This is a genomic window from Planosporangium thailandense (assembly GCF_011947195.1).
Lineage (GTDB): Bacteria > Actinomycetota > Actinomycetes > Mycobacteriales > Micromonosporaceae > Planosporangium > Planosporangium thailandense.
In genome coordinates this window covers 1-43,830 of the sequence record NZ_JAATVY010000040.1, presented here as the reverse complement: position 1 = coordinate 43,830, position 43,830 = coordinate 1, and the positions used below count along the sequence as shown (strand labels likewise).

The 43,830-nt window shown below is 71.6% G+C and carries 40 protein-coding genes and 1 pseudogene; 27 read left to right on the top strand and 14 right to left on the bottom strand.

From position 1 onward, the window contains the following. Positions 1-292: 292 nt before the first annotated feature. Both HC031_RS30210 and HC031_RS30205 read left to right on the top strand, forming a co-directional pair. Positions 293-1,066, top strand: coding sequence for a TIGR03089 family protein (locus HC031_RS30210; RefSeq protein ID WP_240943215.1), 774 nt, complete (start codon positions 293-295; stop codon positions 1,064-1,066). Positions 1,067-1,146: 80 nt separating this feature from the next. Further along, positions 1,147-1,800, top strand: a complete 654-nt coding sequence (locus HC031_RS30205) for an HAD-IA family hydrolase (protein ID WP_167928850.1) — start codon at positions 1,147-1,149, stop codon at positions 1,798-1,800. Between the two features lie 164 nt (positions 1,801-1,964). Here HC031_RS30205 and HC031_RS34950 read toward each other — a convergent pair. Beyond that, a pseudogene (locus HC031_RS34950) lies at positions 1,965-2,018 on the bottom strand (hypothetical protein); the annotation flags it as partial. Then, positions 2,015-2,989 (bottom strand): diguanylate cyclase, encoded by a 975-nt coding sequence (locus HC031_RS30195; protein ID WP_167928849.1) that lies wholly within the window; start codon positions 2,987-2,989, stop codon positions 2,015-2,017. The gene HC031_RS30195 and the pseudogene HC031_RS34950, both read right to left, overlap by 4 nt. A gap of 774 nt (positions 2,990-3,763) precedes the next feature. Here HC031_RS30195 and HC031_RS30190 point away from each other — a divergent pair. Next, positions 3,764-4,942, top strand: coding sequence for a hypothetical protein (locus tag HC031_RS30190; RefSeq protein ID WP_338090907.1), 1,179 nt, complete (start codon positions 3,764-3,766; stop codon positions 4,940-4,942). On the opposite strand, the gene HC031_RS30185 is transcribed toward HC031_RS30190, so the two are convergent. Continuing rightward, positions 4,935-5,090, bottom strand: coding sequence for a hypothetical protein (locus HC031_RS30185; RefSeq protein WP_167928848.1), 156 nt, complete (start codon positions 5,088-5,090; stop codon positions 4,935-4,937). The two genes, HC031_RS30190 and HC031_RS30185, sit on opposite strands and share 8 nt — an antisense overlap. On the opposite strand from HC031_RS30185, the gene HC031_RS30180 reads away from it, so the two are divergent. Together HC031_RS30180 and HC031_RS30175 are read left to right on the top strand one after the other, a co-directional pair. Then, on the top strand, positions 5,089-5,853 hold the full coding sequence (locus tag HC031_RS30180) for a YcnI family copper-binding membrane protein (protein ID WP_167928847.1): 765 nt from the start codon (positions 5,089-5,091) through the stop codon (positions 5,851-5,853). The genes HC031_RS30185 and HC031_RS30180 overlap by 2 nt on opposite strands. Positions 5,854-6,154: 301 nt before the next feature. Further along, positions 6,155-7,321: a sodium:calcium antiporter gene (locus HC031_RS30175; RefSeq protein ID WP_338090906.1), complete on the top strand. Its 1,167-nt coding sequence runs from the start codon at positions 6,155-6,157 to the stop codon at positions 7,319-7,321. 71 nt (positions 7,322-7,392) lie between these two features. Here the strand turns inward: HC031_RS30175 and HC031_RS34635 are convergent, their stop codons facing one another. After that, positions 7,393-9,081, bottom strand: a complete 1,689-nt coding sequence (locus tag HC031_RS34635; RefSeq protein WP_167928845.1) for a diguanylate cyclase — start codon at positions 9,079-9,081, stop codon at positions 7,393-7,395. Between the two features lie 133 nt (positions 9,082-9,214). Between HC031_RS34635 and HC031_RS30165 the strand changes: the two genes are divergently transcribed. Further along, positions 9,215-9,946 (top strand): DUF11 domain-containing protein, encoded by a 732-nt coding sequence (locus tag HC031_RS30165; protein WP_167928844.1) that lies wholly within the window; start codon positions 9,215-9,217, stop codon positions 9,944-9,946. A 97-nt stretch (positions 9,947-10,043) separates the two neighbouring features. Next, the gene (locus HC031_RS34160) at positions 10,044-11,282 is read left to right on the top strand and encodes a M23 family metallopeptidase (RefSeq protein ID WP_277349850.1); all 1,239 of its coding nucleotides are present in this window, start codon (positions 10,044-10,046) and stop codon (positions 11,280-11,282) included. A gap of 173 nt (positions 11,283-11,455) precedes the next feature. On the opposite strand, the gene HC031_RS30155 is transcribed toward HC031_RS34160, so the two are convergent. Continuing rightward, positions 11,456-12,157: a helix-turn-helix transcriptional regulator gene (locus HC031_RS30155; RefSeq protein ID WP_338090905.1), complete on the bottom strand. Its 702-nt coding sequence runs from the start codon at positions 12,155-12,157 to the stop codon at positions 11,456-11,458. A 92-nt stretch (positions 12,158-12,249) separates the two neighbouring features. Between HC031_RS30155 and folE the strand changes: the two genes are divergently transcribed. After that, a complete protein-coding gene (gene folE, locus HC031_RS30150) occupies positions 12,250-12,846 on the top strand; it encodes a GTP cyclohydrolase I FolE (RefSeq protein ID WP_167928843.1) in 597 nt (198 codons plus the stop codon). A gap of 84 nt (positions 12,847-12,930) precedes the next feature. Further along, a complete protein-coding gene (locus tag HC031_RS30145) occupies positions 12,931-14,163 on the top strand; it encodes an NAD(P)/FAD-dependent oxidoreductase (protein WP_167928842.1) in 1,233 nt (410 codons plus the stop codon). A gap of 80 nt (positions 14,164-14,243) precedes the next feature. Here the strand turns inward: HC031_RS30145 and HC031_RS30140 are convergent, their stop codons facing one another. Next, on the bottom strand, positions 14,244-15,470 hold the full coding sequence (locus HC031_RS30140) for a S8 family peptidase (RefSeq protein ID WP_240943214.1): 1,227 nt from the start codon (positions 15,468-15,470) through the stop codon (positions 14,244-14,246). A 402-nt stretch (positions 15,471-15,872) separates the two neighbouring features. On the opposite strand from HC031_RS30140, the gene HC031_RS30135 reads away from it, so the two are divergent. The 7 genes from HC031_RS30135 (at position 15,873) to HC031_RS34630 (ending at position 22,725) form a co-directional block, all read left to right on the top strand. After that, a complete protein-coding gene (locus tag HC031_RS30135; protein ID WP_167928840.1) occupies positions 15,873-16,472 on the top strand; it encodes a helix-turn-helix domain-containing protein in 600 nt (199 codons plus the stop codon). A gap of 199 nt (positions 16,473-16,671) precedes the next feature. Beyond that, complete coding sequence (locus tag HC031_RS30130) at positions 16,672-17,811, top strand: ABC transporter substrate-binding protein (protein ID WP_205863437.1); 1,140 nt, start codon at positions 16,672-16,674, stop codon at positions 17,809-17,811. A gap of 9 nt (positions 17,812-17,820) precedes the next feature. Next, positions 17,821-18,777 (top strand): ABC transporter permease, encoded by a 957-nt coding sequence (locus HC031_RS30125; RefSeq protein ID WP_167928839.1) that lies wholly within the window; start codon positions 17,821-17,823, stop codon positions 18,775-18,777. Then, positions 18,774-19,574 carry an ABC transporter permease gene (locus HC031_RS30120; protein ID WP_167928838.1) on the top strand — a complete coding sequence of 267 codons (801 nt, stop codon included), beginning with the start codon at positions 18,774-18,776 and terminating at the stop codon, positions 19,572-19,574. Before HC031_RS30125 ends, HC031_RS30120 begins: the two co-directional genes overlap by 4 nt. After that, complete coding sequence (locus HC031_RS30115; protein WP_338090904.1) at positions 19,564-20,760, top strand: ABC transporter ATP-binding protein; 1,197 nt, start codon at positions 19,564-19,566, stop codon at positions 20,758-20,760. The genes HC031_RS30120 and HC031_RS30115 overlap by 11 nt, the downstream gene beginning before the upstream one ends. 71 nt (positions 20,761-20,831) lie before the next feature. Then, positions 20,832-22,253 (top strand): NAD(P)/FAD-dependent oxidoreductase, encoded by a 1,422-nt coding sequence (locus HC031_RS30110; RefSeq protein WP_167928837.1) that lies wholly within the window; start codon positions 20,832-20,834, stop codon positions 22,251-22,253. 52 nt (positions 22,254-22,305) lie between these two features. Further along, entirely contained in the window at positions 22,306-22,725 is a 420-nt protein-coding gene (locus HC031_RS34630) for a cupin domain-containing protein (protein ID WP_205863436.1), read from the top strand. 36 nt (positions 22,726-22,761) lie between these two features. Here the strand turns inward: HC031_RS34630 and HC031_RS30100 are convergent, their stop codons facing one another. After that, positions 22,762-23,475, bottom strand: coding sequence for an FCD domain-containing protein (locus HC031_RS30100; protein ID WP_205863435.1), 714 nt, complete (start codon positions 23,473-23,475; stop codon positions 22,762-22,764). 99 nt (positions 23,476-23,574) lie between these two features. Between HC031_RS30100 and HC031_RS30095 the strand changes: the two genes are divergently transcribed. Continuing rightward, positions 23,575-26,466, top strand: coding sequence for an FAD-binding and (Fe-S)-binding domain-containing protein (locus HC031_RS30095; protein WP_167928836.1), 2,892 nt, complete (start codon positions 23,575-23,577; stop codon positions 26,464-26,466). An 18-nt stretch (positions 26,467-26,484) separates the two neighbouring features. Further along, the gene (locus tag HC031_RS30090; RefSeq protein WP_167928835.1) at positions 26,485-27,222 is read left to right on the top strand and encodes a tyrosine-protein phosphatase; all 738 of its coding nucleotides are present in this window, start codon (positions 26,485-26,487) and stop codon (positions 27,220-27,222) included. Between the two features lie 34 nt (positions 27,223-27,256). Here the strand turns inward: HC031_RS30090 and HC031_RS30085 are convergent, their stop codons facing one another. Further along, positions 27,257-28,552 carry a sigma-70 family RNA polymerase sigma factor gene (locus HC031_RS30085; protein ID WP_167928855.1) on the bottom strand — a complete coding sequence of 432 codons (1,296 nt, stop codon included), beginning with the start codon at positions 28,550-28,552 and terminating at the stop codon, positions 27,257-27,259. Between the two features lie 90 nt (positions 28,553-28,642). Beyond that, on the bottom strand, positions 28,643-29,296 hold the full coding sequence (locus HC031_RS30080; RefSeq protein WP_167928834.1) for a hypothetical protein: 654 nt from the start codon (positions 29,294-29,296) through the stop codon (positions 28,643-28,645). 180 nt (positions 29,297-29,476) lie between these two features. Between HC031_RS30080 and HC031_RS30075 the strand changes: the two genes are divergently transcribed. From HC031_RS30075 to HC031_RS30065, 3 genes are all read left to right on the top strand, one after another. Continuing rightward, positions 29,477-30,583: a sensor histidine kinase gene (locus HC031_RS30075; protein ID WP_167928833.1), complete on the top strand. Its 1,107-nt coding sequence runs from the start codon at positions 29,477-29,479 to the stop codon at positions 30,581-30,583. Then, on the top strand, positions 30,580-31,251 hold the full coding sequence (locus HC031_RS30070) for a response regulator (RefSeq protein WP_205863434.1): 672 nt from the start codon (positions 30,580-30,582) through the stop codon (positions 31,249-31,251). The genes HC031_RS30075 and HC031_RS30070 overlap by 4 nt, the downstream gene beginning before the upstream one ends. 147 nt (positions 31,252-31,398) lie before the next feature. After that, positions 31,399-32,352: an FAD-binding protein gene (locus tag HC031_RS30065; RefSeq protein ID WP_205863433.1), complete on the top strand. Its 954-nt coding sequence runs from the start codon at positions 31,399-31,401 to the stop codon at positions 32,350-32,352. Between the two features lie 204 nt (positions 32,353-32,556). On the opposite strand, the gene HC031_RS30060 is transcribed toward HC031_RS30065, so the two are convergent. Next, a complete protein-coding gene (locus HC031_RS30060) occupies positions 32,557-33,783 on the bottom strand; it encodes a M20 metallopeptidase family protein (protein ID WP_338090903.1) in 1,227 nt (408 codons plus the stop codon). A 246-nt stretch (positions 33,784-34,029) separates the two neighbouring features. Beyond that, on the bottom strand, positions 34,030-35,394 hold the full coding sequence (locus HC031_RS30055; protein WP_167928831.1) for a class I SAM-dependent methyltransferase: 1,365 nt from the start codon (positions 35,392-35,394) through the stop codon (positions 34,030-34,032). Between the two features lie 477 nt (positions 35,395-35,871). Here HC031_RS30055 and HC031_RS30050 point away from each other — a divergent pair, with 477 nt between their 5' ends. Continuing rightward, a complete protein-coding gene (locus tag HC031_RS30050; protein ID WP_167928830.1) occupies positions 35,872-36,174 on the top strand; it encodes a hypothetical protein in 303 nt (100 codons plus the stop codon). A gap of 43 nt (positions 36,175-36,217) precedes the next feature. Here the strand turns inward: HC031_RS30050 and HC031_RS30045 are convergent, their stop codons facing one another. Continuing rightward, positions 36,218-36,589, bottom strand: a complete 372-nt coding sequence (locus HC031_RS30045; protein ID WP_167928829.1) for an ArsC/Spx/MgsR family protein — start codon at positions 36,587-36,589, stop codon at positions 36,218-36,220. Positions 36,590-36,712: 123 nt separating this feature from the next. Between HC031_RS30045 and HC031_RS30040 the strand changes: the two genes are divergently transcribed. The 3 genes from HC031_RS30040 to HC031_RS30030 all read left to right on the top strand — a co-directional run bounded on the left by HC031_RS30040 (position 36,713) and on the right by HC031_RS30030 (position 40,286). Continuing rightward, the gene (locus tag HC031_RS30040; protein WP_167928828.1) at positions 36,713-37,777 is read left to right on the top strand and encodes a sigma-70 family RNA polymerase sigma factor; all 1,065 of its coding nucleotides are present in this window, start codon (positions 36,713-36,715) and stop codon (positions 37,775-37,777) included. Beyond that, positions 37,774-38,391 carry a TIGR03086 family metal-binding protein gene (locus HC031_RS30035; protein WP_167928827.1) on the top strand — a complete coding sequence of 206 codons (618 nt, stop codon included), beginning with the start codon at positions 37,774-37,776 and terminating at the stop codon, positions 38,389-38,391. Before HC031_RS30040 ends, HC031_RS30035 begins: the two co-directional genes overlap by 4 nt. A 152-nt stretch (positions 38,392-38,543) precedes the next feature. Further along, a complete protein-coding gene (locus tag HC031_RS30030) occupies positions 38,544-40,286 on the top strand; it encodes a pyruvate dehydrogenase (protein ID WP_167928826.1) in 1,743 nt (580 codons plus the stop codon). A gap of 36 nt (positions 40,287-40,322) precedes the next feature. Here HC031_RS30030 and HC031_RS30025 read toward each other — a convergent pair whose 3' ends face one another. After that, complete coding sequence (locus tag HC031_RS30025) at positions 40,323-40,682, bottom strand: STAS domain-containing protein (RefSeq protein WP_167928825.1); 360 nt, start codon at positions 40,680-40,682, stop codon at positions 40,323-40,325. Positions 40,683-41,059: 377 nt separating this feature from the next. Next, positions 41,060-42,775 carry a diguanylate cyclase gene (locus tag HC031_RS30020; RefSeq protein WP_338090902.1) on the bottom strand — a complete coding sequence of 572 codons (1,716 nt, stop codon included), beginning with the start codon at positions 42,773-42,775 and terminating at the stop codon, positions 41,060-41,062. A 318-nt stretch (positions 42,776-43,093) separates the two neighbouring features. Between HC031_RS30020 and HC031_RS30015 the strand changes: the two genes are divergently transcribed. Both HC031_RS30015 and HC031_RS32720 read left to right on the top strand, forming a co-directional pair. Further along, positions 43,094-43,582: a hypothetical protein gene (locus HC031_RS30015; protein ID WP_167928824.1), complete on the top strand. Its 489-nt coding sequence runs from the start codon at positions 43,094-43,096 to the stop codon at positions 43,580-43,582. Positions 43,583-43,610: 28 nt separating this feature from the next. Next, positions 43,611-43,830 (top strand): hypothetical protein (locus HC031_RS32720; RefSeq protein WP_205863431.1); only part of this gene is annotated, 220 nt, incomplete at its 3' end.

Below are 43,830 nucleotides of genomic sequence, written 5' to 3'. Positions count from 1 at the left end.
AACCTCGCGGACCAGCCGAAGCTGGAACGCGGTCAGCTGCTGGATAAGCGTGTGCATGTAGTCCAACGAGTCGACCAGCTCGGCGTCGGACCACGCCCACACCGACGCCGACCGGCACCGCACCACAGCCCGGTCGAGCACCGCCAACGCCTCATCCACGAACCAGACACTACCGATGCGGTACGACGTTTCTCGTACGCATGTTCGATGGTGTTTTCGTTGATACGGGCCTCTGTGCCGCCGCCCTTGATAGGGTCGCTCGGACCGTGCGTGCCGCTTCCGGGAGTGCCCGATGGACGTACCTGCCGCCGTTGACGTACCTACTCTGCTCGGCGCGGGCGTGCCAGCCGAAGCCGATCAGGCGCTGCTGACCTTCTGCGATGATGCGACCGGCGAGCGCACCGAGCTCTCCGCGTCGGCCCTCGGCGGCTGGGCGGCGCGGACCGCCGGTCTGCTACGTGAGGGCTGCGGGTTAGGTGTCGGCAGTCGGGCTGCCGTGCTGCTGCCGCCGCACTGGCAGACTGCTGCCGTACTGCTCGGCGCCTGGTCGGTCGGGGTCGCGGTTTCCTTCCGATTGGCTGCGACCGCCGGCCTGCCGGTGCTCGAGCCAGGCGCGGACGAGCCGCTGGACGTCACCTTCGTCGCGCGCGATCGGCTGGACAACTGGCTGGAGGACGTGCCCGAGGCGCACCACCGGTTCGCTCTCGGCCTCGCCCCGGCTGCGGCCCCATTGAGCGGGGTTCCTGTCGGGTACCGGGACTACATCGCCGAGGTCCGCCGGTACCCGGCTAACCTCCCGACGTATGCGCTGGTCCGGCGGACAGACCCGGCGAGCGTCGACGGCACCAGCTACCGGGAATGGGGCTCCCTCGCAAGAGAGGTTGCCGAATCGCTTGACCTGCGCGCCGGCGACCGGTTGCTGATCAACGCGGCCGAAACTGAGCATCCGGTGAAGTGGTTGCTGGCTCCGCTGGCCGTCGGCGCCTCGGTGGTGCTGTGTGCCAACCTCGCCCCCGAAGCGGTCGCCGCTCGGGCGTCCGCCGAACGCGTCACCCGCGTTCTCTAGTGCCACCCCTCTGAAGCTGCTACCCCTCTAAACGCATGTACGAACTCACCCGTGCCGACGGCGCGGGATAGGGTCGTGGCGTGCCGCTGGTGATCTTCGACCTGGACAACACTCTTCTCGACCGTGAAGTGCCGTTCCGGCGTTGGGCCACACAGTTCGTAGCCGAGCACGGGCTTGCGCCGGGAGAGGTTCAGTGGCTGGTCAACGCCGACGGTGACGGCTTCGTTCCGCGCCCGCGGTTTCTCACCGCGGTTCGCGAGCGGTACGGCCTGGACGAGCCGTTGGATGTGCTCGTGACCAGCTTTCGCGAGCAGATCGTCGCGCTGGTCGAGTTGGATCCGCAGGTGCCTCTCGCCCTGGACCGGCTGCGTCGGGAGGGCTGGCGGGTGGCCATTGCGACGAACGGTAATACCGCGCAGCAATCGGCCAAGATTCGACGTACGGGTCTGGAGTCGCACATCGACGCCCTCGCCATCTCGGAGGAGGTCGGCGTCGCCAAGCCGGATCCTCGGATGTTCCAGGTCGCGGCGCAGCGCTGTGAAGCTCGGCTCGAAGACGGTGGCTGGATGGTCGGCGACTGCCCGGTGCGTGACGTGGCGGGCGGTCGGGACGTCGGGCTACGCACGATCTGGATGCGCCGTGGTCGCACCTGGGATTCGATCATCCACGCACCGGACGCGATCGTCGACGATGTCACCGCCGCAGTTGCTGCGCTGACAATCCAGGGGTGCTGACAATCCAGGGGTGCTGACAATCCAGGGGTGCTGACAATCCAGGGGTGCTGACAATCCAGAGGCGCCGACAGTCCGGCCGTGCAGCGTCGGTCGCGAACCACCACTCGGTTGCGGCCGTTCTGCTTTGCGGTGTACAGGCACTCGTCGGCGCGGACGAGCAGCGTGTCCAGACCGGTGTCCGACGGCGACAGGTACGCCAGCCCGACGCTGGTCGTCACCTCGACCGGCCCACCCCGGGTCTCGATCGGCGCGCTCGCCACGGCCGCGCAGCCGCTCCGCGGTGTCCGCGGCGTGCGGTCCGCCGTCGGGCAGCGAACTCCTCGCCGCCGTAGCGCGCCAGCACGTCGGTGTCGCGGGTCTGCCGCCGCAGACGGTCGACCACGCCGCGGATCACCTCGTCGCCCACCCGGTGGCCGAACGTGTCGTTGATCCCCTTGAAGTGGTCGATGTCGAGCATGACGACCGCGAGCGATGCCTGCCGGCGTCGCGCCACGTCGACCACGCGCGAGACCACGTCGAAGAAGTGCCGCCGGTTGGCGACACCGGTGAGTCCGTCCACCGTGGCGAGGTGGTGGACCTGGGCGAACAGCCGCGCGTTCTCGTAGGCGACCATGCCCTGGCTGACCAGCGCCGCGACGATGCCGGTGTCGGCGTCGCCGTACGCGTCCGGCCGGGCGGACGCCAGTACCAGCACCCCGAGGCGCTCGTCGCGCGCCACCAGCGGCACGGCCAGCCAGCAGGCCGGCCGATCGGCGCCCTCGCCGAGGGGCCGCGGCCAGCCCTCCTCCCCGCCGTACGCCCGGGGCCGGTCGACCTCCAGCAGCCTGGCGAGGTCCGGATCGGTGACAACCAAGGCGTCGGACGCGTCTCCGGCAGGCACGTCCACGGCCGTCGCTACCACGGCCGCCGCGGCCGCCGCTTCCACGGCCGTCGCTACCACGGCCGTCGCGTCCACGGACGTCGCGTCCACGCCACCGAGCAACAGCCAGGCGCGCTCGCCGCCCCGGACCCGGGTCACCGTCGCCAGCAGGCGCCGTAGCACCGCGTCCGGGTCGAGCGTGCCGCTGAGCCAGGTCATCGCCTCGCGCAGCGTCTCGGCCAGGTCCCGCTGCCGGTTTGCGGCCTCGACCGCGACCTCCAACTGCGCGGCGCGGGCGGTCTCCAGGGCGACCGCGACGTGATGTGTCACCGCGGACAGGATGTCGACGTCGTCCGGCGTGAACACGCCCTTGGCGACCCGGCTGCTCCCCGGCCTATTTCGGCAAGCACGTCGAGCCCGGCGGGACCGCCGCGCTTCGGTGCGCGACCGGGGTCGACCCGTGCCGGTGGCGCGGAAGGCATGCCCTCTCGACCGCGGACCGGCGCGGCTGAGCCGAACCGGCGACGAATCCGCAGCCGTTCACCGGCGACTAGAAACAACCGGACCAACCCCTTTCCCGACGTGCCGTAAATTGCAATACTGGCGACTGACGCGCCGCTCGCTGGAATTGAATCAAATTGCGTGACGAGGACCTGTCATTTCCTGGCAGACATAAACGCCCTCGAATCACGTACTCCGCGTACGTGCGCCCTGACCTCGCCGTCTTCCCGGCGACGTGGCCCGCCACGCGGCGCGACCGGCGAAATCGAAGAGCCGGTTCGGTTCAACGAAAAAGCATAAGTCTCGATTAAATGTTGCTTTGGAACTTTAATTCTCACGGCGTCACTTGACGCCTTATCCGGACCGCTTTTAGTGTCCATTCCCGGAAGCTACGGCGTGGACTCGTCGCAGATGAGAGTGGGCACATCCCGTAACCCGGAGAACATGCCGGTGCCCCACAGACCCTCGGACGACGCCTGCCCACCGCGCCGCCTACGGACGCGAAGGAGAAGGTAGCCGCAGATGGACCGGTCGGCTCAACGGCGCGGACGCTTACGCGCCAGCAGAAACAAACGGATCGCCGCGGTAGCTACCGTCCTCGTGGTGTTCGGCGCCCTCCTGACCGTGCAACGGGTGTCGTCCGCGAAGACGCTGCGCCCTGTGGCCTCGGCCAAGTGCGGCCCGGTGGCTCCCGGCGCGGCCGCACCCAACGGCCAGCAAGACACCGTCACCGTGCAGAACGGCCGGCAGGTCCGCAGCCACTGGGGTGACGGCCAGCAGCCCAACGCCGGCTGCCCGCAGGCCACCCAGGCCGCGGCCCAGACGAAGACGGTGAACTGCCCGAGCGTCGCCGACAAGTTGCCGAATGTGCCGCCGGCGGCCAAGTCCGCAGTGGACCAGGATCTGGCCCAGTTGGACTCCCAGATCGCCAACGCCAACAACAAGCTGGCGGCCAACCAGCGGGCCAACCAGACGTTCATCAACAACCAGATCCTGGCTCCGCTGAAGAACGCACGCGCCACCACGCTGAACCGGATCACCACGGCGCTCAACCGCACCGGAGCCCAGGCCAACAACCTGGGCGGGCTGGCCGCCTGCACGGTGAACGTCGCCAACAACAACGGCGGCGGTCAGAACAACGGCGGTCAGAACAACGGCGGCAACAATGGTGGTCAGAACAACGGTGGCCAGAACAACAACGGCGGCAAGAACCCCAACGTCAACGACCCGAACAACCTCGGCATCCTCGCCCAGCAGTGCCAGGGCAGCAGCAAGCTGCAGCCGCACGACGGTTTCCAGAACGGCAACCGGTGCGTGGCGACCAACATGGGCGAGGTCGGCGACGCCGCGAAGAACCCGTCGCTGCTGATCACCCAGGCGCCCCAGCAGGTACAGGCCGGTCAGCCGTTCCAGATCCGGGTCAGCACCCGCAACCTCATCCGCGACCGGTTCCTCGCCGCCGCAAAGGGCGGGTACTACGTGGAGATGTCGCTGCTGGACGCCCAGGGCCTGACGCGCGGTCACTTCCACACCGCCTGCCGGATGCTCGACAACACCCAGGCCGCGCCGGACCCGTCGCCGCCGCCCGCGTTCTTCGTCGCCACCGAGGACAACGGTGGTAGCGCCCAGCCCGACCAGATCGTCATCAACGTGCCCGGCCTTCCACAGCGGGGCGTCGCGCAGTGCGCCTCGTGGGCCGGCGACGGTAGCCACCGGATCCCGATGATGCAGCGCGCCAACGAGATCCCCGCCTTCGACGCGGTACGCATCACCGTCAACTGATGACAGCCAGGTGGTGGGGGCACGGGCCGGCCGGTCCGTGCCCCCACCACACCGTCATGAGGAGCGCCGTCATGAGGAGCGCCGTCATGAGCAGCGCCGTCATGAGCAGAGCCGTCGGCAGCAGCGTCCGCAGGAGGAGCAGGTCCATGATTCGCAACTGGCGCACCTGGCTGGTCACGCTCGGCGCCGCCCTGGTGGCGGTGTTGGGGTTCGCCGGACCCGCGGCCGCCGACGTCACCGTCAGCCCGTCCGAAGCGCCTCGGGGTGGCCCGGCCGAGCTGACCTTCCACATCTCCGACGACCGCCCCGGCGCGTACACGACGAGAGTCGAGCTCATACCGCCGGAGGCCACGCCGATCGCCGAGATCTACCCGATGTCGGTCAACGACTGGGCCCCGAACACCACCATGCGCAAGCTGGACCACCCGGCTCAGCTCATCCACGGCACGACCACGACCGAGGTGCCGTCGGAGGTCACCTGGATCCGGATCGGCACCCCGCCGTCGAGCCCGACCAGCCCGATCGACCTCTCCGTCTCCCTCGGACCGATGCCGGACACCAGCCGGACCACGTTCACGGTCGTGCAGACCTACTCCGACGGCCTCGTCGTACGGTGGGCCGACCAGTCGGCCAACCCCGCACCGACGGTGACGCTGGTCAACCAGGGAGCGGCCGGCAACGGCGACCCGAACGGCAGCCACGTGCACGGCGACGGCGGTCAATCCGGGGGCCAGTCCGACAACGGTGCGGCGGCCGCGCCGAACGGCGGGTCCGGCGACGGCGGCGGCACGTACGGCATCCTCGGCGCCGGCCTACTCGTCGGCCTGGTCGCCGGGCTCGGCCTCGACGCCTGGATCATCCTGCGAGCGGTTCGCCGCGCCTCCCCGGCCGGTCCCGCGCCCTCCAAGTAGGCGCGCCCGTCAAGTAGTCCCGTCAAGTAGTGCAGCGCCCGACGGGCGAGGCATCGAGTGTGACCTGAAACTCCTTCGGAACCACGCGATTACCGGCTAGAATCGGAGCCCTTGAAGGGGAGTAGTCCTTTCGCCGGTCGTCGACATGCTGGAGCCCTACCGGCTCCCGGTGGCCGGGCCACCCGACAGTGGTGGACGAGACCTTCGGCCGATTGGTGACGTATGCGTCGCCGCGTGGTCGAGGTCTGCGCATAAGAGCTCGAACCCGCGCGCGACGCGGGAAGGAATACCGGGCTCCGCAGTGATTCACTTCGTACTGCTGATCGCGTGCGCCGCGGTGATCTACCTGGCGTGTGAATGGTTCATCAACGCCGTGGAGTGGCTGGGTCAACGGCTAAAGGTCGGCCCGCTCGCCGTCGGCACCATCCTCGCGGCGTTCGGCACCGCCCTGCCCGAGAGCGTCGTCACGTTCGTGGCCGTCGTGTTCGGCACCGGCAGCACCCAGAAGGACATCGGGGTCGGCGCCGCCATGGGCGGCCCGCTGGCGCTCGCCACGGTCGCGTACGGCGTGACCGGCTGGATGTTGCTGGCCCGCCGCCGCCGTGCCCGAGCCACCGGGTCCACCACGAAGGCGCCCGTACCGGCCGGCGACCGACCCGCCAGCGGCGGCGTCGACCCCGGCGACAGCGACACCAGGGACGTCAATGCCAGGGCCGTCAACACCGGGGACGTCAACGCCGGGGACGTCAACGCCGGGGACGTCAACACCGGGGACGTCAACACCGGGGACATCGACGCCGGGGACCTGCCCAAGCTGGCCCGTGACCAGCGCTGGTTCCTCGCCATCTTCGTCGTGAAGGTGGCCCTCGGCCTGGTGGCGTTCGCGATCAAACCGTGGCTGGGGCTGCTGTTCTTCGCCGCCTACGCGGTGTACTTCTGGCGCGAGATCCGCGGCGGCGGCGAGCACGGCGAGGGCGAGGAACTGGAGCCGCTGCTGCTTCAGCGCCGGCGGGCTACTCCGGCGACGTGGGCGATCGCGGTACAGACCCTGGCCACACTGGCCGTCATCTTCGGCGCGTCGCAGCTTTTCGTCCATCAGCTCGACGCCATCGGGCCGATGCTCGGGCTGCCGGCCGCCGTGACCGCGCTGTTGCTGTCTCCGATCGCGACCGAGCTGCCCGAGATCATGAACGCGATCATCTGGGTCCGCCAGGGCAAGACCAGGCTGGCCCTGGCCAACATCTCGGGCGCCATGATGATCCAGGCCACCGTTCCGAGCGGACTGGGCCTGCTGTTCACCCCGTGGCACTTCACCCCGGCACTGGTGATCTCCGGAATCGTGACCATGGCCGCGATCGGGTACCTGCTGACCCTGCTGCGCGTACGGAGGTTCACCGCCAAGGCCCTGTCGTTCGCGGCCGTGTTCTACCTCGTCTTCGCCGCCTGCCTGGTCCCCGTCCTCGCCTGACCGGCGGTGGCGCCGGACCTGTTCAGTGAACGACTCAGCGAATGACCCGACGAACGATCCCAGTGAACGACTCAGTTGACGACGCGGTCGCGGCCGGCGCGCTTGGCCGCGTACAGGTTCTGGTCGGCCTGCTGGAGCAGGCTCCGCTGGGTACTGTCCGGCCCGGCCGTGGCGACCCCGATGCTCACCGTCACCGCGAGGTCCCCGGTGATCGGCGACCACGGGTACGAGCTGACCGCGAGCCGTACGTCCTCGAGGCGGCGCACCGCGTCCTCGGCGCCGGTGTCGGTGAACACGAGGACGAACTCCTCGCCGCCCAGCCGGGCCGCGAATCCGCCCGCGCCGGCCTCGGCGGCGCCACCCGCCGACCGCTCCGGGCGCTCCTCGACGTGCCCTTCGACGTGCCCTTCGACGTGCCCGTCGAGGAGCCCCTCGACGGCGGACGCGAGCAGGCCGGCCACGGTGACCAGCACCTGGTCGCCGACGTCGTGCGAGAGGGTGTCGTTGATCCGCTTGAAGTGGTCGAGGTCGACGAGCGCCGCGGTGAGCGGAGCCCCGCTGTCGCGCGCCCGCGCGAGCAGCGCCGGCAGGTTCTCGTCGACGAAACGTCGATTGCGCAGCCCGGTCAGGGGATCCCGCCGGGCCTGGTCGCGGAACCGCGCCGCCTCCTGACGGGCCTCCTCGGTCTCGAACATCGCCTGCCGGATCCGGGCCTGCGCCTCCCGCTCCTGCGAGCGCAGCTCCTCGTGGGCGGCGTGGAAGCTCTTGTGGGTCTCGAATGCCCGCTGGAACTCCCCAGCCGCGGCGTACAGCTCAGCCTGCTCGGCGAGGACCCGTACCCGCAGGCCGGCCAGCCCCCGCTCATCGCACAGCTGACGGCAACGGTCCAGGGTGGTCTGCGCCTGCCGAAGGTCGCCCTGTAGGCGCTGCACCTCGGCCAGGGTGAGCCCGATCTCGGCCGAGACGTCCGGCGCCAGGTCCTCCACGCCCGTGGGCACCAGCCAGCTCTCCAAGGTCCGGGCGGCGTCGCCGTACCGGCCCAACCCCATCTGGGCGCGCGCCACGGTGTCCAGGTAGTTGGCGTCCAGCGGCAGCTCGTTGGCGTCGGCCAGCGCGACCATCCGCTCGGCGGCCCACCACGCCCGGTCCCACTCCCCCGCGTCGTACTCGGTCGCCGCCAGGTTGTTGAGCACCACGAGCTGGCGCTCGACGTCTCCGATACCGGCCAGAATCTCCTCCGCGGCCCGGTAGCGCCGGCGGGCCTCGTCGAGGCTTCCGGTCAGGCCGAGCGCGTCGCCGAGAACGATGAGGCAGTTGGCCCGCTCGTGCGGCCTGGTGGTGTCGTCGAGCATTTCCACGCACTGAACGGCGTGGTCCAGGCAGGAGGCCAGGTCACCGAGCTGGAGGTACACGGTCGACAGCCGCCGGTGGCTCAGCGAGAGCAGGGGTCGGTGTCCGTGCTCGGCCGCCCAGCGGTTGACCTCCCATGCGAGCCGACCGCAGGAGCCGGCGTCACCGCTGCGATCCATCGCGTACGCGCGCAGCAACCGGGCCCGCATCCGTAGCGCGTCGTCAGCGAGTCGCTCGGCGGCGCGCTCGACCTCGGTCGCGAGCGCGAAGGCGGCGCCGGGGTCGAACCCCAGCTGCGACGCGACCGCGTCATCGAGCGCGGCCGTGAGCCGGGCACGCTCGGCGGCCTCGTCCAGCGCGGCGTCGGCCCCCGTGACGGGTACCCGTTGCGCGGGCCGTGGCGTGTTCACCCTCTCAGGATCGGCTATCCGGCTCGCCGGTTTAGCGATGTCGGGCGATCGGGTACCTCAGCGACGGTCGATCTCAGTACCGACGATCTCAGTACCGACGATCTTGTGGCAGAAAGCTGGTTAAGGTACCCGCATGTGGCTCGTTCGTGCAGCTCACGTCGCGGCCGTCGCGGCGGCCGTGGCCGGATCGGCGCTCGTGGCGCCGGCGCTGGCCCGGTCGACTCCGGCAGCGGCGGCGGGGACCGGCGTGGATGTCACGCCGACGCTCAGCTCGACGCCGTTCGGCGCCCCACCCGGCCAACGGGTCACCCACACGATCACGCTGTCGGCGACTGGCACCGGCAGCCTGCCGGCCGTGCGGGTGACGTTCACGACGACGGTGGCCCTGGACGGTGTCGCGGCGAACGCGAGCGCCGGGAGCTGCCCGATCGTCACGCCCCTCACGGTCGTGTGCGATCTGGGCAACCTGGACTTCGCGGGTACAAACAGCACTGGCCCGGCCGGCCCGTCGAGCCCACAGGTGACGATCACGGGGACCGTCCATTCCGGCACCGCCGGCGGCGCACTGGTGCAGAACCTCGTCAACATCACCGCCGGCGCGGCCGACGCCGACCCGACCAACAACGTCACGAGCAACGCGTACCTCGTCCCCGGAGGCAGCACGGCGCCCCTCGCGCCGTCGAGCGGGCGGCCGCTGGCCGAGCCGGCGGCGAGCAGGGCACCGGCGCACGGGATGAGCCCGGTCGTGGTCGTCGCGCTGAGCGTGCTCGCCGTACTGGTGGTGGCCGCGCTCGTCATCGTCCTTCGGCGCCGGCGGCGCCCCTCGCCGGCGGATGGCGACGACGGTGGCGCGCGTGGCGTGTGACACTTCGGTGACCTGGGCAGATAGATAAAGGGAAGACCGTAACGACGGGACCGGCGAGGCGGCGGCTATGAGGGCGGCGGCGATGAGGGCGGCGGCTATGAGGAACGTGAGATGGTACGTGGGTGGCGCGCTGTCGGCGGCTGTCACCGCGACGCTCGTCGTGTCATCGAGCGTGCCCGCGCACGCCGGCGTGCCGCCGGTCCCGCTACCGGTACCGCTGCCGCTGCCCACCGCCCCGCTGCCACTGCCCCTGCCGACGCCGAGCACCGCCCCGCTGCCACCGCTGCCGTCACTGCTGCCGCCACCGCGTGTCAAGACCCCGGCGCCGACGCCCGTCCAGCCCGTACCCGCCGCACCGGGCAGCCCGGCTGCGCCGGCCGGCGGTTCGCCGGGGACGCGGCCGGCCGCTGGGCAGCCGGCGCCGCAGCCGGGTGTACCAGCCCCCACGGCGTCCACGCCCGGCGCCATCGTGCCGCCCGGTGACGCTGCCGGCATCATCGCCGCCGATCCGGGCGCCGACCTGTACCCGCAGCCGCCGGTCGACCCGGCCACCACGCCGCAGGCCCGCCTCGTCGCCCAGCTGAGCGACGTGCAGCACCGCGAGCAGTATCTCCAGAACGTCCTCATCCGGACCCGTGCAGATCTCGCGGCGGCGCAGCGCCAGGTCGGTTCGGTCCCGCCGCTCGTCGCGCTGCTCACCGACGGGGCCGGGCCCACCGGGCCGGGCGCCGCTGCCGCGCAGGGCGCCGTCGGTACCCCCGAAGGCCGGGTACTCGCCCTCACCGCGGCGGTCGATGCCGGCCGCGCCGAGCTCGCGCGCCGGCAGACCGAGGCGCTGGACCTGCAGCGGCAGGTCAACAGCCAGGCGCAACAGGCGATGGCCGCGCCAGCGCCGGGCGCGGCTGCGGCTGCGGGTACGGGTACGACGGCCGGGTACGGGGGCGGGAAGCTGCGCCGGCCGGCGCCCGGCCCGATCACCAGCCCGTTCGGCATGCGGTTCGACCCGTACTACCACGTCTGGCAGCTGCACGCCGGCGTCGACATCGGCGCACCGGCGGGCGCGCAGATCGTCGCCGCCGCGGCCGGCCGCGTGGTCCAGGCCGGCTGGAACGGCGGGTACGGCAACTACACGTGTATCGAACACGGCCAGGCGGACGGTCAGCGGCTGACCACCTGCTACGGACACCAGCAGAAGATCCTTGTCTCGTCGGGGCAGCAGGTGAGCGCCGGACAGGTCATCGGACTGGTCGGGTCGACGGGCGCCGCCACCGGACCGCACCTGCACTTCGAGGTACGCCTGGGCGGCCGCCCCGTCGACCCGATGCCCTGGATCTGAAGCCCTGAATCTGAACCCCTGGATCTGAAACCCTGGCCCTGCTCGATCGCAATCGCGATCGCCATCACGATCGCGGTCGCGGTCGGCGTGCCGATGATGCTGGCGCCGGACCGGACACCGCGCTGGCTCGGGTACGCCGGTCCGCTCATGGACACTCCGGTGAGCGCCGGGTGTCACCAGACGATGTGGACGCAGCAGATTCCCGGCCGGGGATCGAGCCGGGCCTGCGCGCCGGTGACTGCGCCACCTTCCACGAGGCCGGCGACAAAAGCATGGTTGAGGCCGCAGACCAGGCCGGGGTGCCGGCCGGCCAGGGCATGGAACGGGCAGTTGGTCAGCAGGACCCGGCCCGGTTCGACCTGAGGTTCGAAACCGAGCGCGGCAAGGGCTGCGGCGATGTCATCGGCGCCACCGCTGTTGCCGTCGCCCGCCGCGGCTCGCACCCGGGTGCCGAGGTCCCGCCCGCGTTCCCTGGCGTGCCGGTGCGCCGTACGTACGGCGTCGGCGCTGTCTTCGACGACGGCGTCGGCGAGGATCTCGGCGATGAGCTCGTAACGGCGTTCCGGGATGGTGATCGCCACCTCGTCACCGACCGGCTCGTACACCTTGGGCGCCCGTCCGCGCCCGCGGGGCTGGTCGGCCGGCGCCTCGTAGCGCGCACACAGCAGCCCGGCGTCCACGAGCTTGTCGAGGTGGAAGGCGGTCAGGTTTCGTGACATGCCGTGCGCCTCGGCAGCCTCCTCGCGGGTGACCGGGTGACCGGCGCGCCGCACGTACTCGTACAGCGCCCGTCGGGAACGGTCGACGAGCGCCGCCACCGTGCTCCATCGGCCGGTACCCCAGCGGCCGGTGCTCCAGCTCTTCCCCACGCTCACACCGGACAGATTATCACCAACATCTGCTGTTGAAATTCGGCGCCGTCCGATGCACCATGAGGGCTCAACCCAGCGCAGGGAAGGCGGAGCACATGAGCATCACCGCGCTGCACGTCACCCACCACCGTCCCCGCCGCGACCCGGCCGCCGCCGAGCACGCCGCCGCCGCATTCCTGACCGCGCTCGGCGTGGACCTCGACGCGGACGGGCTCGCCGACACTCCGGCCAGAATGGCGCGGGCCTACGCGGAGCTGCTCACCCCGCGCGAATTCCAGCTGACCACCTTCGACAACGACGAGGGCTACGACGAGCTCGTCCTCGCCCGGGCCATCCCGATCCGGTCGGTCTGCGAACACCACCTGCTGCCGTTCATCGGCGTGGCGCACGTCGGATACCTGCCCGGCGAGCGGATCCTGGGCCTGTCCAAGCTGGCCCGCGTGGTCGAACTGTTCGCCCACGGCCCCCAGGTTCAGGAACGCCTGACCAAACAGGTTGCCGACTGGCTGACCACGCACCTGCACCCGCGCGGCGTCGGCGTGGTCATCGAGGCCGAGCATCTGTGCATGACCCTCCGCGGCGTCCAGGCGGTCGGCACCACCACCATCACCTCCACCCTGCTGGGCACCCTCCGCGACGACGCCCGCTCCCGCGCGGAGTTCTTCACCCTCGCCGGGATCGGACCCCGCTGACGGGACGCACACGGACCGTGGAAACGGCGGACCATGGCAACGACGGACCATGGCAATGACGGACCATGGAAACGGAGGCACGCAATGCCAGCAGACGGCGCATTCGTGATCGTTGGAGCGGGGCTCGCCGGGGCGAAGGCCGCCGAGACCCTGCGCGACGAGGGCTTTGACGGCCCGGTCGTCCTCATCGGAGACGAGCCCGAGCCACCGTACGAGCGGCCACCGCTGTCCAAGGGCCTGCTATTGGGCACCGAGAAGCCGGACAGCGTGTTCGTCCACGACGCCGACTGGTACACCACCCACGACGTCGACCTGCGCACCGGCACCCGGGTCAGCGGCATCGACCGCGCCGGCCGGAAGGTTCACCTCGCCGACGGCGAGCGCATCGCGTACGCAGCGCTGTTGCTGGCTACCGGCAGCGCTCCCCGCACGCTACCGGTGCCCGGCGCCGAGCTGGACGGGGTGCTGACGCTGCGCACCCTCGCCGACAGCCGCCGCATCGCCGCGGCAGCGGTCACCGACGCTCGGATCGTCATCGCCGGGGCCGGCTGGATCGGGTTGGAGGTGGCGGCCGCGGCGCGCCGGCGGGGCGCTGCCGTGGACGTGGTCGAGACCGCTTCGCTCCCGCTCCAACGGGTGCTCGGCGACATGATCGCGCGCACCTTCGCAGACCTGCACCGCGCCCACGGCGTCACCTTCCATTTCGGTACGGAGATCCGTGAGATCCGCGAGCTTCCCGGCACCGGCCGCGTCTCCTCGGTCCTGCTGGCCGACGGCACCGAACTGCCCGCCGACGTGGCCGTCGTCGGCGTCGGCGTGCGCCCGAACACCCGGCTCGCCGAAGAGGCCGGGCTCGCCGTCGACAACGGCGTACTCGTCGACGAGTCACTGCGTACCAGCGACCCCGACATCTACGCCGCCGGTGACGTCGCCAACGCCTACCATCCGCTCCTGGCCCGCCGGATCCGCGTCGAGCACTGGGCCAACGCCCTGACCGGCGGCCCCGCGGCGGCCCGCGCCATGCTCGGCCGGCCGGTCAGCTACGACGAGCTGCCCTACTTCTACACCGACCAGTACGACCTGGGCATGGAGTACACGGGGTACGCCGCGCCCGACGAGGTCGACCGGGTGGTGATCCGCGGCGACCTCGCCGGGCGCGAGTACATCGCCTTCTGGACCGGAGCTGGTCGGGTGCTCGCCGGCATGAACGTCAACGTCTGGGATGTCACCGACCCGGTCCGACGGCTGATCCGCTCCGCGCGGCCGGTCGACCCGGTTCGCCTGGCCGACCCGGACGTCCCTCTCGACGAGGTGTGATGCCCTCTCGACGGGGTGTGACACGCCGATGGGCTGTCACCGCGGAGTCCCGGACCGCACCGCGGTGACAGCCTCGGCCGTCACTTCTGCGCGACGAACAGCAGCCCCGTCGGCGAGCCGGGGCCGGCGTTGGCGACCGCGTTCTGGGTCGCGTTGGTGACGAGGGTGTCGCGTACCTGCTGCGGGGCGAAGTTGGGGTGCAGCCCGAGCACCAGCGCGGCCGCACCGGTCACGTGCGGGGTGGCCATCGACGTGCCGCTCAGCACCTGGGTGGCGTTGTCGGCGCTGGCGAAGTCCGACCTGATGTTCACGCCCGGTGCGAAGATGTCGACGCAGGCGCCGAAGTTGGAGAAGTTGGCGCGGGCGTCGTTCTGATCGGTCGCGCCGACGGTGATCGCGGCGGGCACCCGTGCGGGGCTGTCGTTGCACGCGTTCTGGTTCTCGTTGCCGGCGGCGATGGCGTAGGTGACGCCGGAGGCGATGGACGCGTTGACGGCCCGGTCGATCGTGGCGCTGGCGCCGCCGCCGAGGCTCATGTTGGCGACCGCCGGCTTGACGGCGTTGCGGGTGACGAAGTTGACCCCGTTGACGATGCTCGCCACGTCACCGGCACCGTTGCAGTCGACCACCTTCACCGCGAACAGCCGTACCTGCTTGGCCAGGCCGAACGTCGATCCGCCAACGGTACCTGCGACGTGCGTACCGTGGCCGTTGCAGTCGGTGTTGATGCCGTCCCCGACGGCGTTGAAGACGAACGAGGCCCGGCCGCCGAAGTCGACGTGCGAGACGCGGATTCCGCTGTCGATGATGTAGGCGTTGACGTTGGACGCGGTGGTTGGTGCGGTGAACTTCCCGTCCAGCGGGAGGTTGCGTTGATCCACCCGATCCAGCCCGAACGCGGGCGGGTTGTTCTGGGTGGCGGAGATCCGCAGGATGCGGTTCTGCTCCACGTAGGCCACCCGCGGGTCGGCAGCGATCTGCCGGGCCGTCTGCGCGCCCGCGCGAAGTTCGAAGCCGTGCACCGCGGCGGCCCACGTCTGCCGGACCGCACCACCGCGCCTGGCAACCATGCTCCGCGCCATCGTGTCGACGGCGGTGGACGGCACCATGTCGTCCTTGAACACCACGATGTAGCTGCCGCGGACCGCGTCGGGCGCGCCGGCCCCGCGAATCTCACCGGTGGCTGTCGCCGTGCCGGATGTGGCCGTGCCTGCGGTCGTCGCGGCGTTGGCGCTGCCCATCAACACAACCGTCGCGACGACCGCGGCCGCGCTCAGGCCGCCGAGCAGAGCCTCATGGCGCCGCAAGCGGCGACGGTGCCGGCCGAACCTGAGTTCCATCTGCCTGCCCTCCGCTTTCTGGCGGCGCGTCGTCCGCCCTCGGCCATCACCCGACGCGGCCCGCGTGGCAGGCCGGCGTGAAGGTCACGGTGCCACGGTCAGAGCAGGGCATATAGACATCTAAAGATAACTTCAGTCAACGTAGCGGACTCGGAAAGATTCAACCTCGCAGATCTTGGACACGTAGCGGGCCCATGGCACCGCCAGGTGTCCAAGATCGGCCTATCGGGATAACCGCTGACCGGACACGGGAGGATTCATCGCATTGGGGTCTTGTGCATCCGTCGACGGCTGCCTACCTTGTGACCTAACGAACACGGTGTTCGTTGATGTAGAACGTATCGTGCCTGTAGCGGAACGGGTGTTCGCATGGACCTTGATGGTGCCCTGCCTGGCAAGGGCGGGCCGACGCCGGAGGAGTCCCTGGGCGCGCGCATCCGCGAGTTCCGCTTGACCCGCCGGATGAGTCTGCGCGCCCTGGCCACGCAGGCGCAGACCTCCCCCGGCTTTCTGAGCCAACTCGAACGCGGTCAGGTCAACGCGAGCATCGGCACCCTTCGCAAGCTCGCCGAAGGGCTCGGCATCACCCTGCCCGACCTCTTCACCGACGTCGACACGAGCCGGCCCCGGGTGCTGAGGCGCGCGGAGCGGCCCGAGATACACGCCAGCACGCTGACATCCAAGTACCTGTTGTCCCAGAAACCCCTTCGCGACCTCGAGGTCTACGCCGGAGAGTTCCTCCCCGGCGGCGACACCGGCGACCCGTTCACCCACGGCGACAGCCAGGAGATGCTCGTCGTCACCGCCGGCACCGTGATCCTGACGCTCGCCGGTGTCGAGTACCCCCTCGACGTCGGCGACAGCGCCGAATACCGCACCTCGACGCCGCACGCCATCCGCAACACCGGCGAGCACCCGGCCGCGGTGCTGTGGATCATCAGTCCGCCCACCCCGGACGGCGCTCCTTGACGCCGGCGCCCCGCCCGCATCCACGCGTCACCGCGCACTGACGACACCGGACACCGGGCACCACACACCGGCCTTCCCGCGCCGGACCATCGCACGGCCGAGCCATCGCCCGACCGACCCCTCACACCCGAATCGCCGTACGGCCCGGTCCCCGCACCGGCCGCGGTCGAACGTACCCATATTCGAAAAGGAGACCGTCATGCACAGGTTGATGTCCGCCCGGGGCTGCCGGGCGATGATGGCCGGAGGCGCGCTCGCCGCCTCGTTACTGCTCGCCGCGTGCGGCGGGGGCGGCTCCGCCGGCAGCGGCAAGGGCCCGGACCTCGGCTCCGGCCCGGCGAAGGCCGGCACCGTGAAAGCCGGTGCGCTCAAGGGAACCACCCTGACCTTCGTGTCCTACGGCGGCATCTACCAGGACGGGCAGACGAAGGCGGCGATCACCCCGTTTGCCAACGAGTCCGGCGCGAAGATCCTCCAGGACGGCCCGACCGACAACGCCAAGGTCAAGGCGCAGGTGACCGCGGGCAACGTCACCTGGGACGTCATCGACACCACGAACATCTTCGCCGCGCAGCAGTGCGGGAAGCTCTTCCTGCCGCTGGATACCTCCATCGTGGACACCAGCAAGATCCCCGATGGGCACATGACCGACAAGTGCTCGATCCCGGCGATGAGCTACGGCATGATCTTGGTGTACAACACCAAGAAGTACGGCGCGAACCCGCCGGCGAGCTGGGCGGACTTCTTCGACACCCAGAAGTTCCCCGGCAAGCGCGGCCTCGAGGGCAGCGCCGGTGAGATCGACCCCGGCATCCTCGAAGGCGCGCTGCTCGCCGACGGCGTCGCACCCGACTCCATGTACCCGATCGACGTCAACCGCGCCCTGAAGAAGCTGTCGACCATCCGCAAGGACCTGGTGTTCTGGTCCACCGGCGCGCAGTCGCAGCAGTTCCTGGAGTCCGGACAGGTCGACATGGAGCTGCTCTGGAGCGGTCGCGCCTACTCCGCGGTCAAGAACGGCGCGCCGTACAAGCCGATCTGGGACCAGTGGATGCCCGAGGCGGACGCGATCGCGGTGCCGAAGGGGGCCAAGAACCCCAAGGCCGCGTTCGCGCTGCTCAACTACTACCTCGGCGCCGACCAGCAGGCGAAGCTGACCGAGCTCACCTCCTACAGCCCCGTCAACGTCGACGCCAAGCCCACCCTGGACGACCTGGCGAAGTCCTTCCTGACCACGACGCCCGAACGGCAGAAGGACATGTTCAAGGTGGACAACACGTGGTGGGCCAACAACCACGACGCGATGGTGACCGCCTACACCAACTGGCTGAACGGCTGAGGACGGTCGATGGCTGTCGTCGAAGCTCTCACGCAAGCCACGAGCCCAGGCGTACCAGCCGGTCGTCGGGCGGCCCCATCCGAGCGGTGGGGCCGCCTCGCCCTCCTGGCGCCCTCGATCGTGCTGCTGCTCGGCGTGTTCCTCGTGCCGCTAGGGATCATGCTGTGGCGCGCGTTCACCGACCCGCATCCCGGGCTGGACAACCTGACCTGGTACGTGGGTGACCGGGTCCAGCGACAGGTACTGTTCCGGACCTTCACCACGGCGTTCAAGGTGACGGTCGTGTGCCTGCTGCTCGGCTACCCGTACGCGTACGCGATGGTGGCCGCCGGCCCGAAGCTGCGGGCCGCGCTCACCCTGCTGGTCCTGGTCCCGTTCTGGACGAGCCTGATGGTGCGGTCCTTCGCCTGGGTGATCCTGTTGCAGGACCGGGGACCGGTCCAGCATCTCCTGACCGCGCTCGGCCTCGGGCACCCGCAGCTGATCAGAACCAATCTCGGCGTCATCATCGGCATGAGTCAGATCCTGCTGCCGTTCCTGGTGATGCCGCTATACGCGGTGATGAGCACCATCGACCGCCGGCTGATCCTGGCCTCGTCGAGCCTGGGGGCGCACCCCCTCACCTCGTTCGTCCGCGTCTGGCTGCCGCTGTCGCTGCCGGGAGTCGGAGCCGGCTCGCTCATGGTGTTCATCAGCAGCCTCGGCTTCTACGTCACGCCGGCGCTGCTCGGCTCGCCGCGCGACTCGCTGATCAGCCAACAGCTCTACACGCAGGTGAACGTACTCCTGCAATGGGGTCGAGGAGGGGCCATGGGTGCTGTTCTGCTGGTCGTCACCTTCGCCATCCTCGCGGTTCTCATGCTCTCGATCCGCCAGTCGGCCAGGCGGCACACCAAGGCCTCCGAGGCCACGTCGATCGAGGCCACGTCGATTGAGGCCACGTCGATCGAGGGTGCGGCGCGATGAACAAGACCTCCACCCGGGTATGGCAGTCCCTGCTCGCGGTCTTCTGCGCCCTCGTCGCGCTCTGGCTGGTCGCCCCCTCGCTGGTGGTGATCCCGCTCAGCCTGTCGGACAAGCCGTCCTTCGCCTTCCCGCCGACCGGCTGGTCGACGCGCTGGTACAGCAACTTCTTCGACGACCCCAGCTGGCTCGACGCGTTGACCGCGAGCCTGAAGGTCGGACTGCTCGTCGTCGTCGTCGCGACGGTGTCGGGAACGGCCGCCGCGGTGGCGCTCACCCGGTCGGCGTTCCGCGGCCGGCAGGCGCTGCGGGCCGTGCTGCTGGCACCCATGATCGTGCCGGTCATCGTGGTGGCGATCGGGCTCTACGCGCTGTTCCTGAAGGCACAGCTGCTGGGGACCACGTTCGGCTTCGTCGTCGCGCACAGCGTGCTGGCGCTGCCGTTCGTCGTCATCCCGGTGACGGCGAGCCTGCAGGGCTTCGACCGGCGGCTGGAGAACGCGGCAGCGATCTGCGGCGCGAACCGGTGGGCCACGTTCCGGCAGGTCACCCTTCCGCTCGTGGCTCCGGGCGTACTGTCGGGCGCGCTGTTCGCGTTCGTGACGAGCTTCGACGAGGTCGTCATGTCGCTGTTCATCCAGAGCCCCTACCTGCAGACCCTGCCGGTGAAGATGTACGCGTCCGTGACCCGGGACACCGACCCGACGATCGCCGCCGCCGCCACGCTCATCCTGGCTCTCACCACCGTGGCCACGCTGGCCGCGACCCTCTACATCGCTCGGAGGAACCGTGTCCGTTGATGTCTCCACACCGGGGAGCCCGTCCGCGCAGGGAGCCCTGTCCGCACACGGGGCGTCGATCACCCTGAAAGGGCTGACCAAGCGCTACGGCACCGCCACGGCGGTGGACGCCATCGACCTCGAGGCGCGCCCCGGTGAGTTCCTCACGCTCCTCGGGCCCAGCGGATCCGGCAAGACGACGACGCTGAACATGATCGCCGGGTTCGTCGACGTGACCTCGGGCGAGCTACTCATCGACGACCGGCCGGTCCACTCGCTGCCGCCACACAAGCGCAACATCGGCATGGTCTTCCAGCACTACGCGCTGTTCCCACACATGTCGGTCAGCGAGAACGTCGCGTACCCGCTGCGCCAGCGGAAGGTGCCCAAAGCGGAGCGCCAGGCGCTGGTGACCGAAGCGCTCAGGACGGTCGGGCTCGCCCATCTCGGCCACCGCCGACCGCAGCAGCTCTCCGGCGGACAGCAACAGCGCGTGGCGCTCGCCCGCGCGATGGTGTACAGCCCGCGCGTCCTCCTCATGGACGAGCCGCTCGGTGCGCTCGACAAGAAGCTGCGCGACTCGCTGCAGCTCGAGATCAAGCGCATCCATGGCGAGCTGGGCACCACTTTCGTGTACGTGACGCACGACCAGGACGAGGCGCTCGTCCTGTCCGATCGCATCGCGGTCTTCAACGACGGGCGCATCGAACAGGTCGGCACCGCCGAAGACCTGTACGAGCGCCCCAGCACGCTGTTCGTCGCGCAGTTCCTCGGCGAATCCTCGCTGTTCCACGGCGTGGCGACCGAGGGCGCCGACGGCGCCGGCGTCCGGGCCCTCGACCGTACACTCCGCGCCGGCCGGGGCCACGCGCGCGCGGGCGAGCCGGCGGCGCTGGTGGTACGGCCGGAACGGATCCGGGTCCACCCGATCGACGGCGCAGCGGCCGATCAGGCCGGAGTCGATCAGTCGGCGCCGGCCGGCAACGCGGTACGGGGCCGGGTCCGCCAGGAGATCTACCTCGGCAACTCCCGCAAGCTCGCTGTCGAGGTGGCCGACGGCACCCAGGTCCTGGTGCGCGAGTCCGCCGGAGACCTCAGCGGCAGCCGGCCCGGCGATGAGGTGTGGCTGACGTTCCGACCCGAGGACGCGGCGGTGCTGCCCGCTACGCCCTCGCACGACAACACACCCACCCGGACGGCGAACTAGCCGCGGCACCGTACGCAAACGCGGCACCGCACGCAAACGCGGCACCGCACGCAAACATGTGGAGTAAAGCTATGAGTAACGCGATACAGCAGGCCGGCGGACAGGACCTCGGCGCCATCCCCAACGGTGGCGTCTCGTACTGGTACTCCAGCACCCGGCTGCCGGAGTACCGTCCGCCGCTGCCCGGTGACCGCGATGCGGACATCTGCATCGTCGGTGCCGGGCTGACCGGGCTGTGGACGGCCTACTACCTCAAGAAGGCGCAGCCCGACCTGCGGATCGTCGTCCTGGAGAAGGAGTTCGCGGGCTTCGGCGCGTCCGGCCGCAACGGTGGCTGGCTCTCTTCGGAGCTGGCCGGCTCCCGTCCCGGCTACGCCAAGACCCACGGCCATCAGGGCGTCGTCGACCTCCTGCGGGCCATGCGGGAGGCGGTCGACGAGGTCATCGCGGTGGCCCGGGCCGAAAACATCGACGCCGACATCGTCAAGGACGGCCTGGTGCACGTCGCGCGCAACCGCGCCCAGACGGCCCGGCTGCACGAGAGCATCGAGTTCGAGCGCACCTGGGGTGCCGGCCCCGACGACTTCGTGTACCTGAGCAAGGAGGAGCTCGACGAGCGGATCGTCGTCGAGGACGCTCGCGCGGGCATGTACACCCCGCACTGCGCGCGCGTCCAGCCCGCCAAGCTCGTGCAGGGAATCGCCGCGGTCGTGGAGCGGATGGGCGTCACCATCTACGAGCAGACGACCGTGACCGAGATCCGCCCGCAGACGGCCCGGACGAACCGCGGCACCGTACAGGCGCCGATCGTGCTGCGCTGCCTCGAGGGCTTCACCGCCAGCATCAAGGGTCAGCGGCGCAACTGGCTGCCGATGAACTCCTCGATCGTCGTCACCGAGCCGCTGCCCGCGTCGGTGAAGGCGCAGATCGGGTGGAACGGGGCCGAACTGCTCGGCGACTACGCGCACGCCTACATGTACGCCCAGCGCACCGCCGACGACCGCATCGCGCTCGGCGGCCGGGGCATCCCGTACCGGTACGGCTCGCGTACCGACGACCGCGGCGCCACCCAGCAGTGGACCATCGAGGCGCTGACCGCACTCCTGCACGACATGTTCCCCGCGGTTCGTGAGGTCCCCATCGCGCAGGCGTGGTGCGGCGTCCTCGGCGTGCCGCGCGACTGGTGCGCCACCGTGGACCTGGACCGCTCGACCGGCCTGGGCACGGCCGGCGGCTACGTCGGCAGTGGACTGACCACGACCAACCTGGCCGGTCGTACGCTCGCGGATCTCGTGCTGCACCGGGACACCGAGCTGACCAGGCTTCCCTGGGTCGGGCGGCGGGTCCGGCAGTGGGAGCCGGAGCCGCTGCGGTGGCTCGGCGTCCAGGCGATGTACGCCCTCTACCGCACCGCAGACCGCCGTGAGTACCAGCGGGATCTGCCCCGGACCAGCAGGATCGCCCGCGTGGCGAACATGATCACCGGCCGTTGAGCCACCCAACGCACGACACGTAACGACAGGTAACGACAGGTAAGGAAGCAACGTGACCAATCCTCAGACTGCGACGGCCCCTGAGACCGCGACGGCCCCTGGGACCGCGACGGCCCCTGCCAGCCTGCGGCACGTCGCCGCCGACGCGGCGGCGCTGCCTGCCGCGCAGCCCAAGCCGACGAGCCTGACGGGCCAGGTCGAGTCGGCGCTGGCCGTCTGGCAGTCCGCCGCTCCGACCTCGGCCGGCATCTGGGAGTGCGACCCGGGCGAGTTCACCGCCGCCAGACCCGACCTAACGGAGGTCTGCCAGATCCTCAGCGGCTCGGGCACCGTCACGGGCGAGGACGGCGTGAGCGCCGAGATCGGACCCGGCTCGCTGCTCGTGCTGCCCCTCGGATGGCGCGGGACCTGGGTGGTACGGGAGAAGATCCGCAAGACGTACGTCCTGATCGGCGGCGCCGCGACCGTCTGATCGCCGCGACCGTGTGATTATCGCGCCGGCCGGGGTTCAACCCCGGCCGGCTGCGCCACCCACCTCGGCCGACCACGCGTCGACGGCGTCCGCGCCGGCGCCGAACTCCTGCTTGAGCAGCAGCGCAGCCGTCTGCAGTACGTGCGAGCGCATGGCGCCGGCGGCGCCGTCGGCGTCCCGCGCCTCGATCCTCTCCAGGACCGGGACGTGTTCGTCGGCGATGTCGCGCAGCGTACGGGAGGTGCCCGCGGTCGACACTCCCCTGGTCTGCACGAGGTCGCGGAGGCTGTCGACGAAGGCGGCCAGCCGGCGGTTGCCGGCCGCCTCCAGGATGATCGTGTGGAAGCGCCGGTCGGACTCCATGAGGCGCGCCTCGTCGCCGGCCGCCGCCGCGTCGTTCATGCCGTCGAGGCATCTCCGCAGCTCGGCGACGTCGTCGTCGGCCATCCGCGCGACCGCCTGCCGGGCCGCCGGCACCTCCAGCAGGAGCCGCAGTTCGAAGATCTCCTCTAGATCCTCGGCCGTGTTCCGGAGGATCCGCACCCCGCGGTTACGCTCGAAGCGCACCATGCCGGTGGAGGCCAGCCGGATCAGCGCCTCCCGTACCGGCGTCCGGGAAACGCCCAGCACGTCGGCCAGGTCCTGCACCGAGTAGAGCTGTCCGGCGACCAGTTCGCCGGACAGGATCGCCGACCGGAGCGCGTCGCCGACCTTGTTCATCAGGGTGCCCTCGACCAGAACCTTCTTCACGACGCGTACCTTCCGTGCTCCGCCGGGCCGCGACCCGGGTGGTCTCGGGGCCCCTAACGGCCCGACAGATCATGTGGCGCGTGGCGTATGGTACGTAACATGCTACTCAGCTCGGAGTCGGTCCAGCTCTCCCAGCCCCTGCGCGAGGCGCTGCGGCGCGACCTCGCCGCCGCCGTGGCCGGTGACGTGGACTTCGGGTCGACCGCCCGCGCGATGTACGGGGCCGACGCGTCCAACTACCGCCGAATCCCGCTCGGTGTCGTCTTTCCCCGCACGGCCGACGACGTCGCCGCCACCCTGCGGCTGTGCCGCGACGCGGGCGTGCCGGTGACGATGCGCGGCGGCGGCACCTCCATCGCCGGCAACTCGATCGGCCCGGGCGTCGTCATCGACACCTCCCGGCACCTGAACCGGTTGCTGGACATCGACCCCGACCGCCGGACCGCGCGGGTCGAGCCGGGCCTGGTGCTGACCTCCCTGACCCGCGCCACCGCCGCGCACGGCCTGACGTTCGGGCCCGATCCGTCGACGGCCAGCCGCTGCACGCTCGGCGGAATGATCGGCAACAACGCCTGCGGAACCCACTCGGTGGCCTGGGGCACCACGGCGGACAACGTCGAGTCGCTCGACCTCATCTGCGCCGACGGCACGCCGCTGACGGTCGGCAGCTACACGGCCCGGGAGTGGCAGGACAAGCTGGCGCTGGCCGGCCGGGAAGGTGAGCTCTTCCGCGCTCTGGACGAGCTGGAGGGCCGGCACCGGCAGACGTGGCGTACCGAGCTGTCCGACTACAGCCGTCGGGTCTCCGGGTACGGGGTGGAGCGGCTGCTCGCCGAGCGCGGCCGCTCGGTGGCCAAGGCGCTCGTCGGCACCGAAGGGACCTGCGCCATCGTCGTGGGCGCGACGCTGCGCCTGGTACCCCTGCCGAAGGTCCGCGTCCTCCTCATCCTCGGCTACCCCGACGACATCGCCGCCGCCGACAACGTGCCGGCGATCCTGACCCAGGCCCCGCTGGCCGTCGAGGGCTGGGACGCCGAACTGCTGGCGGTCGCCGGGGGCAGCGGCGCCGCCCCCGACCTGCCCGACGGCACCGCGTGGCTGTTCGTCGAGCTCGGCGCCGACGACGCCGACGAGGCGGCGGCCCGGGCGCAGGCACTACTCGACGCGACCGGCGCCGGTCGTACCGGCGGCCCCAGCGCCCGAATCGTCACCAGCCCGGCCGAGCAGGCCGCGCTGTGGCGCCTGCGCGCCGACGGCGCCGGGCTGGCCACCCGCGACACCACCGGCGGCGAGGCCTGGCCCGGCTGGGAGGACGCCGCCGTGCCGCCCGAGCGGCTCGGCTCCTACCTGCGGGAGTTCCGCGCGCTGCTGCGCAAGCACGACCTGCGCGGCGTGAGCTACGGGCACTTCGGCGAGGGCTGCATCCACGTCCGGATCAACTTCGACATGGTCAGCGAGCCGGGCGTGAAGGTCTTCCGCTCGTTCCTCGAGGACGCCGCCGACACGGTCGCCGCCCACGGCGGCTCGCTGTCCGGCGAGCACGGCGACGGCATGGCCCGCTCGGAGCTGCTGGCGCGCATGTACGCCCCCGAGGTGATCGGCTCATTCGCCGACTTCAAGCGGGTCTGGGACCCGCAGGGCGCGCTGAACCCCGGCATCATCGTCGACCCGGCGCCGCTCGACGGCAATCTCCGGTACACCCGCCGGGCCGACCTCGCTCTTCCCGTGCTGCACTACCCCGAGGACCAGGGCGACCTCGGCCGCGCGGTGCGCCGCTGCGTCGGGGTCGGCAAGTGCCGCTCGGACGTGGGCGCCGTGATGTGCCCGAGCTGGCTGGTGACCAAGGACGAGAAGCACTCGACCCGCGGCCGGGCGCGCATCCTCCAGGAGATCGTCAACGGCGAGTTCGTCACCGACGGCTGGCGCTCGAAGGAGGCGCTCGAAGCCCTCGACCTGTGCCTGTCCTGCAAGGGGTGCTCGTCGGACTGCCCCACCGGGGTCGACATGGCCACCTACAAGGCGGAGTTCCTGCACCAGCACTACCGCGGCCGGATGCGCCCGCTGTCGCACCTGTCGATGGGGTGGCTGCCGGTCGCGGCCAGGCTGGCCACCCGCGTGCCGTCGGCCGTCAACGCGCTCACCCGCTCGCCGCTGCAAGGCCTCATCAAGCGGCTCGGCGGCATCGACGCCAACCGGCGGATCCCCGCGTTCGCCGCCCGGTCCTTCGTCTCGTCGTACCGTCGGCGCGGACGACCCGACCGCCCGCGCACCGGGCAGCAGGTGCTGCTGTGGCCGGACACCTTCAACAACTACCTGACGCCCGAGGTCCTCACCGCCGGAGACAGCGTCCTGGCGAAGGCCGGGCTCGCGCCGCGGCTGCCCGACGGTGGCGTCTGCTGCGGTCTCACCTGGTTCTCCACCGGCCAGCTCGGCACGGCCCGGCGGGTCCTCGAGCGGACCGCGCGGGCGCTGGCACCCGCACAGCGCGCGGGCCTGCCGATCGTCGTGCTGGAGCCCAGCTGCGCGACGATGCTGCGGTCGGAGTCGCGCTCCGTCCTCGGCGAGACGCCGTTCACCGCCTACCTGCGCGAGCACGTGGTGACCCTCGCGGAGGCGCTGGAGCGGTACGCGCCGGACTGGCAGCCACCGACCGTCGCGCGCCCCGCCGTCGGCCAGGTCCACTGTCACCAGTCGTCGGTACTCGGGTTCGACGCGGACCGGCGCCTGATGGCCCGAGCCGGCCTCGACCCGGCCGGAATGCAGCGCAGCTGCTGCGGACTCGCCGGCAACTTCGGCTTCGAGGACGGCCACTTCGACGTCTCCCGCGCGGCGGCCGAACGCCTGCTGCTGCCGGCCGTGGAGGGGGCGGCCCCCGACGCCGTCGTCATGGCCGACGGGTACAGCTGCCGTACCCAGTTGCAGCAGCTCGCCGGGCGGCGCGCGGCCCACCTGGCCGAAGTGCTCGACGGGCGGCTGAATGACGACCGGTGACCTTGTACGCTCGCGCCGGTGAGGAGACACATCACCTTCGATCGCCTGCACAACTTCCGCGACGTCGGCGGCTACCCGACCCTCGACGGGCGCACGGTGCGATGGGGCCGGCTGTACCGGTCGGACTCACTCGGCAAACTGCGCGGCGACGACTGGGAACGGTTCCGGGCGCTCGGCGTGCGCACGGTGATCGACCTGCGTTATCCGTGGGAGATCGAGGCGAAGGGCCGGGTGCCGGCCGGTGACGGGCTCACCTACCACAATCTCAGCATCGAGCACCGGTCCTACGATCAGGCGGCGCTGGCGGCCGACGTCGAAACCGCCCGCTTCCTCGCCGACCGGTACGCCGAGGTCGTCGCCGACGGCGTGAAAGAGCTGCGGCAGGTGCTGGACGTGATCGCGGTAGCCGACAACGCGCCCGTGGTGTTCCACTGCGCGGCGGGCAAAGACCGGACCGGGATCGTGGCGGCGCTCGTCCTGTCCCTGCTCGGGGTGTCCGAGGCGGACATCGTCGCCGACTTCGCGCTGACCGGCCTGGCCACCGAGCGGCTCGTCGCCGATTGGCGGTCCAACAATCCCGGTCGGACGCTGCTGTGGCCCGGGTTCGGGCAGGCCCCCGCGGAGCTGATGCGGCAGTTCCTGGACGAGATGGCGACGCGGTACGGCTCCGTGCGCGGCTACGCCGTCGACCACCTCGGCGTGGACGACGACCTCATCGAGGCGATGCGCGCCCATCTCCTCACGGCCGACCGCTGAACGCTGAGCGCTGGGCGCGCCGCCACGGGCCAGGTCACGGCTGCGGCACCCGCTCCTGCCCGGCGCACGTGGCCGCCCGCTCCAGCAGCAGGTCCCGCTCCCGGCTGTTGCGGGTCAGCTCCGCCGCGCGCTCCAGCTCGGCACGCGCCTCGCCGTACCGGCCAAGCTTGGCCAGCAGGTCGCCGCGCACGCTGGGCAGCAGGTGGTAGCCGCGCAGCGCCGGCAGCCCGGTGAGCTCGTCCACCAGCCGCAGGCCGGCGGCCGGGCCGTACGCCATCGCCACCGCCACCGCGCGGTTGAGCTCCACCACCGGCGACGGCTCCAGCTCGGCCAGCGCCCCGTAGAGCGCCACGATCCGCGGCCAGTCGGTCTCCTCCGCCGTCCGCGCCCGCGCGTGGCAGGCGGCGATGGCGGCCTGCAACGTGTACCGGCCGCGCGCGCCGCCGAGCCGCTCGGCGCGTTCGAGGGCGGCGAGCCCTCGGCGGATGAGCAGCTGGTCCCAGCGGGCGCGGTCCTGGTCGAGCAGCAGGACCGGCTCGCCGTTCGGGCCCGTCCGGGCCCGCATCCGCGACGCCTGGATCTCCATGAGCGCCACCAGCCCGTGGACCTCCGGCTCCGCGGGCGCGAGCGCGGCCAGGATGCGGCCCAGCCGCAGCGCCTCCTCGCTGAGCGCCGGTCGGACCCAGTCGTCACCGGCGGTCGCCGCGTAGCCCTCGTTGAAGATGAGGTAGACGACCTCGAGCACCGATGACAGGCGCGCGGCCAGCTCGGCCCCGGCGGGCACCTCGAAGGGCACGTGTGCCGCGGCGAGGGTCCGCTTGGCCCGTACGATCCGCTGGGCGACCGTCGACTCCGGCACCAGGAACGCGCGCGCGATCGCCTCGGTGGTCAGACCGCCCAGCAGCCGGAGCGTGAGCGCGACGCGGGCCTCGGTCGACAGGACCGGATGGCAGGCGGTGAAGATCAGTCGAAGGAGGTCGTCGCCGATCTCGTCGTCGAGCGCGGCGTCGACCTCGGCGGTGAACTCCGCGGCGCCCGTGTCCTGCCGGGTCTCGAGCGCCCGGCCGAGCTCCTCGTGCGTACGCTCGAGCACCGTCTGCCGGCGGAGCGCGTCGACCGCCCGCCGCTTCGCGACAGCCATCAGCCAGGCGCCCGGGTTGTCCGGCACGCCCGACTCGGGCCACTGCTGAAGGGCGGCGACGAGCGCATCCTGGGCGAGGTCCTCGGCCAGGCCGATATCGCGCACGAAGCGCGCCAGGCCGGCGATCAGCCGCGCCGACTCGATCCGCCACACCGCGTCGATCACCCGATGCGTATCCGTCACGGTGATCTACCAAAGCAGCAAACGTCCGGGGCGGCAACCGGCGCCGCGTCGGACGCGGCGCCGGCCCGGCATCGGACGCGCGGCGGCAGCCCGGCATCAGACCCGGCGACGGCCGAGCCGCAGACCGCAGGCGACGGTCACGGCGACCGCGAGCGGCAGGTAGCGGAACGGCGCCGGCGAGATCGCGACGAGCGAGGCGAGGATCAGGAACCAGCCGCTGGCGCCGATCAGCCTGGCGCGCAGCAGCGCGATCGCGACGAGAGCCCAGCCCAGCCCCATCACCATGTACGAGACGACGAAGCCGGCGGTGACGCTGGTGATGCCGTCGCGTACGGCCCCCGGAGCGACGTGTGCGAGGCCGGGCTGGACGAACACGCTGGACCAGTACCCGCCCGCCGCCAGAACGGTGCCCAGCTCGGCGACCACCCACGCGAACCGGCCGAAGCCGTGCCGGAGCGCCGGCGCCTGCGCCGGCAGCCCGGCCAGCCCGACGACCATCGCGATGAGCGCGGCCAGCGCGGCGACGCTGGACGCGATGCCCAGGCCGTTCGTCGCCATGGTCACGGCGTCGCCGCCGGTCCTCGCGGCGGAGGCGAAAACGAGCCCGATCGACACGACAGCGACCGGTCCGGCCAGGAGCAGCGCCGGCCGGCGCGCCCCGACGCCGGTGGCGGAGAGGTTGGTGGCGGAGATGTCGGTCGCGGAGAGGTCGGTCGCGGAGTGGGCCTGTGCGGTCTGAACGTTCGACATCGGAATCTCCCTGAGGGTGCGTGGTTGGCGAGAACCGTAGGTTCGCCGCCCACGCCGGGACCTCCGCCGCGATGCACCGACCGGATCACCGCCGGAGGCGGTCCAGCTCCTCCGTGAGGAGGAGAAACCTCGTCCGTACGAGTGCAGCGCGGCCCGCCACCACGCCGCTACCGTGCCGGAATGCGCTCCAGACACGCCTGGGTCCATCCGGGCCTCGGCATCCTCGTCGCCGGCCTCGGCGTCGTGCAGCAGCTCGGCTCGCCCGCGGACACGCACCTCGCCGTGGCCCTGTGCGCGTGCCTCCTCGGCGGCGGCGCGGTCGCGGTGCTGCCGGCCGCGCCGCTGGCCGGACTGGGCGCTCTGCTCGTCGTCGACGCGGGCTACCAGGTCGCGTTCGGCGACCCTCCGTTCGCCACGTTCCTGGCCACGATGATCGCGATGTACCACCTGGCGCGGGCCGCGACCCGGCGGACGATGCTGACCGGGTACGCCGCGACGCTGGCGGCGCTGGTCGTGATGGATGTGGTCGTCAGCGTCCGCGGCCTGGACAGCCCGGCCGGCGTGATCATCCCGATCGTGTACTTCGCGGCGGCCGCCGGACTCGGCGCACTGGTCCGGCACACGGCGAACTACGCCCGGATCGCGCGCGAGCGTACCGAGGCGCTCGAACGTGAACAGGCCCATCTGGCCGAGCTGGCCGCCGCGACCGAGCGGGCCCGGATCGCCCGTGAACTGCACGACGTCATCTCGCACAGCGTCAGCCTCATGGTGCTGCAGGCCGAGGCCGCCCGCGAGGTGGTCGACGCCCACCCGGACCGGGCCGCCCAGACGCTCGACGTGATCGGTGACACCGGGCGGCGGGCCATCGGCGACCTGCGCCAGCTGCTCGGCGTCCTGCGGTCCGACGAGGACGCGGTACCGGTGGACCTGGGCGCGCTCGTCGAGCCCGTGCGCGCGACCGGGCTGGCCGTGGAGCTGATCGAGTCCGGGGAGCCGATCCCGGCCCCGCTGCGGGCCACGGCGTACCGCGTCGTACAGGAGGCGCTCACCAACACGCTCAAGCACGCGGCCGCGTCGAAGGTCGTCGTCACCGTCACCCACGATGCCGGCGGCGTGACGCTGGAGGTCGTCGACGACGGTGCCGGCACGCCGCAGCCGGCCGCCGGCAGCGGTCGCGGCCTCGCCGGCATGGCCGAGCGCGTACAGGTCCTCGGCGGCACCCTGTCCACCCAGCACCTGACGCCGCACGGATTCCGGGTGCTCGCCCAACTGCCGGTGTGCGAATGAGCCAGGTACCCGTGATCCGCGTCCTCGTCGCCGACGACCAGGAACTCGTCCGCGCGGGCCTGCGGATGATCCTCGAAGCGCAGCCCGACATCGAGGTCGTGGCCGACGTCGGCGACGGACGCACCGCCGTACGCGAGGCGATGCACCTGCGTCCCGACGTGGCCCTGCTGGACATCCAGATGCCCGGCGGCGACGGCATAGCGGCGGCGCGGGAGATCCTCGCCAACCCGCGGCTCGCCACCAGGGTCGTCATGCTGACAACGTTCGACCTCGACGAGTACCTGTACGCCGCGATGGCCGCCGGCGCCAGCGGCTTCCTGCTCAAGTCGTCGCCCCGCGCCCATCTGCTGCACGCGATCCGGACCGCCACGTCCGGCGACGCCCTCCTCGATCCCGGGCTGACCCGGCGCCTCATCGAGACGTACGTGCGGCGGGCGCCCGCGTCGTCCGACGCCACGGCGGCGCTGACCGGCCGGGAGCGCGACGTCCTCATCGAACTGATCCGCGGCCGCTCCAACGCCGAGATCGCCGGACGCCTGCGCCTCGCCGAGACCACGGTCAAGACGCACGTCGCCGCCATCCTGCGCAAGCTCGGGCTGCGCGACCGGCTGCAGGCGGTCATCTACGGGTACGAGCACGGCCTCGTCCGCCCCGGAGACCTGACGTAGCCGGCCCCCGTACTGACAAGCCCCCGTCCGCCCGTTGCAAGTCGGCGTCAACCACGTGACAAGAGCCTGGCAAGTCGGATCGGCCACGGTGTCTGTCGACGGCGCCCCGCCCTACCCCGGGCGTCCGAGACCGCTAGGAGAGCATCAGTGACCACAGTCCAATCCGAACCGTCCACCGTGCTGGCCGTCACCGACCTGGCCAGCCAGGTGTCGGGCCCCGTCTACGTACCCGGAGACGACGGCTTCGACGCCGAGATCGCGGCCTGGAACCTCGCCACCGCGCACCGCCCCCTCGTCGCCGTCGGCGCCGCCGACGCCGCCGACGTGGCCGCCGCCGTCGGCTGGGCGGCCGAGCGCGGGTTGCCGGTGGCCGTACAGGCGACCGGCCACGGTGCGGTCGCCGCCGCGATCGGCGGCGTGCTCGTCAACACTTCCCGACTCGACGAGGTGACCGTCGATCCGGCCACCCGCACCGCCCGCGTCGGCGCCGGCGTGAAGTGGGCCCGGGTCATCGAAGCCGCCGCCCCGTACGGGCTCGCGCCGCTGAGCGGCTCGTCGTCGGATGTCGGCGCGGTCGGGTACACCGTCGGCGGTGGCCTCGGCCTGCTGGCCCGCCGCTACGGCTACGCCGCCGACCACGTTCGCGGCCTGCGCATCGTCACCGCCGACGGGCAGCTCCGCGACGTCGACGCCGACGAGCACCCCGACCTGTTCTGGGCGGTACGCGGCGGCAAGGGCAACTTCGGCATCGTCACGTCCATCGAGATCGACCTGGTACCGGTGGCCACCCTGTACGCCGGCGGCATCTTCTACCCGGGCGCCGTGGCGGCCGACGTGCTGCACGCGTACCGCGCCTGGACCTCGTCGCTGCCCGACGAGACGACGACGTCGGTCGCGATCCTGCGGCTGCCCCCGCTGCCCGAGCTGCCCGAGCCGCTGCGCGGCCAGACGGTCGTACACCTGCGCTTCATCCACGCGGGCGACGCCGACGTGACCCGCGCGGACGTGCTCAGCCGGCTACCGGCCGAGGTGCGCACCCGGTACCGCGACGAGTGGCGCCCCCGGTACGACGCGTGGGCGGCCGCGCTGTGGGGTGAGTGAGGCTGTGGGGCGAATGAGGCTGTGGGGCGAGTGAGGCTGTGGGGCGAGGGAGATCCGCACACGATCACGGGTCGCCCGTGCAGCTTCCCCTACCGCACGGACGACCCGCGGCTACCTCTACTAAATCTCTCCGTCACGCCTAGCGCAACGTCTTCGGCGCGCCACCCCCTGCAATTACCTGATCGGGCATGATGTCGGCCGTCATCAGCCGAGGCCCCGCGCGTGCACACCGGCCGATGCGCCGAACGGGGGGACCGGCAGGTCCTCGAAGGCGGCGACCGCCGCCGCGATCATGGCCTGGGCCACGTGGTGCACGGCGAGATCGGACGGCAGGAACCGGGGGTGGTGCAGGCCGGGGCTGCCGTGCGTGCCGTCTCCGGTGCCGACGAAGACCATGAGGGTCGGTGCGGCCTCCCCGTAGTGCGCGAAGTCGTCCGCGCCGCACGACCGGAACGCCTCCCCGAACACGAACCCGGACTTCGCCAGCCACGGCTCGCAGGCCTGTGCCAGCCCTCGGTCGTTGACCAGCGCCGGCTCGCCGCTCGTCAGCTCCACCTGGGCCCGGCAACCGTGCGCCGCCGCGACCTGCTCGGCGACCTCGACCAGCCGGCGGTGCAGAAACTCCCGGTCGTCGGGGTGCAGCGCCCGCAGCGAGCCGCGCGCCTCCGCCCGGCCGGGCACCACGTTCGCCGCCGACCCGGCCGCCAGGGTGCCGACGGTGAGGACGGCCGCCCGCGTGGGATCGACGTTCCGGGCGACGATGTGCTGGATCGCGACCACGATGGCGGCGAGCGCCACAACCGGGTCGCGGGTGAGGTGCGGATACCCGGCGTGTCCCCCGCGCCCGTCCACGACGATCGTGAACTCGTCGCTGGACGCGTTGACCGGGCCGGGGGTCGCCGCCGCGACGCCTTCGGCGAGGCGTGGCTGCAGGTGCACGCCGAGGAAGGCCCGGACGTCGTTAACGTCGAAGGCGCCCGCGTCGAGCATCGCGCGCGCTCCCGAGGGGAAGGTCTCCTCGGACGGCTGCAGCACAGCGAGCAGCCCGCCCGGCAGCGGCAGCGAGCGGGCCGCCCGGGCGACCGCGACCAGAGCCGCGAGGTGCACGTCGTGTCCGCAGGCGTGCATCGCGCCGTTGACCGAGCCCCACGGGACGTTGGTCTCCTCCCGCATCGGCAGCGCGTCCAGCTCGCCGCGCAGCGCGATCGCCGGTCCGTGGCGCGGTCCGATGCGTACCACTCGACCGGCGCCGCCGATGCTCGGCGACTCGACGGCGCCGAGCGCGTCGGCGACCATCCGCGCGGTGTCCCACTCGTCACCGGCGATCCGGGGCTCGGCGTGGATGCGGTGACGAAGGTTGATCGCCGCCGGCAGCTCCTCGACGAGCCCCCGCTGCCACTGGTCGTACACGTGGAGGAGATCCGAACTCACGCGGCCCCTTTCTGACCGGACGGACGGACGACGGGGAGGGGCGCCGCGAGGACCCGACGGCCGTAGGGCGCCCACCCGGAGGTGCATCGATCACCTATGAATCGATGCACCTGAAGCGTATATGCGCAATTGCCCGATGCGGGGCAAAGCGAAACGTACGATCCGGATCGATGGGCGGATCGATGGGCCGGGTCGTCGCGTCCGGGTCGGGGTCGTCGGGTCCGCGTCCGGGTCGTCGGGTCCGGGTCAGTCCGTCGGCGGCGTCGACGCGGTGCGCAGCCACTCCCGCGTGGGCGGCATACCGCTGCGACCGTCCCGTTGGGCCTTGACGGCCAGGATCTGGTTGACGCCGATCCGGCCGGCCTCGAACGCCAGCGCCGACCCTGCCATGTACAGCCGCCAGACCCTGGCCCGGCCGGGGGTGGTCAGCCGGACCACCTCGTCCCAGTTGTCCTCGAGATTGGCCACCCAGGCGCGCAACGTACGGCCGTAGTGCTCGCGCAGCGCCTCCACGTCACGGACCTCGAAGCCGGCCTGCTCGATCAGGGAGACGGTGGTCCCGACCGGAGCCAGCTCCCCGTCGGGGAAGACGTAGGCGTCGATGAACGAGCGCGGCCGCCCGCGCAGGCGGCCCAGCACGCCACCGGGCTTGTCGGGCTCCTCGACCGGGTGTAGCGCGGCGATCTGGTGGTTGAGCAGCCGGCCGCCCCGGCGCAGCCGCTGGTACAGCAGCGCGGCGTACTCGGCGTAACGCTCCACCCCGACATGCTCGGCCATCCCGACGCTGGAGATGGCGTCGAACGGGTCGTCGTCGACCTCGCGGTAGTCCTGCAGCCGGATCTGCACCCGGTCGGTCAGTCCGGCCTCGGCGACCCGTTTGCGGGCGTACTCGACCTGCTCCCGGGAAACGGTCACCCCGACCACCGAGGCGCCGTACTCGCGCGCGGCGTGGATCGCGAGCGAACCCCAGCCGCAGCCCACGTCCAGCAGCCGCATGCCGGGCCCGAGCGCCAGCTTGCGGCAGATCAGGTCCAGCTTGTCACGCTGGGCGTCGGCCAGGCCGTAGCCGGGGTTGTCGGAGCGCCAGAAGGCGCAGGAGTAGACCATCGACTCACCGAGTACGAGCCGGTAGAAGTCGTTGCCCACGTCGTAGTGGTGGCTGATGGCCCGCCGGTCGCGGCTCAGGCTGTGCCGGATCCCCCGCAGCGACGCCTCCTCGGCGGGTGGGCGCGGCTGCGGGCCGACCGCGCCGAGCGCGACCGCCTCCCGCACCACCTCGCGGTCGAGTATGCCGGCCAGCAGCGAGGGGCCGCCCGGCTTGCCGTGCTGCTCCGGCTGCTGCCACAGCACCCCTTCCAGGCGGCCGAGGGCGTCGTAGACATCGCCGTCGAGTTCGAGGTCGCCGGCGACGTACGCCCGGCCGAGACCGAGTTCGTTGGGCTGCCACAGCAGCCGGCGCAGCGCCTTGCGGTCCCGGATCACCAGCACGGGGGTGCCCTCCGGACCCCACTCCGAGCCGTCCCAGCCCCGCAACCGCAGCGGCAGGGCGGCGCCCAGCACCCGCTCCACCAGTCGGCCCAGCCGTTCGGCGACTCCCCGGTCAGTAGCCACAAATCCTCCCCGCACACCGCCGGGGGCGGCCTCGGCGGCTCCACTCGCGCATCCCCCGCCCGCGCGGCACGACAACCTCGCGGCGCCGGTGGTGCGGCGCGCTCACCGCCGCCACGCAGGACAGATAACACGACATTAGCATCACTAACTAATCGAGTATCGCTGACCACTTGCCGAACCCGGCGCGACCCGGGCGGCCCGCACACCGCGGTGATGCCGGCCCGCCCCGGCGCATCCGTGCTCGCCGTTGCCCGGGCGGAACCGAACCCGGTCACGCCTACCCGGCGCCGCCGCTCGAAACTCCGCCCGTCACCACATCATCACGTACCGCCCCCGATGTAAACGGGTGGCGACGTCCCGCGTACGGCCCGGCAAAGCGTGCGGCGTTCCCGTGTGGGCGTCACCGGGGCGGGTACCCGACCGGTCACAGCACCACCACGTACCACCACCACGTACCAGCACCGGAAGGGGAGACCGATGACGGCCGCATCCGGGCACCAACCGCTCGCCGGACACGACCACGAACACGGTGAGAACTGCGGGCACGCCAGCGTGCCGCACGGCGACCACGTCGACTACCTGCACGACGGCCGTGTCCACCACGCGCACGAAGGGCACTACGACGAGCGCGACCTCGATCAGCACGTACGGGCCGAGGAGCATGAGCACACTCACGGCGACGGCTGCGGGCACGATCGGGTCCAGCACGGCGACCACGTCGACTACCTGCACGGCGCCCATCGGCACGCCGCCCATGAAGAGCACTACGACGAGCACTGACGGCGACGAGCACTGACCGCCGCCGGCCGGGCCACGGCGCCGGCTACCCGCGCCGCGCCCGCCGCACGACCTCCGCCAGCGCCTCGGGAGTACGGCCGACGACGGCGGAACCGTCGTCGAGTAGCAGGATCGGGCGCTGGATGAGTTCGGGCGCCTCGACCATCGCCTCGATCCACCGCTGGACGTCCGCCTCCTCCCGGGGCCACTGAGCCATCCCGCGGGCCGTCGCCGCGGGCTCGCCCAGCCGGCAGATGTCCCACGGCCGCGCGCCGAGCCGACGCAGCACCTCGGTCAACTCCGCGGCGGTCGGCGCCTGCTCCAGGTAGGCGCGGAGCCGGAACGGCACCCCCGCCTGCGTCAACGTCGTCCGAGCGGCCGCGCACTTCGAGCACGACGGGTTGTTCCACAGCTCCATGACGGGGATCCTCCCAGGCGGGATTCTGGTCCACTATGTCGATGGAAAGCTGACGGCGATGAGTTCCCACCCGCTCCCGGGTCAACAGATGTGACAGCATCTCCGGCGACAAGGATCGTGGCTATGGCAGACAACCCGGCGGACGAGGACTTCCTGCGTCAGGCCGACCCGTACCGGCGCGAACTGCTGGCGCACTGCTACCGCATGCTCGGCTCGGTGCACGACGCCGAGGATCTGGTCCAGGAGACCTATCTGCGGGCGTGGCGCGCGTACGACCGGTTCGAGGGCCGGTCGTCGCTTCGTACCTGGCTGTACCGGATCGCCACCCGGGCCTGCCTGACCGCGCTGGAGAGCCGCGGCAGGAGGCCGCTGCCGACCGGGCTCGGCGGGCCGAACGCCGATCCCGGCGACCCCCTGGTCGACCAGCCGGAGGTGCCGTGGCTGGAGCCGTTGCCCGACGCTCTGGTCGCCGCCGAGACGACCGATCCAGCCGCGGTCGTCGCCGCCCGGCAGAGCGTCCGGTTGGCCATGATCGCCGCCCTGCAGTACCTGCCGCCCCGCCAGCGGGCCGTGCTGCTCCTGCGGGACGTGCTGAAGTGGCGGGCCGCGGAGGTCGCCGAACTGCTCGACACCACGACGACCGCCGTCAACAGCATCCTCCAGCGCGCCCGTGCCCAGCTCGACCGGGCCGGCCTGACGGAGGAGGAGATCGTCGAGCCCACCGAGCCGGAGCAGCGCGAACTGCTCGACCGGTACGTCGCGGCCTTTGAGGCCAAGGACATCGCCGGCATCGTGGAGCTGTTCACCAAGGACGCGGTCTGGGAGATGCCGCCCTTCACCTCCTGGTACCGGGGCGCCGAGGCCATCGCCCGACTCGTCGACACGCACTGCCCGGCCCGGGGCCCCGGAGACATGCGACTGGTACCGACCCGGGCGAACGGCCAACCGGCGTTCGGCCTGTACATGCGCGGCCCGGACGGTACCTACCTGCCGTTCAACCTGCCGGTACTCACCCTCGGCAAAGACGGCGTCACCCACGTGGCGTCCTTCTTCGACGTCCGCCTGTTCGCGACCTTCGGGCTGCCGGACCGCCTGCCCGCGGACCGGTCGGAGAGCCGGCACGACGACCGGCCGGACAGCCGGCCCGCCACCGCGACAGCCGGCTCGCCGGCACCGGACCAGCGATGATCGGCGGACCGGCGGCGACGGCGCTGACCGGGGGCGTCACTCTCCTGGAGCGGGCGATCAGCTACACCCTGGGTAGCCTGCACGGGGTCACGCCGGCGGCCCTGCCGTACCGGACCCCCTGCCGCCGCTGGGACCTGCGCACCCTGCTGGCCCACCTGGACGACTCGCTCCTGGCGCTGGAGGAGGCGATCGGCGCCGGACGGGTGGACGTGGCTTCCGGGGTCGGACGGACCGACCTCGGCGCGGCCGCCGCCGGCCACGGCTCCCCCGCCGATCCGACGGCCGTCCTGCGCGACCGGGCGCGCCACCTGCTCGGCGCCTGGACCGCCGTGGACCGCCGCCACACCGTTTCCGTCGCCGGCTACCCGCTCACGGGCGGCATCGTGACGACCACCGGGGCCATCGAGATCGCGGTACACGGATGGGACGTTGCCCGGGCGTGCGGCCGCCACCACCCGATTCCGGCGCCCCTGGCCGAGGAGCTGTTGGAGCTGTCGCCCCTCTTCGTCACCGACGACGACCGGCCTGTCCGCTTCGCCCCACCCGTCGACGTGTCGCCGCTGGCCGGCCCGGCGGACCGGCTGGTCGCGTTCCTCGGTCGGCGCCCGTCGTAGACCGGGGGTGCCGTAGGCCGGGGGTGCGGTAGGCCGGGGGTGCGGTAGGCCGGGGGTGCGGTAGGCCGGGTTAGGTGCGGCGGCGCCGGGAAGGGTGTACCGGCGGCGCCGGGCGTCGCCGACCGCACCGTCCGCTGCTGAAGGTGGTCGTCATGGCCAGACGCACCGTCGCCGACCAGTTCATCGAAATCCTGCTCGCCGCCGGCGTCCGCACCATGTACGGCGTGGTGGGCGACAGCCTCAACCCGATCGTGGACTCGGTGCGCCGCCACGCCGACATCAACTGGGTGTCGGTACGCCACGAGGAGACGGGCGCGTTCGCCGCCGGCGCGGAGGCCCAGCTCACCGGCCGGCTCGCGGCCTGCGCCGGCAGCGCCGGGCCCGGCCACGTCCACCTGGTCAACGGCCTTTACGACGCGCACCGGAGCATGGCGCCGGTCGTCGCGCTGGCCGCCCACATCCCGAGCACCGAGCTCGGCACCGGCTACTTCCAGGAGACCAACCCGTCCCAGCTGTTCGCCGACTGCAGCTACTACTGCGGCGTCGTCACCCGGGCCGAGCAGCTGCCACGGGTCGCCCAGATCGCGGTCCAGGAAAGCATCGGCCGGGGTGGGGTCTCCGTCGTCGCGCTGCCGGGCGACGTGGCCGGCAAGGAGGCCAGCGCCGCGTACCTGGAGCATACGTACCGGCTCGGCCAGCGCCCGACGGCGTGCCCGTCCCGGGCGGTGCTCGACGAGTTCGTCGACCTGGTCGACCGGGCGCACCGCGTCACCCTGTTCTGCGGGCGGGGGGTGGCCGGCGCCCGTGACGAGGTGCTCGCGCTCGCCGACCGGCTCAAGGCCCCCATCGGGTACTCCCTGCGCGGCAAGGAGTGGATCGAGTCGGACAACCCGTACGCCGTGGGGATGAGCGGGCTGCTCGGCTACGGCGCCTGCTACGACGCCATGTTCGAGTGCGACCTGCTGGTGCTGCTCGGCACCGACTTCCCGTACGTACAGTTCATGCCGACCAAGCCGAAGGTGGTCCAGGTCGACATCGCGCGCGAGCGGCTGGGCCGGCGCTCCCGGCTGGACCTCGGCGTGTGGGGTGATGTCAAGGAGACGATCGCCGCGCTGCTGCCCCGGGTCGCCGAAAAGACCGACCGTTCGTTCCTCGACCGGATGCTGCAGCGGCACCGGCAGCTGATGGACCGGGTCAACGCCTACGCCCACGGCGTCGAGGGCCGGCGGCCGATCCACCCCGAACAGGTGGCCGCCACCCTCGACGAGCTGGCCACCGACGACGCGGTCTTCACCGTCGACACCGGGATGTGCACCGTATGGGCGGCCCGCCACCTCCACCCGCGCCGGGGTCGCCGCATCATCGGCTCGTTCAACCACGGCTCGATGGCGAACGCCCTGCCCCAGGCGATCGGCGCGCAGGTGGCCGACCGCGACCGGCAGGTCGTCTCCATGAGCGGGGACGGCGGCTTCACGATGCTCATGGGCGACTTCGTGACGCTGCTCCAGTACGACCTGCCCGTGAAGGTCGTCGTCTTCGACAACAGCTCGTGGGGCATGGTCGAGCTCGAGATGATGGTCGCCGGCCTGAAGCCCTACGAGACCGGGCTGTCGAACCCCGACTTCGCCGCGATCGCGCGGGCCGCCGGCGCGACCGGTATCCGGGTGGAGGACCCGGCCGACGTACGCGACGCGCTGCGGGAGGCGCTCGCCATCCCCGGCCCGGCGCTCGTCGACGTGCTCACCGACCCGAACGCGCTGTCCATGCCGCCGAGAATCACGGCCGGCCAGGTCAAAGGGTTCGGGCTCGCGTTCAGCAAGATCGTGCTGTCCGGGGACATCGACGCGGCGCTCGACATGGCCCGCAGCAACATCAGGAACCTGCCCCGCCCCTGAGCGGACGGGCCCCGGGCTTCCGGTGGCGGGAACCCCTCAGGAGCAGGCCTGCGCGTCGGGCGCGAGCACATGCTCCAGGGACAGCACGTTGAACACGCGCAGGACCTGGCCACGCAGGTTGACCACGCCGAAGCGGGCCCCGAGCCGCTGCGCCAGCCTCCGGCCGGAGATCAGGACCGAGATGCCGGTGCAGTCGATGTAGTCGAGGTGCGCGAAGTCCACCATGAGGCGGGTGGTGTCCGGATCCGCCAGGATGTCCTCGATCGGCTCGCGGAGCCGGGGCGCGGTGTAGATGTCGAGCTCGCCGGAGACGGCGAGACGCACCGTGCCGTCACCGTCGCGGCTCTGGGAGAAGGCAATAGGACCAGCGTGAGCGACCTTGTTCGCGATTGTCATCGTCGGCCCCTATCTGTCCGATTGCAGCTGTTCTGTCACTGTCAGCCACGGTAACCATGAGTGACCCCGGGTGTCGTCGCATCTTCGGGCACCGTCATCAGGCGGACGTCGGCAACCGGCCAGCATGTGGCCGACCGGGCGGTGACGAGGTGGACCCCGCCCACCTGACCGGCGGCTGGCCGGTTGGTGGCGTATTCCGGCCGTACGGCTGCGTCCAGGTCGACCGCGACGAACCCCGACGGGCCAACTCCGCCGCCGACCGGACGACCGCCGCGAACGTGTGCGACGCTCGGCGATCGCGTGCCCGCGCGCTCTCAGCCGATTCGTACGCCTGGAAAGCCGACCCGGGATGGGCCGATCGGGCGGTGGCTGCGCCGTCAGGCGGGATCGGCGACGACCCGGTTGCGGCCGGCGCGCTTGGCCGCGTACAGGTTCCGGTCGGCCTGCGCCAGCAGCGCCGATGGGGTGATCCGCCCGTCGATGGCCGTACTGACCCCGATACTCGCCGTCACCGGCAGCTCGCCGGTCACCGGCCCCCACGAATGCTCACCGATCGCCCGGCGCACCCGCTCACACCGGCGGGCCGCCTCGACGGCGTCCGTCTCGGGGAAGATGAGCAGGAACTCCTCCCCACCGAGCCGGGCGGCGACCGCACCACCGGCCGCCGTGTCTGCCGCCGCTTCGGCCAGCAGACCGGCCACCTCCTGGAGCACAAGGTCACCCGCGGCGTGCGACAGCGTGTCGTTGACCCGCTTGAAGTGGTCGAGATCGACCAGCGCCACCGACAACGGCGCCCGCTCAAGCAGCGCGCCAAGGTGCTCGTCGACGTACCGGCGGTTGTACAAACCGGTCAGCGCATCCCGCTCGGCCAGCTCGCGGAAGCGCGTGCTCTCCCGCCGCGCCTCCTCGGTCTCGAACACCGCCTGCAGCGCCCGCGCCCGGGCCTCGCGCTCGGCCGACTGCAACGCCTGGGACTCGGCGTGGAAGAGCAGGTACTCCTCGTACGCCTCACGGAAAAGTCCGATGGCCGCGTACAGCTCGGCCCGCTCCTCGCGGACCTGCGCCGCATAGGACGCGATCCCGCGCTCCTCGCACACCGCAGCCGCCCGGTCGAGAGTCGCCTGGGCGACGTCGAACGCGCCACGCAGCCGCTGCGCCTCGGCGACGGTCAGCAGGCAGCCGGCCAGCGACACGGCCTCGCTGACCAGGTGCCGCGCGGAGCCGTCCAGGATGGGCCGCAGGGTCTCCTCCGCCCCCGCGTACCGGCCTTCGGCCATCTCCACCCGGGCGATGGTGTCTAGCACATGGGCGCCCAACGTGAGCCCGCACCGGGCGCTGATCGCCCGGATCTCGCTGATGAAGTTCTGCGCCCGCTCGCGGTCACCGTCGTCGTACGCGCTGTAGGCCAGGTTGTTGAGGACCTGCAGCATCATCTCGTCGTCGCCGGCGGCGGTCGCTACGGCGAGCGCCTCCTCGGCGCGCTGGCGGGCCTCGCCCGACGAGCCGTTCTCGTGGAGCACCATCGCCAGCACCGACAGGTGCCGGGCGCGGATGCGCGCGGGGACCTCGTCGCCGGTCCGCGCCACCGCCTGCACCGCGTGCCCGAGCGCGTCGGCCAGGTCACCGACGTGCCGGAAGAACAGCGCCAACAGCATGTGACTGCGGGCCTGCAGATAGGCGTCGCCTCGCTCGACCGCCCAGGCGTTCACCTCATGCGCGATACGGCCCGACGAGACCGCGTCACCCTCGCGGCGGAGCACGTCGGCCTGGACCAGTCGCGCGCGCATCTCCAGGTCGGTCCGGCCCAGGTCGGCGGCGAGCCGCTCGGCGTGCCGCGCCGGCTCGGCGACCGTCCGGAACTCGTCGGTAGGGACCATCTCCATCGCCGCCAACCCCGCCGCCAGCGCGGCTTCCACCTGCGGTGTGGACACGGACAGCGCCAGCACGTCCTGCGGCGACACCGACAGGGTCGCCACCGCTGCGGGCTCGACCGTCGGCGACGGCGTCGACAGCGCGCGGCCGGCGACGGCCGCGGGCACGCCGATGGCGGGGCCGACCGGGTTTCCGGTCTCCCCCGTCACCACTGCCCGCACAGCCGTGTCCACTGCCCCTCGCATCGTTCGTCGGCGTCGACGTCCGCACAACGCCAGCGTCACCACGCTAGGCCGACCGGGTTGCCCACGGCATGTCGATCCGGTTGCGGTTGGGGTGTCCGCCAGCACTGCGAGCGGCGGCGCGGCCCGTCATGGACACCCCGGTGCCGGACCGCCGCGCGGCGTGGCGCGCTGCCGCCCCGCACGGGGGCCGGCACGCGCCGTTGTCGCTGGTCAGCGGCGCCCGTTCACCCGTTCGAGGTACCCGCTGTGACATCTGCGGGAGCGGCACCGCTAGACGTGTCAGGAGGTGGACAAATGACCAAGAAGCCCACACTACTGGCGGATGTGGCCGAGCTACGCAACGTGCTCAGCGCCATGGACGTCTGGGAGGCCGCGGGCGGCGAGCTGGGCACCGAGAAGGGCCGGCGATCGTTCGTCGATGGTCTCACCCCCGACGTGGCTGACGAGTTGGCCGGGCTCGCGCTCACCGGCCTCCTGCGCACTGTGCTTGCCGAGCGCGGCCGACCGGAGGAAGAGCTGATGGCCGACGAGCGGGCCGTACGCGACGACGAGCGTGCGGCATCGGCGGAGAGCCCGGCGTCCGAGGTGTGCGGCACCGTCGAGCACCCGGTCACCGCAGGGATCCCGGTCGGGGACCTGGACGTGGCGTACCCGCCGCGACAGCGGTCGTGCCGGGTCATCGCGGCGGGCTGGCTGCGCCGCCGCAGCGAGCCCCTCGGATCCGCGCAGCCGGCCGTGCCCGTGGGTGCGGCGACCGGATACGCCGTTGCGTCCAGCCGGTGATCCAGCGGCGGGCCGACCGGTGACGGAGGTGACATCACCTCGTCCCGGCGTGGTCTACCGCTCGGCCGCCGGCATGATTCAGCCCACCAACGCGACATCGATGGCTCAGCGCGCGGACGCCGCACCCACGGCGGAGCGTGACATTTCGGGCGGCGGTGGCGCCGACAGGTACAGGGCGGTCGTGCAGGGCGAGGTGGGGTGGCGGGTGACAGAGGTTGAGCCCGAGGCGGCCCGACCGACCGATCTGA

Coding starts and splice junctions, on each gene's coding strand:
- HC031_RS30080 (WP_167928834.1), bottom strand. CDS start 29,296: ATGTCGAACGTTCAGACCGCACAGGCCCACTCCGCGACCGACCTCTCC.
- folE (WP_167928843.1), top strand. CDS start 12,250: ATGAGCATCACCGCGCTGCACGTCACCCACCACCGTCCCCGCCGCGAC.
- HC031_RS30125 (WP_167928839.1), top strand. CDS start 17,821: ATGGCTGTCGTCGAAGCTCTCACGCAAGCCACGAGCCCAGGCGTACCA.
- HC031_RS30180 (WP_167928847.1), top strand. CDS start 5,089: ATGATTCGCAACTGGCGCACCTGGCTGGTCACGCTCGGCGCCGCCCTG.
- HC031_RS30110 (WP_167928837.1), top strand. CDS start 20,832: ATGAGTAACGCGATACAGCAGGCCGGCGGACAGGACCTCGGCGCCATC.
- HC031_RS30095 (WP_167928836.1), top strand. CDS start 23,575: ATGCTACTCAGCTCGGAGTCGGTCCAGCTCTCCCAGCCCCTGCGCGAG.
- HC031_RS30040 (WP_167928828.1), top strand. CDS start 36,713: ATGGCAGACAACCCGGCGGACGAGGACTTCCTGCGTCAGGCCGACCCG.
- HC031_RS30050 (WP_167928830.1), top strand. CDS start 35,872: ATGACGGCCGCATCCGGGCACCAACCGCTCGCCGGACACGACCACGAA.
- HC031_RS30015 (WP_167928824.1), top strand. CDS start 43,094: ATGACCAAGAAGCCCACACTACTGGCGGATGTGGCCGAGCTACGCAAC.
- HC031_RS30185 (WP_167928848.1), bottom strand. CDS start 5,090: ATGGACCTGCTCCTCCTGCGGACGCTGCTGCCGACGGCTCTGCTCATG.
- HC031_RS30120 (WP_167928838.1), top strand. CDS start 18,774: ATGAACAAGACCTCCACCCGGGTATGGCAGTCCCTGCTCGCGGTCTTC.
- HC031_RS30035 (WP_167928827.1), top strand. CDS start 37,774: ATGATCGGCGGACCGGCGGCGACGGCGCTGACCGGGGGCGTCACTCTC.
- HC031_RS30135 (WP_167928840.1), top strand. CDS start 15,873: ATGGACCTTGATGGTGCCCTGCCTGGCAAGGGCGGGCCGACGCCGGAG.
- HC031_RS30045 (WP_167928829.1), bottom strand. CDS start 36,589: ATGGAGCTGTGGAACAACCCGTCGTGCTCGAAGTGCGCGGCCGCTCGG.
- HC031_RS30130 (WP_205863437.1), top strand. CDS start 16,672: ATGCACAGGTTGATGTCCGCCCGGGGCTGCCGGGCGATGATGGCCGGA.
- HC031_RS30025 (WP_167928825.1), bottom strand. CDS start 40,682: ATGACAATCGCGAACAAGGTCGCTCACGCTGGTCCTATTGCCTTCTCC.
- HC031_RS30145 (WP_167928842.1), top strand. CDS start 12,931: ATGCCAGCAGACGGCGCATTCGTGATCGTTGGAGCGGGGCTCGCCGGG.
- HC031_RS34160 (WP_277349850.1), top strand. CDS start 10,044: ATGAGGAACGTGAGATGGTACGTGGGTGGCGCGCTGTCGGCGGCTGTC.
- HC031_RS30075 (WP_167928833.1), top strand. CDS start 29,477: ATGCGCTCCAGACACGCCTGGGTCCATCCGGGCCTCGGCATCCTCGTC.
- HC031_RS30210 (WP_240943215.1), top strand. CDS start 293: ATGGACGTACCTGCCGCCGTTGACGTACCTACTCTGCTCGGCGCGGGC.
- HC031_RS30030 (WP_167928826.1), top strand. CDS start 38,544: ATGGCCAGACGCACCGTCGCCGACCAGTTCATCGAAATCCTGCTCGCC.
- HC031_RS30165 (WP_167928844.1), top strand. CDS start 9,215: ATGTGGCTCGTTCGTGCAGCTCACGTCGCGGCCGTCGCGGCGGCCGTG.
- HC031_RS30070 (WP_205863434.1), top strand. CDS start 30,580: ATGAGCCAGGTACCCGTGATCCGCGTCCTCGTCGCCGACGACCAGGAA.